Consider the following 56,418-nt stretch of genomic DNA (forward strand, 5'->3'; position numbering starts at 1 on the left):
AGCCTCGGTAAAGAACTTCATCTTCGAGCGATCCGACAGCATGCTTGCCATGCTGTCCCGATCCGGCAACAGGCGAGGGGCAAAGATCGACAAATAGATCAGCCCCCAAACACACACGACAAGCCCAATCGGAAGGATTTCAAAGATACTGAACGCCGCCAACCCAGCTTCGCGCGCGACCCCATCCACGAGCAAATTGGTCGAGGTCCCGATCAGGGTGAGCGATCCGCCCATGATGGCCGCATAGCTCAGCGGGATCAGCAGGCGAGAGGCCTTGACACCAAGGCTCTGGCTCAACTGCACCATGACAGGGATCATCACCACAACGACGGGCGTGTTGTTCATGATGGCCGAACCCGCCATGACGGCAAGGATCACAGAGACCACAGCCGTCTTGGGCCGGGTCTTGGCAGATCGCTCAGCCGTCCGGGTCAACACGTCAAGCGCGCCCGTCCGCACCAATGCACCCATCACGATGAACATCGCCGCAATGGTCCAAGGCGCGGGGTTGGACAGGATCGACAGGGCCGCATCGTACGGCAAAATGCCGGTGGCCAGCATGCAGGCCGCCCCCGCAATCGCCACCACCTCGGTCGAAAACGTCTCGCGCACGAACAGCACGAACATCACCACGACCAGTGACAAGGCCAAAAGCGGAGAGATTAAAGGCGAGGCAGCAAGCAGCGACATCAACACGTCATCCCATTGGCGCGCAACAGGCGCAGCCCTAGAGGCCAGTTTCGCGTATTGCCGGGTCCTCATCAAGCGCCGGTTTGTGCCGCGGCTGAACAAGGTACATGCCAACCAACATCAGCGCCAGTGCCGCCCAGATAACGGGCGGATACGCCTCACTCAGGATCAGCCAAGCCCACAAAATGCCAAACAGGGTGACCAGATAGCTGATCTGCACCGCAAACACCGGACCTGCGCGCCCCACCAGCCAGACGTAGCCTGTATAGGTCAGCACATGCAGGATTGAACTTGCCACCAACGCCCGTTCAGGGGGCCCGAAAGGTGGACGTGGATCAATCCACTGACCACTGCCAAGCGCCAGCGGCAAAGCGATCAGGGACCCCACAAGAGACGCCCCCCACAGGACTTGGATCGGGTCCAAGCCCGCTGTGCCCCAGCGAGCGACGTAGTTCCCCTCAAAAGCGTAAAACAGCCCGGAAATAAGCCCGATCAGAACCCAGAAAATTGGTATGGCACCGGACATGTCCGCTCCCGGCAAAACGATCAGCAGCACGGCACACAGTCCCGCCACCAACCCGCCCAAACGCATCCACTCGAAGCGATCCAGCCCCAGCGTCAGCGCGATCGGGAAAGCCCAGATAGGGATCATAGATAGCAAAATGGACAAAACGCCGGCTGGCAAGTGAACTGCCGCCTGATAGCTGGCCGTATTGGGCAAGACCGATCCAATCAGCGCAATCAGCACATAGACCCGCAACTGGGCGGCTCCCAAAGGCAAACGCGTGCCGCGCACCAGCGCGATGGTCGACATGACCATGACCCCAATCGCCAACTGCCAGAACAGCAGCCCAAAATGCTTGTATCCGGTGCTGACTGCAATCTTGGTCAGGGGCATCGTCATGCCCCACCCTGCCCCCAACACAAACAGCATGGCGACACAAAACAGGGTCTCGGACCGTGTCATGGCCCGGTGGGTTTCAAGGCTCCACCCTCTCGTACCATCTCGATCCGGGTCGCGCGTCCCTTGTCATCAGTCTCGATGTAAACGCCCGACAGTGTGGCGGGCCCGAGAGCCGGAGCGAAGCGCTCCTTTGACATGCCGGTTATAAAGCGGCGCAGGGGTTCATCGCGCTGCATGCCGATGACCGAGTTATAGTCACCGCACATACCCGCGTCCGTCAGATACCCGCACCCCTTTGCAAGGATCATTGCATCGCTCGTTGGGACATGGGTGTGCGTGCCCACCATCAGGCTGGCACGTCCGTCACACCAATGTCCCATGGCCATCTTCTCTGAGGTGGCCTCGCAATGAAAATCAACCACGATCGCATCGGCTTCTCCGCCCAAAGGATGGGTGCGAAATACGGTCTCAAGGGCCGAAAACGGATCGTCAAATGGGCGTTTCATGAACACTTGCCCCAGCGCTTGCGTCACAAGCACCTTCTTCCCGCCCCGCGCTGTGAACAGGCGCGCGCCCTTACCCGGCGCCGCCTTGGAAAAGTTCAAGGGACGCAAAATGCGCGGCTCAGACTCGATGAACTGCAACATGTCCTTTTGATCAAAGGCATGGTCTCCCAAGGTGACGCAATCCGCGCCAGCCTCAAGCAGTGCACGGGCATGCGCCCCAGAAAGCCCCATGCCAGACGTCGCATTCTCGCCGTTGACTACAACGAAATCGAGGTCCCACTGGTAACGCAGACGGGGCAGTTGTTCGGTGATCGCCTGACGGCCAGATCGGCCCATCACATCACCCAGAAAAAGAATGTTCATGACGCCCCATATGTCGCAATCGCCCAAGGGGGCAAGCACATCATGTTTCTGCGGGCCGAAAATACCATCGGGGCGGCGGCCAAACGGCACGGGTTGAACCCCTTCAGACTTCAATCACCTCAGCATCAGTGACAATCAAATCCAGTGGCTGATCCGTCGGCTCCAAAGGCAGCGCATCAACCTCTTGCGCACCGTAAGCAAACCCAATCGCCAAAACGGAACCCGTGGCGCGTAGCAGCTCTAACGTTCGATCATAGAAACCGCCGCCATATCCCAACCGTCCTCCTGCGCGCGAAAATGCGACCAGTGGAACAATCACAATCTCCGGGTCAAAGAATTCATCAACCGCAGGAACACGCGCCCCGAAAGGCCCGTCACGCATCGCCCCTTCGGGTGTCCAGCGCGAAAACTCCAAAGGCGTCCCAGCGCCAAGGATCACGGGCACGCCAACAGGCCCATGTGCAGATGCCTCTGCCATCGCAGGCAAAGGGTCAATCTCGGAACGGATTGGCATGTAGCCAGCCAAGGGCACACCACGATATCCGGCAAGAACAGAGGACAACAAACCGCACGCCCCGCCCCGGTCCAGATCAAAGGCGGCCTTGCGTACCCGCAGCGCCGCCTTGCGCGCTTGCGCCTTTTGTTCGTTCAAATCCATGCACACACCACGGGCCGGCGGGCGGGCGCCTTTGACCGCAAGGCCAGACAGACCGGTCCCGACGCAGTCACAACAACACCAGCGCGGCAAGGCCCAGGAATGCAAAGAACCCGACCACATCTGTCACGGTCGTCACAAATGCGCCCGAGGCAAGCGCCGGGTCAATCCCGAGACGGTCCAGCACAACCGGAATGACAGTACCGGCAAAGCCCGCGACCACCATGTTCACCACCATCGCAGCCGCAATCACATATCCAAGCTGAGGAGATCCAAACCAGATCATCCCCACAACGGCCATCACCACAGCAAACAAGCAACCATTGAACAGCCCCACCAACACCTCGCGCCGGATGACCCGCCAGAGGTTCGCGGTCGTTAAATCCTTCGTCGCGAGCGCGCGCACCGCCACCGTCAGCGATTGCGTACCCGCATTTCCGCCCATGGAGGCGACAATTGGCATGAGTACAGCGAGCGCCACAATCTGCGCGAGCGCTGCCTCAAACTGCGCGATAACCAGAGAAGCAAAAATCGCCGTTATCAGGTTCACTGTCAGCCATGGGAGGCGGCGCTTCGTGGTCTCGCGCACAGAATCCGACAAAGCAGATTCCTCGCCAACCCCGGCCAGACGCAGAATGTCCTCCTCATGCTCTTCGTCGAGCACGGCCATCGCGTCATCAATGGTAATCTGGCCGATCAGACGGCCCTCATCATCCACCACAGGAGCAGAGATCAGGTGATATTGGTTGAACGCGTAGGCCACCTCGCTTTCGGCCTGAGTGGCGGGGATGACGCGAAAGGTCTCTTCCACCAGGTCGCGCAAAAACACCTCACGGCGCGAGCGCATGAGTTTGCCAAGAGTGACATTGCCCACCGGGTGCAGGCGCGGATCAACCAGAACCAGATGATAGAATTGACCCGGCAGGTCTTTTTCATCGGCACTGCGCAACCGGTCGATGGCCTCCCCCACGGTCCAATGCTCAGGCGCCATGACAACTTCGCGCTGCATCAGCCGGCCTGCCGAGTACTCCGGAAACGCCATCGCCTGCTCGACCATTGCGCGATCAGACTCTTCCAGCGCGTCCAGAATGGTCTCTTGCTGAGCGTCGTCGAGATCCTCGATCAGATCGACCACATCATCGCTGTCGAGATCGCGAACCGCATCGGCCAGAACATGCGGTTTGAGGACGGCCATCACCTCTTCGCGGATCGACTCGTCAAGTTCAGACAGGATATCGCCGTCAAATTCACGGTCATACAGACGGATCAGCCGCGCACGATCAAACGCGTTGATCTGCTCCAGAAGGTCCGCGATGTCCGCTGCGTGCAGCGGCTCCATCAATGTGATCAGCTGGTCGCGATCCTCGATATCGACCGCATATAGAATCGCAGATACGTCTTTGCGCTCAAGCACATAGCCCGCGTCCTCCCCAACCGGCTCCTGCACATCGACGTCTTCTGACATGGGATCCCTCATCGGTTGGGCTGTGAATTCCGGCAAACATAGGGTGCGGACTTGCCACTGACAATGGGCGCCGCTTTAGGCTTTGCATGCGTGCCGCCAGTCAGGCCATAAGACAGGTATGACAATACGCCATCTTCTATTGGGCCATGTGCTGCAATTCTCCGGCAATCCGTTCACCATGCCGTGGGACAGTGCAGTGCACATCCTTGAAAACAGCGCCCTCCTGATCGAAGGAACGCAAATTCTGGCAGTGGGAGAGGCCGCGCGCACCGCCGCTGGGCCGGATGCACAGATCCATGACCACACCGGGCAATTGATCCTGCCCGGCTTTGTCGACGCTCATGCGCACTATCCACAGACCGCCATGATTGCGTCCTGGGGTAAACGGTTGATCGACTGGCTCAACACCTACACGTTCCCTGAAGAGATCCGGTTGGGCGATCCTGCATATGCCAACGCAATCGCAAACCGGTATCTTGATCTGGTGCTCGATCACGGAACCACCAGCGTGGCCAGCTTTTGTACAATCCACCCCGGCAGTGTGGATGCGCTTTTTGAAGGGGCGGAACAGCGCGGCATGGCGGTGGTGGCGGGTAAAATCTGTATGGACCGCAACGCCCCGGACGCACTGCAAGATACGGCGCAAACGGCCTATGACGACAGCAAAGCGCTTTTGACCCGATGGCACGGGACGGGCCGCGCGATTTACGCGGTCACGCCCCGATTTTCGCCCACTTCGACACCCGAACAACTGCACGCCCTTGGCGCGCTTTGGGCCGAGCACCCCGACGCGCTGATGCAGACCCATCTGAGCGAGCAGGTGGATGAAATTGTCTGGGTGCAGGAACTTTACCCCGATGCACGCGACTACCTCGACACGTACGAGGCCACTGGACTGATGGGCGCCCGAGGGATTTATGGCCACGCCATCCACCTTACCCCGCGCGAAATCGATCGTTTGCGCGAAGTTGGTGCGGCTGTCGTGCATTGCCCCACATCGAACACGTTCATCGGCTCAGGTCTTTTCGATCTGATGGGGTTGGCAAAGGCAGGTCAGGTCGTCGGGCTGGCAACAGACACCGGGGGCGGGTCGTCCTTTTCGATGCTGCGCACGATGGCCGCGGCTTATGAGATTGCTCAGTTGCGCGGTGAAGCCGTACATGCCGCCCAGTTGCTGTGGCTTGCCACGGCCGGGTCAGCGGCGGCACTGCATCGCGGGGATGAAATCGGAACCCTCGCGCCGGGCCTTGCCGCAGATATCTGCGTGCTCGACCTCGCATCGACCCCGGCGATTGCACAACGCGCCCATGAGGCCGCGCATGTTTGGGATGCCGTGTTCCCGACGATCATGATGGGAGACGACCGTGCCGTCGCGTCTGTCTGGGTGAATGGCCAGCCTTTGCGCGGCGGAAACTGACACAGTTTCCATCACGTTTTCTGCGTTCGGGAAGCGCTCTCGCCTAGCAGGGTGCCGCCAACACCATGACCCAACGGTCACCAGTCACGCGCGCGATGCCCACCGCCTTGGCTTTGCGGTGCAGAATGTTGCGCCGGTGTCCGCGCGACTGCATCCACGCGGCCATCACATCCACGAGGCTTTTCTGACCTGCGGCGATGTTCTCGGCCCCAAAGCAGAAACCATAATCCACCCTGCGCAACCGCGTTCCAATATCCGATCCGTCCGATCCGGTGTGGCTAAAGAACCCTTGCGCGGCCATGTCCTCCCCATGAGCACGCGCCGCTGTTTCCAGTCGGGCGTCATAAACAAGCGCGGACCGCCCTTCCGCCGCGCGCGCGTTGTTCACGACTGCAAGCGTTGCGCGATCAGCCTGCGCGGTTGTTGCGACCATCAACAGGGCCACAGTCACGCATCGCATCACGCCACCTCGCTCAGTTCACGGGCCAGAGTATTTTGGCGGCGCACAGCACTTTGCAAATCGAACGTCACCACATGCCCATCGCGCACCACCTGACGCCCTTCAACGAACAGATCGCGCACTGTCGTTGGGCCAGCCAACAACAACGCCGCCGGGTCCCAACTGCCTGCTGAGGCCACCCCAGAGACATCCCAAATGGCGATATCCGCGCGGGCACCAACCTCCAGCCGCCCGCATTCCGGGCGGCCCAGCACATCTGCACCACCGCGCGTCGCGATCTCCAGCGCTTCCATGGCCGACATCGCGTCCGCCCCACGCGCCACGCGCTGAAGCAGCATCGCCTGACGCGCCTCGGCCACCAGATTACCTGCATCATTACTGGCCGATCCATCAACACCCAGACCGACAGGCACGCCCGCATCCCGCATAGCCCGGATCGGCGCGATCCCCGATCCAAGGCGGCAGTTCGAACAGGGGCAATGGGCCACGCCCGTACCCGTGGCGGCAAACAACGCAATCTCGGACGGGTCCAGCTTCACGCAGTGGGCATGCCAGACATCCGAACCGACCCAGCCAAGGTCTTCGGCATATTGGCCGGGGCGACAGCCAAAGTTGGCCAGGGAATAGGCGATGTCCTCGTCATTCTCGGCCAGATGGGTGTGCATCATGACCCCCTTGTCCCGCGCCAGCACGGCAGCATCACGCATCAGTTCACGACTGACGGAAAAGGGCGAACAGGGGGCCACGCCAACCCGGCACATGGACGACGCGGACGGATCATGAAAGGCGTCGATCACGCGGATGCAGTCCTCAAGGATCGCAGCTTCGTCTTCGACCAGACTGTCGGGCGGCAAGCCGCCGTCGCTCACGCCAATGCTCATCGCGCCGCGCGTCGGCTGAAACCGCAAGCCGACCTCGCGCGCCGCCGAAATCGTATCCTCCAGCCGCGCACCGTTTGGATAGAGATAAAGGTGATCCGTGCTCATCGTGCAGCCCGAAAGAGCCAATTCGGCCAACCCGACCTGCGCAGAGACAAACATATGCTCTGGCGTAAAGCGCGCCCAGATCGGATAGAGCGTGCTGAGCCAGCCAAATAGCAGTGCATCCTGTGCCGCCGGTACAGCGCGGGTCAGCGTCTGATACAGGTGGTGATGGGTGTTCACGAGACCCGGAGTGATCACACAGCCCGCCGCCTCTAAAACCTCGCCCTCCGTGACAAGACCAGTACCAACAGCTGCGACAGCCCCGTCTCGGACCAGAATATCGGCGCCGTTCAGTACCCGGCGCGTATCGTCCATCGTGACAAGGTAGTCCGCATTTCGGATCAGCACTTCGCTCATGTCTGTACCTGCAAGATAGCCAAAGCAGCTGCGTGAATGTCCCGGTTGGCCGCAGCCAATGCGCGCCCGCCTTGATGGACTGGGCCACCTTCCCAATCGGTGACGATACCGCCGGCAGCCTCGATCACGGCGATTGGCGCCTGAATGTCGTAGGCTTGCAATCCCGCCTCGATCACAAGATCTACCTGTCCGGCAGCGACAAGCGCATAGGCGTAGCAATCCATCCCATAACGCACGAGCTTCGCCTCTGTCGCCACCGCCTCGAACCCAAAGCGATCAACGTCAGTGCCAACTTCAGGGAAAGTTGTGAAGACAATTGCTTCGGCCAAATCACGAGTAGGCCGGGTTGTGATGGAACGCGTCCCAAGCGGGCCACTCATCTGTGCGGTGCCAGCGGCCCCCTCAAATCGCTCTCCGATGTAGGGTTGGTCGATGATACCAAGGATCGGGCCAGTTTCCGGGCCCACAGCGATCAATACACCCCATGTGGGTGTCCCAGCGACAAAGCCGCGGGTCCCGTCAATCGGGTCAAGCACCCAAGTCAGTCCGGATGTGCCCGCGCTGGCGCCAAATTCTTCGCCCAGAATAGCATCATCGGGACGCATCTCAGCCAATAGGCTTCGCATCGCCTGCTCTGCGGCACGGTCCGCCGCCGTGACGGGGTCATACCCTCCCGGCGCTTTGTTGTCGGCTGCAAGGTTCGGTGTGCGGAAATAGGGCAAGATGGCGGAACGCGCTACATCTGCCAGTGCGTTGGCCACATGCCTGAGATCATCGATATCATGGTTCATGTATCCGGCGTGCCAGACACGTCACACGGACGCAAGTGTCAGATGAAATTGCATTGAATTTGATTGGGCCGTTCAGGCCACTTCGCTCAGCACGCGGGCAAGCTCAAACAGTCGACGGCGTTGGTTTTCAGGGATGGCATAATAGGAGCGCACCAATTCCATCGCTTCCTTGTCGCCTAACAAATCAGGCGCTGCATATTGGGACCCTGCACCGGGATGATCGCCCGAGTCTTTGAGACCCTCAAAAAAGAAGGCGACCGGCACGCCCATCGCCTCGCCGATATCCCAAAGACGAGAGGCGCTGACGCGGTTCGAACCGGTTTCATACTTCTGAATTTGCTGGAATTTGATGCCAACCAGATCCGCAAGTGCCTGCTGTGTCATGCCAATCAGCCAACGCCTCTGGCGAATGCGTTTGCCGACATGGACGTCAACGGTATGTGCCATACGAAGTGCCACCCTGCTGTTTGCTTCACACTAAGAGATTTCGCGATCTTGCCCAAGAATGCATAACTGCGCACATCTCCTTAGGTTGTACTTCAGCATACGCGGCGCGCAATTTGTTTTCAACGCTTTCCACCCGCATTGGGCGAGTGACGTCAAGACAGCGGGTATCAAGGGTTGATATTCATTCCATAAGTCTTGTTAACCTTTTCAGCCGCTTGCCCTGCGTTCAGAGCGTAAAATGTCGTTCATTGAATGCGAATTCCATACTGTATCAACGCGTTAGTAATCGACTCCATCGATACAACCTATGCGAGATTTTCGATACTCAACCGCCGTACTTCGTTGCGGTTTTATGATGCTTTCAGGGCCCAAAACGCACCGGCAGAAATTGGCTCATGGCCCGCGCCACCCCACAAAAGGTGGCGCGAATCGCAGCTCCTGCGTCACGTCTTGGCGACGGCGCGCAGTTGCACCGGTTCGGGCACCTTGAAGGCACGGCGCAGCATGGACACGAGCGCCTCTTGCACCTCACCGCCGCCACGAGAAGCGCCATAAAGGTTGATGCGATGCGCAGGCAGGTCAGGCAAAAGGCCTCCGTGATCTATCCGATCCAGATGCGGCGGCTCTGTGCCTTCAATCATTGTGTGCACAGCCAAATCGGCGCTAACGGTCGCCTCGATCGTGCGGTCGCTTTCAGTTTCCACGACAACATCCCACGGAATTCCCGCCTCATCCAGATTCTCGACCACCCGAGGGCGAAACGTGCACTGCCGACCAAAGGCCAGTTTCAGCGGGCGCTGCCGCCATGCCGACCCGCTTGGCGCTCCGACCCAGCACAGCGGTTTAACCGCCAACTCTTCGCCCCCTGGATCAAGGCCGGTTTCAGTGGTCAAAATGATATCGCAGGCCCCTTTGGCGAATTCGGACTTGAGGCGCAGGGTAAATGAACTGTCCAACTGCACTTTGACCCGTGGAAAGGCCGCATGGAACTGTTTGAGGACCTGAGGAATCGCGGGATAGACGATATCATGGGGCACACCCAGCGTGATCTCTCCCTCATAAGCCTGATCTGTCAGCCGCGTGATCACCTCGTCGTTCAGCGCGACCATACGACGGGCATAGACCAACAAGTGCTCGCCCGAAGCCGTTAGCGCGATGCTGCGTCCGGAGCGGTCAAACAATTCAAGGCCCAGCAATTCCTCGAGGCGCTTTAGCTGCATCGACACGGCCGACTGCGTCAAATGCAGAAATCCTGCTGCCCGTGTAACCCCGCCACTTTCCGCCACCGCCACGAAGGAGCGTAGTGTGGTTATGTCCAAATTCCGCATATCACAATCCTTGATGTATCGCCTCACAAACATTCGTTTTTAAAATGTGCCACACTCCGCCATATACATCAACAGAATTGATACGAACCCGACAAACCATCACATGACCTGAGGAGAGACCATCATGGCACTGACTGATTTCAACCACGCAAAAGCAAGCTTTCGCACCCATTCCGCCGCCAAGCGTTTTTCCCTGACAACCCTGTTGTCGGTCTGGCGTTCGCGCCGCGCACTTGCGCAACTGGACGCAAACGCTTTGGCCGACATCGGTGTTTCCGCAAAAAGCGCACACAAAGAGGCCGCCAAGCCCATCTGGGACGTGCCCGCCAACTGGCGCGCATGAGTGCGAAACAGGCAGGCTGCGGCAGATTGACCCGATTTATGACAAAAAGAGTCGGAATGTCGGCGCCTACCCCCCCCTATCCGTACGAAAAGCCTTGAAAGCGAACGCCACTGACCCGATATTTGCCCCAATGCGGGCGATAAATCCGCGCTCCGGTGCGAACCACCGGCAACTTGTATCAATTGGAGGTCTAAAATGGCTGAGTTGAATACGATCCGGACAGCGTCTCAAACACAGGCGGCCCAGATCGATGCCGGGCTCCGCGCCCACATGAACAAAGTCTACGGCACAATGTCCGTGGGCATGCTGATCACCGCACTTGCGGCATGGGCCATCGCTGGCCTCTCGATCACAACCATTCCAAACGAATTCCAGATCGGCGCAGACAAGTATCTGACGTCGCTTGGCTACACCTTGTTCGTGTCGCCACTGAAATGGGTGATCATGTTCTCACCTCTGGCGTTCATCTTCTTTGGCTGGGGTGCACTGATGCGCCGCGGGTCGGCTGCGACGGTCCAACTGGGCTTTTTCGTATTCGCGGCCGTAATCGGTATCTCGATGGGCACGATCTTTATGATCTACACGCCCTATTCGATCGCACAGACCTTTGTGGTGACATCGATCGCCTTTGCGGGCCTGAGCCTGTGGGGATACACCACCAAGAAAAACCTGAGCGGCATGGGAACGTTCCTGATGATGGGCGTGATCGGTCTGATCGTAGCGATGGTTATCAACATCTTCCTGCAGTCACCTGCGATGATGTTCGCCATTTCGGCGATCGGTATCCTGATCTTTGCAGGCCTTACTGCCTACTACACGCAGGACATCAAGAACACGTACATCATGCACGCAAGTCATGGTGACCAGGAGTGGCTGGACAAAGCCGCCTATGACGGCGCGCTGAGCCTCTACATCGCCTTCCTGAACATGTTCCAGTTCCTGTTGATGTTCATGGGTCAGCAAGAATAACGGATGACAAATCCAAGACGACAAAGGCCGGTCAAAGCGACCGGCCTTTTTTTGTCGGAAAATTCTATCTGGCTTGGCGCGCGTGAAGCAGGACCATTAGAACATGTCTTGTGCCGCAGGCACGCCCTTGGATCACGCCCCGTTACAAATCGCGCATCATTTTGATCGATGGAAACACGATTCCACCGGCAAGTGTCACATCAATCGGGCCGATGGTTTCAAAACCGACAGCTTTGTAAAACGGCACAGCAGTACGCGTGGCCCAACACTCCATCCGGATGACTCCAGCTGAGCGAGCAACCGCGAAACAATGCTCCATCAATGCACGCCCTACGCCACGTCGCAGCGCCCGGTCGTCGCTGACCACATGGCGTATGTGGCCGAGGTTTCGGTCTTTGGCATCCCGTGTCCAGCCCCCGGCACCAAGGATCGCGCCGTTGTCTTCAGCCACATAATAGGTGCCACACACCAATAATTCAGGCCGTGCACGCGAGATGATAGGCAAGGCTGTGACCAATACGGACGGCGGGTAGTCTGCCTTCAGCAGCTTTGGATAGGTGCGCGCCAACAGCGCATCCACCGCGGCCAAATCATCCATGGTCGAAGGTCGGATCAGCACGGAAAGCCCTCCAGACAACGGCGCACTGCGGCGCGTGACAATCGATGATGCCCCCAAATGCGAGCTGGTGCTGCCGCTAAGAACAGGGCGCGCTCGGACGAACGTGCGATGCGGATGAATAACGCCCTGTGCATGTCCATCAACTCCCTAAAACGAAAAAGGCCGCGTCCTTGCGGCGCGGCCCTTTGAAATCGTGAAATCAGGCGATCTTACTTGATCTTGCCTTCCTTGTATTCCACATGTTTGCGCACGACGGGGTCATACTTTTTGACGACCATCTTTTCAGTCATGGTGCGCGCGTTCTTTTTGGTCACATAGAAGTGGCCGGTGCCTGCGGTCGAGTTCAGGCGGATCTTGATCGTGGTTGGCTTCGCCATCTTCTTGTCTCCTGCATCGTCGGTTCGCCAAATGGGACACCAACGGGAAATTCGTTAGAGCGCTGCTTTTACCCGCAGGCCACCCCGAGTCAACCCCGCTGGCATGGGAAAAGGCCCGGGTGGCGGATTTTACGCATCGGCCGACCTTGTCGAGCAAGCAACCTGCGGAAAAGGGCCAAGAAGTTGTACATGGCGGAACAACGCCGCCTCGCAACAGACCGCGATCGACAGGGCGCACAATGCGGTCAGTGGTAGGTGCGCGGAGGGGCTGTAAGCCGGATTCTGTCTAGGACGGCGAACCGCCCCGAGATGACCATTCCTCTTGAGATGCTGTTACCAACACCCCTCTAGCTGCCAACCCGGACCTGCTGGGGCAAAAGCAGCCCCGGGCCTTGCGGCCCACGCGGTCCCTATTTGGCATTGCTCCCGGTGGGGCTTGCCATGCGGGTGCTGTTGCCAGCCCCCCGGTGGGCTCTTACCCCACCGTTTCACCCTGGCCGACCCTAAGGTCGGTGGTTTGTTTTCTGTGGCGCTGTCCGTCGAGTTACCCCGCCCGGGCGTTACCCGGCACCGTATCTTTTGGGAGTCCGGACTTTCCTCGACATTGCTGCCGCGGTCATCCGCCCCTCCGCGCCGGATGCGCATACGCGGGGCCCGTGGGTCGCGTCAATAGGTACCTGTGCGTTTGCTGTAGATGCCGAGGCCTCCGGCGGTGGTATTTTTCGTCAGAAGAAATCGGGGATCGCGATCAGGTCCAGAGCGCGGTGGGGCCTATGGGGGCGAAATCCTCAGGCTCCAGTAGGCCTGATTTGAACGATCGGTATCTCAGGCGGACCGCAGCCAGAAGTGTTTCGGCGTCCGCATCCGCTGTATAGCCCGCGTCTCGCGCAAACGTCGCGAAATCCTCGAGAGAGAGATCTGTTGGCCCTGGCCCAGTCCCACGCTTCCCTGCCAGCCCATGCTCCTCCAACCGCGCCCAGTCAAACCATGGGCCGGGATCGAATTTGCGCCCCGGCGCCATGTCCGAATGCCCAATCACGTTCTGCGGCGGAATGTTCCAACCTGCCAGAATCCGGGTCAGTAGCGTCTCGAGGCTATGCATGAGCGGTGCGGCAAAGGCTCCCTGCCCATCATTGTCGAGCTCAATCCCGATGGAGCGGGAGTTGATATCGCGCAGCCCCTTCCATTCGCCTGCACCCGCATGCCAGGCCCGCATCCCTTCGCTGACCAGCTGTGTCACGCGGCCCGTTTTACAGATCACGTAATGCGCTGACACCTCGTATGCCGGATCAGAAAGTCGCTCAATTGCGGCCTCCGCACTGGCCATGGCCGTATAGTGCAGCACAACAAAGTGAGGGCTCAGCCCATCCCGCCGCGGGCCGCAATTTGGCGATGGATGTTGGTGGATCTCCACCGTCCCGCTCAGCCGCCGGAGACGCGCCGGAACGGGGCCGGGTCCCACCCGCAGGCATAGCCATCACCATCCGGATCCAGCGCCTTCCGGTCGCGTTCGGGGCCACCAAAGGAAAGAAAATCGATCTGCGCCTCATCGGCAGAGTTATATTGCGCGCAATTGCGCTGCGTGCGCGAAGCTGACGCGATGTTTGTCCGACGGTGCACTTTTGTGCCGCGGGGATGCGATGTTTCCAGGGCGTATTGCACCACATTGGGTTGCGCGTTGCCGCGGCGTGTCGGCAGCGCCGTGGGTTGGATCACTTCGTATTGCGAGCGATTGGACGCAATACGCGCGGCATCACTTTCAATGGATTGGCGCGACGCAACAGCGTCAAAGTTGTTTTCATCCGAAATGCCGGGATTGTTCAGGATCACCGGAGCCGAATTTGAAGGGCTGGCGTTGACCACCGCCTGCCCGGAGTTGGCGCGCGCGGCATCTGCGTCGTTCTGACGAGCCACTTGCGCCAATTCTGCATCCAGCCCGGCCGGGTCGCTGACAGCGCGGATTGTGCCCGCGCTCTGTGGTGCGGATGTCGTACCGACGATGGCTGTTCCGGACAATTCCGCGTCACGTGCCTGTCGCGCAGCCAAGCTTTCGGGACTGTCAAAACCCACGCCACGCCCAGTGTTGACAACGCCTGCACCACTATCGGGAACGGCGGGCTGACACGCAGCCAACGCGCTAAAGGCCAACAAGATCAGGAGGTATCGGATCGTCATCTCTGCTCAACCCTTTTTGGGTGCTGTTTTGCGACCCCTACCACCATTTTTCCGGTTTTGCTACAAATCCGGCCCGCGCCTCAAGAGCGTAAGCGGTGTTCAGCAAATCGCCCTCTTCCCATGGCCGGCCGATCAATTGCAGACCCAAAGGCAACCCCTGAGCGTCCTGCCCGGCGGGCACCGCAATTCCGGGCAGTCCGGCCATGTTGACAGTGACCGTAAAGACGTCGTTGAGATACATTTCGACCGGATCATCAGACGCCTCGCCCAGACCAAAGGCCGCGGACGGGGTGGCCGGTGTCAGGATCGCGTCGATCCCTTGGGCAAACACATCCTCAAAGTCTTTTTTGATCAACGTACGCACGCGCCGGGCGCGGTTGTAATAGGCGTCGTAAAAACCAGCAGATAGCACATAGGTCCCGATCATCACCCGACGCTGCACTTCGGCACCAAAGCCTTCGGCACGTGTTTTTTCATACATCTCAGTGATGCCATCGCCTTGATCCAGACGCGCGCGGTGCCCATAACGCACACCGTCATAACGGGCGAGGTTTGACGAGGCCTCGGCAGGTGCGATCACATAATACGCCGGCAGCGCGTATTTCGTGTGGGGCAGCGAGATGTCGACAATCTCAGCGCCCGCGTCACGCAGCATCGCGGTGCCATTGGCCCACAGCGCCTCGATCTCGTCCGGCATACCATCCATCCGATACTCCTTAGGAATACCGATCTTCTTGCCCTTGATGTCGCCGGTCAGCATCGCCTCGAAATTCGGCACTGGCAGGTCGGCAGAAGTCGAGTCCTTCGGATCGTGGCTGCACATCGCCTCAAGCATAATGGCTGCATCACGCACCGATTTCGTCATCGGACCCGCCTGATCGAGAGAAGAGGCAAAGGCCACAACACCCCAGCGCGAACACCGCCCATACGTAGGCTTGATACCAGTGATGCCGACAAAGGCCGCTGGCTGGCGGATGGACCCGCCTGTGTCGGTGCCAGTGGCGGCCAGACACAAATCTGCGGCCACAGCGCTCGCCGAGCCGCCGGACGACCCGCCAGGTGTCAGCTGACGGCTGTCGACTTTCCACGGGTTCACAGCATTGCCATACACGCTGGTCTCGTTGGACGACCCCATGGCGAATTCGTCCATGTTGAGCTTGCCCAACATAACCGCGCCAGAATCAAACAAGTTCTGGCTGACCGTGCTTTCGTATTGGGGCAGAAAGCCTTCAAGAATGCGCGATCCAGCCTGGGACGGCACACCTTTGGTACAAAACAGGTCTTTGATCCCGATGGGCAGACCACACATCGCCGGCGCGTCGCCGGCCTTGATGCGGGCATCTGCGGCTGCGGCTTGCGTGCGCGCAATCTCAGGCGTGTGGTGGACAAAGGCGTTGAGCGCCCCTGCCCCGTCAATCGCGCTCAAACACGCGTCCGTCAGTTCGACCGACGTGACATCCCCGGCACGCAACGCATCACGCGCCTCGGCCAGTCCCAGTTTGTTCAGATCACCCATTACTCAACCACCTTCGGCACAGCAAAAAATCCTTCGCGCGCATCGGGCGCATTGGTAAGAATGGCCTCTTGCTGGCTGCCATCTGTCACAATATCTTCGCGGCGTTTCAGTCGTTGCGGGGTCACAGATGTCATCGGCTCGACACCGTCCACATCAACCTCGCTCAACTGCTCGATAAAGCCGAGGATCGTGTTGAACTCAACCGCGAGGGCCGGCAGGCGCTCAGGCTCGACTTTGATGCGGGCAAGTTTTGCCACGCGGGCCGCAGTGCTTTCGTCGATGGACATCAGGAAACCCTTCGATTCTCAGTCGCCACGCTTTAGCGTGCGCGTTCCACGCCTTCAAGAGGATGGGCGCGGATATGGCGCACATAGACTTCGATCATCCATCCCAGCATCAGCGCATTGAGCAAATGCCAGGCAAAATGGGTGCCTACAAGCAGGCGATCGCACAAAGCGTCATCAATAGACCGGAATGTCAGAGACAGCATCAATATGCCGACCCCGATCAGCAACCCGCGGGCAAGTTTCGGATACCGGCGCCACAGTAAAACAGCATAGATGGCAATCAACACCGGCACGGGAATGTAACCTGCTGATACCCCCAAAACAGGCAAGTTTTACCAAATGGGCACCGTCAGAACCGCGTAGGGGATGAACGCTGCAGCGCCCAACGCCGCCATCCACCATGGCATCCGCCAAACGTCCCTGTTCACCGCAAAGATATAAAGCAGGATGTAGCCAAGAATCGGCGCGACATCGGCAACCGCCGCCCAGACCTGCGCATGAGTGTGAAACAGATAGCTCCCCACCCCAATCACAGCCAACACAACGCACAAGGCACGGGCCAGCGGCACACCCGCACTGCGCCGCCACATCACAAAAGCGGCCACCATAAATGCGGCATTGGTCACCGCATTGACCGGCTCCGCCCAATAGGACGCATCCAACCGCTCACAATACCCATCAATCTCGCGCAACAATTCCATACGCTCTCCAAGCCCGCGCAAACCTATGCATTGCGCGTCCCCCAGCTTCTCTGATTTAAAAAAATCCCCGCCGGAGGCTCCCGAAATTTCAAACCCGCGCTAAGGTAGGCCAATTCAAGGAGACATCGACATGAACATCATCTGGCTCGGCCATGGCAGCTTTCGGATCGAAATCGGGGATCAGGTGCTGCTGATCGATCCGTGGATCAACGGCAACCCAATGCTGCCCGAGGGGCAAGGCGATGCGGCCGTCAAAGGGGCCACGCATATCCTGATCACCCACGGCCATTTCGATCATACCGCTGATGTGGTCGAGATCTCCAAAACCACTGGCGCGCCCGTCTCAGCAGTCTACGAACTTGGCAAACATCTGCATGGGTTAGGGGCGATCGAGGGTCACGCCTTTGGCAAAGGTGGCACGATCACACTTGGCGATGTGACCGCCACGCTGGTGCCTGCCTCGCATTCGTCCTCGATCGACGTGGACGGACGCGGGGTCTATATGGGCGCGGAATGCGGGTTCATCCTCAAGGGCGAAGGCAAAGTGATCTACCTGTCGGGCGACACCGACATCATGGCCGACATGGAATGGATCGGTGATTTGTACAAACCAGACATCGGAATTCTGTCTGCAGGCGGGTATTTTACCATGGACATGGCAGGAGCCGCCTATGCTGCAAAGCGGTACTTTAACTTCTCAACAGTCATACCCTGCCACTACCGCACCTTCCCGCTGCTGGAGCAGAGCGCAGACGTCCTCAAAGACGGCTTGCCGGGGGTCAGCGTGACCGAACCTGAAGTGCTGCAAGCGATCACCCTGTGAACAGAATGCACCACCGCTTTACGGCCTCGCTGGAAGTCGCGGCCGTCACAGTGCGTCGGATCAAAACCTAAGGCGCGCGCAATGCATATTCTGTAGTCAAGCTTTTCTCCTGCTCTGACGCCGTTAGCCACATCGGATCAGACGACGGGGAATTCTTTTAAGGGGAAGAACCACGTCTGCGCATTCGCATCGGACTGCATACAGATGATGTGATCGAAGCGGGCGATGATTTCTTTGGCACCGTGGTCAACAAGGCCGCGCGCGTTGCTACCGCCGCGGAACCAGACGAAATTCTTGCATCCGACGCCACCCGCGTCATGATTGGCGGCGCTCAGGACTTTATCTTTGGTGACAGTACCCAAGTGCAGTTAAAAGGATTTGAGGGCTGCCAAATGGTAAACGGCCTGACATGGCAGACATGATCCACCCCGCCCCCTGAAATCGCCAACATCCAATAGCGCTGAACTAGCCACCAGCCACTTGCCGGGCATAGTCGTCAGCATCAAACCACCCCCGCGAGGACTTGACCTTTCCCTCGGCGTCCATGTCCCACTCTTCCCAGCCTTTGACACTAAGCGGGTTGCCGGTACCTGCGTCATGACCTGTAAAGGTCCAGACAAAGATCACATGGGCGCCCGCCGGGCGCACCTCGTCACAGGTCAGGGTCAAATCGACACGTCAGAGTAAAACCCAGCCGCCATCTCAGCGACGCGGTCCTGCCCGGCCCACGGCTCGCCCCGGTTGATCACGATCACGCCGTCCTTGGCATAGAACGAAGCCACAGCCTCAGGAGATTTGGAATTCCACGCGGCGGTGTAATCGGCGGCGATTTGTTCAATGCTATATGACATGGGGGCGAACCTTTGGGTTGGTTTGAAATGTACCTCTACCCTGCCGCGAAGATGCGCGCGCTGTCTAGCGTTTGGCGGCAAAGAAGTCGCGCAGCAATGCTTCGGCCTCTGTTGCCGCGATCCCGTCGTAAATCTGTGGCACATGATGGCTTTGCGGGTGCGCGAACACGCGCGCGCCCTGCGCGACCCCACCCGACTTTGGATCTGATGCTGCGTAATAAAGACGTTCGATCCGCGCCGCTGCGATGGCGGCGGCGCACATCGCACAAGGCTCGAGCGTCACATACAAAGAATGGCCGCCCAGACGCTCTGACCCCGCAGCGGCGCAGGCGCTGCGTATCGCCAGCATCTCGGCATGGGCAGTTGGGTCGCTCAGTTCGCGCGTGCGGTTCCCGGCACGGGCCACAACCTCACCTGCGGGCGACACAATTACCGCCCCCACAGGCACCTCATCGCGCCCACCCGCGCTGCGCGCTTCTTCCAGCGCTATGTCCATGAATGAGCGAAACTCCATGCCCTCACCTGCCACGTCCCTTGCGAGCAGCGCAAGCCATCGCTATGGCCTGTTCATGACTGACACCCCTCCAAAAGGCGATCGCATCGCCAAGGTTCTGGCCCGTGCCGGACTTGCATCGCGCCGTGGCGCAGAAACCATCATCGCCGCTGGCCGCGTTTCGGTGAATGGCAAACAGATCGACAGCCCCGCGCTGAACGTCACCCCGGACGACCGCATCACGGTGGACGGCAAAGCCTTGCAAGAACCCGAACCCGAGCGCATGTGGCTTTATCACAAGCCCGTTGGTCTTGTGACATCGGACGCGGATGAAAAAGGACGGCGCACCATTTACGACGCCTTGCCCGAAGACATGCCGCGCGTGATGTCCATTGGACGGCTCGACATCAATTCCGAAGGGCTTTTGCTGCTCACCAATGACGGCGGGATCAAACGCAAACTTGAACTGCCTTCCACTGGTTGGATGCGGCGTTACCGCGTCCGGATCAACGGGCGACCCACCGACCCCGATCTTGAGCCTTTGCGCAAAGGGATCACAGTCGAGGGCGAGCGATTCCAGCCGATGCAGATCACCCTTGATCGCCAACAAGGGGCAAACGCCTGGCTGACCGTGGGCCTGCGCGAAGGCAAGAACCGCGAAATCCGCCGCGCCATGGACAGCATTGGGCTTACCGTAAACCGGCTGATCCGCATCAGCTATGGGCCCTTCCAATTGGGCGAGTTGAAGGCTGGTGAAGTCGAAGAGGTACGTCGCAAGATCGTACGCGACCAACTTGGGATCGAAGCCATCGATCAGACAGGTACGGCCAAACCCAGTCCCAAAAGACCGGTGCGCAAGCGCAAACCGCGCTAAATCTGCCAAAACGCATACAGAACTCCCCTTTGCGTCCCAATCTCACTGTCATACCTGATTGCAACAAAGGTGGCAGAGCGCTGCGTACGGGTCTGCACGGCCCTAGTGCTGTAGATGCAAAACACATATAGTCGAGACATCCATTGGGTCGGGGGATTTTGATGCAACCAACTGCGTTTCAAAAAATAGCATATGCGGCTCTGATTGCGCTGATGTTCGGCGTGACCACCGGCCTGATCGGGGGGCTTTGACGCATGGCCCAGCGCTTTGGTGGAAAATACAGTCCCGATGGCACCACGGATGCCCCTGCATCGCAAGACCGCAGCGCCTATCAGGGCGCGCAGGTCAATCCGGTTGGCGCACGCGCCAATATCCTGTTCGTCCCTGCGATACCCATGGTGTTTCTTGCGCTGAATGATGGTGCCGTAAATCTGGCGCTGGCCCTTGTCGCAGCAGGCATTCTGACCCTTGCCGCCTGGCTCTTGCGCGGCGGTCTGGTTGCCGAAGCAGCCTACGTCTCGCGTAAAGTAGCACGCCGCCCAGCCATCCCGCGCAAGCTGTTTTCCTCTGTCCTGACGGGTATCGGCATTGCCATGGCAGCGTATCGGAATGAACCCGGTCTGGTTGCCCCCATCCTGTTTGGTGTCGCCGCCAGCGGTCTGCATCTGGCCGCCTTCGGGATCGACCCTTTGCAAGACAAGGGGATGGAAGGCATCGATACATTCCAACAAGACCGCGTTGCCCGCGTCGTAGACGAGGCTGAAACCCATCTCGCCGCAATGACCGATGCGATGAAACGTGCCGAAGATCGCCAGATGGCCCTGAAGCTCGAAAAATTCCAGGCCACTGCCTGCGACCTGATCCGCACAGTCGAAGAAGATCCGCGCGACCTGACAGCGGCGCGCAAGTATCTTGGCGTCTATCTGATGGGCGCGCGCGATGCGACGATCAAGTTTGCGGACATCTATTCTCGCACCCGCGACACTCAAGCCCGCGCCGACTACAGCGATCTGCTGGATGATCTGAGCGACAACTTTGCCGCGCGCACCCGCAAGCTGCTGGTCGACGACCGCAGCGATCTGAACATCGAAATCGACGTGTTGCGAGACCGATTGCAACGCGAAGGGGTACGCACCCCAACAAACGATATTTAATTAAGGAACAAGGTACCCCAACATGTCTGACACCGTCCGCCAAAAGGCCGAAGCCACCCTTGCCGCAGTCGAAGAAGTGACTGCAGTTGTCCTTCCCGAACCCAAAGATGCAGGGGCCATCGTGCCACTGGCCGAGGCCGACGCGCCTGTGGGCAGCGAAATCCGCGCCCGCATGGACGAGATTGATATGGGTGATACCAATTCCATCGTCTCGTTCGGGTCTGCAGCACAAGCCGAGTTGCAGGAAATCTCTCAGGCGATGCTAACGGACGTGCGCAACAAAGATGTGGGGCCGGCAGGCGATAGCTTGCGCGGGATCGTCACCACGATCCGCGGCTTCTCGATCTCAGAACTTGATGTGCGCCGCGACCGGTCATGGTGGGAAAAGCTGATCGGACGCGCAGCACCCTTCGCCAAATTCACGGCTAAGTTTGAAACAGTCCAAGCCCAGATCGATAAGATCACCGACAACCTGCTGGAACACGAGCACACGCTGCTCAAAGACATCAAATCCCTCGATCTGCTCTATGAAAAGACGCTCCAGTTCTATGATGAACTCGCGCTGTACATTGCCGCGGGCGAGGAAAAGATCAAAGAACTGGATGAAACCACTATCCCCGCCAAGGAAAAAGATGTCGAAGCCGCCGCCGAAGCCGACAAGGTCATGGTGGCGCAAGAACTGCGCGACCTGCGTGCCGCGCGTGACGATCTGGAACGCCGGGTGCATGACCTCAAACTGACCCGTCAGGTGACAATGCAGTCACTGCCTTCGATCCGTCTGGTTCAGGAAAACGACAAGTCGCTTGTTACCAAAATCAACTCGACCCTCGTCAACACCGTGCCTCTCTGGGAAACCCAACTGGCCCAAGCCGTCACCATCCAGCGCAGCGCCGAAGCCGCAGCCGCTGTGCGTGACGCCAATGACCTGACGAACGAGCTTCTGACCTCAAACGCGGCCAACCTGCGTGAAAGCAACAAAGCGATCCGCACCGAAATGGATCGGGGCGTTTTCGACATCGAAGCGGTCAAAAAGGCTAATGCCGATCTGATCGGGACGATCGAGGACAGCCTCAAAATCGCCGACGAAGGCAAAGCCAAACGCGCTGCCGCCGAAGAGGACCTCAAGAAGATGGAAGCCGAATTGCGCGACACCCTGGCCTCTGCCAAGTCGCGCAAGGACGGGGTCGGCGACACGGCTGGCACGGCCGTTCCCAGCTGATCAAAACGCATGACTTGGGTTCGGATCACAGGGGGAGTATGGCGTGGCCTTGCTGCGCTTACTCTTCTTGCGGCCTGTGACATGCCGCCCGCAGACTCGGCACTGAACCCACAGGCAAGCCCCGCCTCTGCCGGCCTCGCAGACCCAATCCCGCAACGCGCCACGTCCGAGCGTAGCGCGACCCTGCGCCAATACCTCACACAAGTGCAATCAAGCCAGCTGACCTCAGGTCTGCTGCGTCAGGATGGCGGCGGGCCGGACACGCCGTTCACGGCCGACATGCTGGCGCGCAACTTTGAACAGATCGTGTTCTTTAACGAATACGGGCGCAATGGCGCTCCGCGCGGTGGACCAAGCGATTTGCGGCGCTGGTCTGGGCCAGTGCGCATCGGGATTGCCTTTGGTCCATCTGTCCCCCCAAGCCAGCGGATGCAGGACCGCGCAGACGTGCGCGCGTTCGCGGCTCGCTTGGCACGCAGCACCGGGCACCCGGTGTCGACCGCTGGCACGCCCAATTTCATGGTGGTCTTTGCCAGCGAAGATGACCGCGCCGAAACCTTGAACAAAATTGCCCCTCGCCTGCCTGGCGTGACCCAAGCCAATCTTGCTCCCCTGCGCGACCTGCCCGATGATGCCTATTGCGCGGTGGCCGCTTATGCCAGTGGCGCCGAACGCACCACGTACACGGCCGCCGTTGCGGTCATCCGGGCTGAAAACCCAGACCTTTTGCGACTCTCTTGCATTCACGAGGAACTGGCCCAGGGGCTGGGATTGGCCAATGACAGCCCCAATGCACGCCCTTCCATCTTTAATGATGACGATGAGTTTGCACTGCTGACCAACCATGACGACGCCCTTCTGGGCATGCTCTATGACGCCCGCCTTGCCCCCGGCATGGCACTTGATACCGCGCGCCCGATTGTGCGCATTCTTGCCCGCGAGGCCGTCCAAGGCCCGCTCTGATCCCGACCAAAGGAGACCCCACATGGGTATTTTCGACTTCCTCTCCGGTGAATTCATCGATGTCATCCACTGGGTGGACGACACCCGCGACACCATGGTTTGGCGCTTCGAACGCGAAGGGCACGAAATCAAATACGGAGCCAAGCTGACAGTCCGCGAAGGGCAAGCCGCTGTGTTCGTGCACGAGGGGCAGCTGGCAGACGTCTTCACCCCTGGTCTCTACATGCTTGAAACCAACAACATGCCAATCATGACGACGTTGCAGCATTGGGATCACGGTTTCAAAAGCCCCTTCAAGTCCGAGATCTATTTCGTCAACACGACCCGCTTTAATGATCTCAAGTGGGGCACAAAAAACCCGATCATCTGTCGTGACCCAGAATTCGGTCCGGTTCGCCTGCGTGCTTTCGGGACCTATTCGGTCAAGGTCGCGGACCCGGCCAAGTTCCTTGTTGAAATCGTCGGTACGGACGGCGAATTCACCATGGACGAGATCAGCTTTCAAATCCGCAATATCATCGTGCAGGAAATGTCACGCTCGCTTGCCAAATCCGGCATCCCGGTTCTCGACATGGCCGCCAACACGCGCGAGTTGGGGCAAATCGTGGCCAAGGAAATCTCGGCCCTGATCGCAGAGTATGGGCTGGTGATCCCCGAACTTTACATCGAAAACATATCGCTCCCCCCCGCCGTCGAGGCGGTGATGGACAAGCGTTCTTCGATGGGCGTGGTCGGGAACCTCAATAACTATATGCAGTTTCAGGCCGCTGAGGCGCTGGGGCGCGAAGGTGGTGGCGCAGGCGATGCGATGCAGGCCGGCCTTGGGGCTGCGATGGGTTTACAGATGGGCAACATGGCCGCCGGGCAAGGCCCTTGGGGTGCCCGGCCCTCGGCAGCTGGCAGCAACACACCGCCCCCGCCACCGGTCGAACACGTCTGGCACACCGCTGAAGGAGGCCAGACGAAGGGTCCGTTTTCCAAGGCGCGGATGGCGCGGATGGCCGCAGAAGGCGAACTCACGCGGGAGACCTATGTGTGGACTGCCGGGCAGGATGGCTGGCTTAAGGCCGAGGATGTGACCGAACTCGCACAACTCTTCACGATCCTGCCGCCCCCTCCACCGGGGGCGTGATGGAGTTGACGTTACCCGCCAATCAATGAGGGGAGCGTCAGCGAAATCGCCGGAACGAAGGTGATCAACATCAGTGCGGCAAAGATGGCGAGGTAAAAGGGCCAGATTGTGCGCACGGCCTTTTCCATCGGCAACTTGCCCACGGCGCATCCGACGAACAGACACGAGCCCACAGGCGGCGTGCACAGGCCCAGACCCAGATTGACCAGCAGGATCATCCCGAACTGGTAGGGGTCGACCCCAAGGGCGTTGGCCACAGGCAGAAAGATCGGCGTGCAGATCAGGATAAGGGCGGCCATGTCCATGATCATGCCCAAAATCAACAGGGCCACGTTGATCATCAACAGGATCAGGATTGGATTGTCGGTCAGCCCTGTGAGGAAGTCGACCGTCAGGTTGGGCACCCGGTAAAAAGTCAGCATGTAGGCAAAGGCCCCAGCGCAGGCGATCAGGATCATCACCATCGCCGTGGTGCGCACGGCCTGCGTTACAGCAAGGCGGAACTTGTCCACTGTGATGGAGCGATAGACCACAAGCGTGACGATGAAGGCATAGATCGCGCCAAACGCGCCGGACTCGGTGACCGTAAAGACACCCGACAATACGCCGCCCACGATGATAACGGCTGTCAGCAGACCTGGGATCGCACCAAAGAACGCCATGACCAGTGCGGTCCAGCCCGGGAACTTCTCGGCTTTATAGCCGCGTTTCACCGCCACAAGATAGGCCGCCAGCGCCAGACACAGGCACATCAGGATACCGGGCACGACACCGGCCAAAAACAGCTTTGAGATCGAAATGCCGCCGCCCGCCGCGATGGCAAAGATGATCATGTTATGGCTGGGCGGGATGATAATCCCTGCGATGGAGGATGTGACGGTGACGTTTACCGCATAATCTGCATCGTACCCCTTTTCCTTCATCACTGGCACAAGGATCGAACCAAGGGCCGAAATATCCGCGATGGCCGACCCCGAAATGCCGCCAAAGAGCATCGACGAGAACACGTTGACGATGCCAAGCCCGCCGCGCACCGCGCCTACAGCGGCCGAGGCAAAGCGCACCAAACGCATCGCAATGCCGCCGTGAAACATCAACTCGCCGGCGAAGATGAAGAACGGGATCGCCATCAGGGCAAAAACATTGATGCCCGATACAATCCGCTGAAACCCGATCATCAGCGGCAGCCCTTCATACCAGAAGGCGGCGATGGCCGAGATGCCAAGCGCAAAGGCCACTGGCGTGCCGATCACAACACACAAGGCAAAAACCCCAAGGAGTACCATTAGTCCCATATCAACCCCCTATTCGATGCTGTCGCGACGCTCATCCACACCAAGGTAAAGGCGGATAAGGTGACTGACGGAAAACAGCAGGATCAACCCGCCACTGATGGTTAAAGGGAGAGAGCGCAAACCCTCGGGCAATTGGATCAGCGGGATCAGCGAACCCCATTTGAAGATGGTGAGTTGCGCACCATACCACAGCATCAGCAGCCCAAACCCCGCCATAATCAGATCAGTGAGGACGACAAAAATGATGCGTACGCGTGTCGGCACTGCACTGCGCAGGATCGAGACAGACAGATGCGTGTTTTCATAAACACCTACGGCGGCACCGATGAAGGCGATGAACATCACAAGCAACAATGCGACCTGTTCGACCCAAGTGGGTGTCGCGTTCAAAACGTAGCGCCCGAAAACAAGCCAGCCAAAAATCACTGTCAGCACCACCAGTGCGATCCCGGTAAGGATGCGGCAGACCCAGGCAATCGTATCGAGGGTCGTGGTCATGCGGCGGATGGCGGGGGGCAGATCACTTGCGTCATGCATGGCTGTTCTCCGGTCAAAAAAAGCGCCCGGCCCCAAGAGATGCGGGGCCGGACGCCTTATTCTAATAGCAGATCCGGGCTTAGTCGGTGGCCTGGATCAACTCGACCAAGGGGCGCAAATCCGGGTTGGATTCAAATGCGGCCTCATAGACCGGGCCCATTGCAGCTTGGAACGGTGCCTTGTCTGCCACTTCGTTGACAACGACGCCTGCCGCTTCAACCGCTTCGCGGCTTGCAGCCTCACGTGCGGCCCACAGATCACGCTGCATCAGCGCAGATTCTTGTGCCGCTTCGGTCACTGCCGCCTGCATGTCAGCAGACAGACCCGCGAACGTGTCGGCATTGATGCAGATACACTCAGGGATGATCAGGTGCTGGGACAGCGAATAGAAGCCCGCAACCTCAAAGTGGCCGGTGGATTCGTAGGAAGGCCAGTTGTTTTCTGCACCGTCCACAACGCCGGTTTTCAGGGCTTGGTAGACTTCGGCAAAGGCCATTGGAGAAGCGTTGCCGCCCATTTCGTTGATCATACCGGTGAACAGGTCGTTGTTCATGACCCGCACCTTCATGCCAACAACATCGGCAGGCGTGTTGATCGCCTTTTCGCCGTTGTAGAACGACCGGGCGCCGGCGTCATACCATGCCAGTGGCAGCAGTCCTTTTTCGGCCATGCCAGCGGCGATGGCTGCGCCACCTTCACTGTCCAGCACGCGGAACATGTGAGGGACGTCCTTGAAGATGAACGGCAGGGATACGACGTTGGCCGCAGGCACAATCGGGCCGATGGGGCCAAGGTTGAAGTTGCCGATTTCCAGACCGCCCAGACGGACCTGCTCGACCGCGTCAGGCTGGCTGCCCAGTGTGCCGCCGTGGAACATCTGCAGCGTGATTTCGCCACCTGTCTTTTCAGCAACAAGCTCTGCGAATTTGTCCATCGCGACGGTGTTTGGATATCCGTCCACGTGGATGTTCCAACCGCGCCAGTTTTCGGCAAAAGCGGCTGTGCTAAGCACGCTGACGGCGACAGCACCGATCAGTGATTTTGTAAGTGTGTTGAACATAGTGTCCTCCCGGTTTGAGTTTTGAACTCTGTTTTGACCTTGGTCTTTCCATGTACGGGCAGGCAGATCCTCCGAACTGCGATGCCCTGAATTGACCTCGGTTTTCTTCCTCGCCCCCAAAAGAAGACTAGTATACTAGATTTGTCAACTGCGAATATTCCCCACAAAACCGCAGAAAATGGGCCCGTCTAAGCAGTGCCACGCACGGGGCGATTGTTCTCAATGTTAAAGATCATGCCGTCCAGCAGCTCTTCCAAATCAGGACGTGCCGCCGGGCCGTTGGAGATATCGACCAGCATTAACGTGCCGTCGGGCCGGATACCAAAGGCACCGGGTTCAGCAAAACGCGTAGACGTTTCTGCCTCTGACAGTGGGTCAGAAACGTACAGACCCAGCGCGCGCATCTCCAGCTCGCTCAGTCCATAGCACAGATCGAAATCCCAGCTAAACTCTGCCTTGTCCGCCTGCGCCTTCTCTGCCGTGTCCGCAGATACCACGACCACGTCCATGACCGCCTGCCACGCAGGCAGCACTGCATTCAGTTTGTTCAGGAACCGCTTGCAACGCGGACAGTGTTTGCCGCGATAGACAAAAAGCATCGTCCAGCGGTCTTTGGCATGACCAACCGAAACGGTGTCTCCGGACGTGGTGGACCAGGACATCTCATCAATGGGAGCGCCGACTCGGGGTTTGGAGTTGGTCATAGCAATACCTTTAGCGTCTGTGCCCTACTTAGTCGGGGGTGTTTCGGGTTCGAAGTAGTTGGCGTTGGTTGCCGATATCTGCTCGATCGTTTTGTCCAGTCGGGACAAATGAAGCATGCCACACTTTATGGCCTCAGCCGCATCATGGCGTTTGATCGCTTCGGCCATACTCCGATGATCCTCAACCAGCTCCGGCAGTCGATCGACTTTTTCCAGGCTCAGTGTGCACAATCGGTCAACTTTGGATTTTTCAGCCATGATCACGTCAAATGCAAATTCCGCTTGTGCGATTCGACACAGAGTCTCGTGAAATTCATAATCCAGCTTGCCGAACGTATCATCGTCACCAGCGGCGATCATCTGATCCTGTCTGGCAAGGGCGGCGTCTAGTTCTGCGGCTCCTTGCGCGTCGCATCGCTCAGCGGCAAGGCGCAGCACTTCTTTTTCGACGGAGGCACGGACAAAGCGTGACTTGACGATCTCGCGGGATGAAAACCGTTTCACTTCGGTGGCGCGCTGGGGGCGGATCAACAAAAGGTTGCGGGTGGCAAGACGGCTGAACGCATCACGGACCGGTTGGCGAGATACACCAAACTGTGCAGCGATGTCGGCTTCGGAAATCTTGTCGCCGGGGCGCAGCCGCAACGACAAAATCTCATCATGGAGATAATCGAATATGTCATCCACGCTTGTGCGGCGTTCGTTGAAATTTGTCACTTGCACCATCGCGCGCTCTCCCCTTTGGGTCGTTCCATCGCCTTTTAACGAAACGCAGGCAAAAACAACAACCTTGACCCGCTCTATGAACCCCGCCTGACACTGGCGTGCCTTTGTTGGGGATCAATATGAACAGTTCGGACTGGTATACCAGTTATTTAACTAGTATACCAGCCTAGACACATACAAAGAGGAACAGCACATGAAACTTGCAGGGCAAACGGCAATCATCACCGGTGGCGGGCGCGATATTGGACAAGCCGCGGCACTGAAGCTGGCCGCTGAAGGCGCACGGGTTGCGATTAACTATTTTTCCAGCAGCGAAGGTGCCGATGCTGCCGTTGAGCGCATAACGTCCGAAGGCGGGCAGGCTTTTGCGCTTAAGGGCGATCTGACCAAGCAAGAGGATGTCGATGCCCTTGTTTCCAAGACCGTGGCCGAGTTCGGCAGCATTGACGTTCTGGTCAATAATGCAGGTGGCCTGATCGCACGCAAGACGATTGCGGACATGCCGCTCGATCACTGGAACGCTGTGATGGACTTGAACCTGACCAGCACCTTTTTGATGACCAAAACGTGCCTTGAACACATGAAAACCGGTACAATCGTGAACCTTGCCAGCCAGGCAGGTCGTGATGGCGGCGGCCCCGGCGCCGTGGCCTACGCCACGTCCAAGGGGGCCGTAATGACCATGACCCGCGCTCTGGCCAAAGAACTTGGTCCGGACATCCGGGTCAACGCGCTGTGCCCTGGCATGATCGACACCGACTTTCACAACGTTCACACGCCGGATGCAGGTCGCCGCGGCTTTGAGGCCGCTGCCCCCGTCAAACGACAGGGCAACACTGATGACACCGCCAATCTGATTCTGTTCCTGGCCTGTAACGACTCGGCCTTTGTCACTGGCACAAACATCGATATCAACGGCGGAATGCTGTTCTCCTGACCTACCGGAAAGGTTTCATACATGTCTGATTTTCCAATCGTCTCTACGGGCGAAAACGTGTCCCGACAGGTCCTGTCAGACCATCCAGAACTGATGGTCGTCGTCTTTCGGTTTGATGCAGCGGGGGCCGAAGGAGCGCTGCACAATCACCCGCATGTCCAATCTACCTATGTAGAAAGCGGGCGGTTCCGGTTCACTTTGGGTGAAGAAACACGCGAGGTAGGCCCGGGCGACAGCTTTGTCGTGCCTTCGGATCAAACCCACGGGTGCGTATGCTTGGAACCGGGCCAGTTGGTGGATTGCTTTACCCCACGCCGCGACGACTTTCTCTGAGCGTGCCGGATTTACACTCCGCATGCCGGGCAGGACGCGCATAATCGCCCTGCCCGGCATTCGTTTGAGGGAACGGGCGCGGCGATCTTGACACGCGCGCACCCATACCACTCTTCCTTGGGTGACTTTTCTGCACCCCAGCCTATTTCCCGCGTGTACCCGGCATACGGCCATCAAGTGGCTGCACAAGTACTTTTTAGCTGTACGCAGATCAGAGCGACGGCCATTCATTATGGCCATGGATGCCTGACCCGGCTACACCTGAAGAAACAGACTCGACGCGCCCGATACGGCCACTTCGCAAAGGACGCAAACCCATGCGCCGCAATGCCACAATCACACTCCACTGGCTGAACTTTGCGCTGGTCATTTTGCTGGTGGCAGGCGGCCTAGTCCCGTTCCTGGTATGGGCCTTCGCGCTCAGTGGACTTGCCATCTGGGCGATTGAGATCGTGCGCGGCATGACGAGCGGTCCCGGCCTCAAGCTTCAGGGCGTATTGCGCGCTGCTCACCCGTGGCTGAGTTTGGGAATGTACCTAGGCGCGATAGCCGCAATCACCATATGGGTTCTGTTGGGCGGTAACTGGGGCGGGCCGCGTCTTTTCGAACTCTATTTCTTTATGCTCTCCGCCTTGTCTCTGCTTGCCATCTTCCACCTGTGGCGGCACACGGCGCTGCGTGGCGAAAACCTGCGTCGGATCACACCCACAACACTGCATTGCATGCTATGACCGACCTGCCAGACCTTTCCAACGCGACACCACCCGCCGATCATCGGTTCCCCTGCGACAATTGCGGGGCCGATTTCCGTTTTGACCCCGCCGCTGGTACTCTGACCTGCGATCACTGCGGTAACACCAGCACCATCGAAGGAACGCGCGACGCCGCACCGACGGCGATCCACGAACTTGATTACCGCGCGGCCCTGAACGCGAACTTGCCCGACACGGAAATCGAAGAAACTCGCGTCTCCAAATGCCCCAACTGCGCAGCGCAAGTTGAATTTGATGCCAACATCCACGCAGCCGAATGTCCGTTCTGTGCCACACCCGTGGTCACCGACACAGGCGCGCACCGCCACATAAAGCCACGCGGCGTCCTGCCCTTTGCAATGAGCGAACCAAACGCCCGCAAGGCGATGACCGACTGGCTCGGCCGCCTGTGGTTTGCGCCAAACGGGCTAAAAGACTATGCGCGCAAGGGTCGGACGATGCAGGGCATTTACGTTCCGTACTGGACCTTCGATGCAGACACGCGCAGCGCCTATGCTGGCGAGCGCGGCACCGTCTACTATGAAACCCAGACAGTCGTACGGGACGGCAAGCGCAGTCAGGTGCGCGTGGCCAAGGTCCGCTGGCAGCGAACGCGGGGCAAAGTCGCGCGGTTCTTTGACGACGTGCTTGTGCTTGCCTCCACCTCTCTTCCTAAGCATTTCACCGACGCGCTGGAACCATGGGATCTGAGCGCGCTGCAACCCTACGCCCCCGAATTCCTCGCGGGTTTCCGGGCGGAAGGCTATTCAGTAGAACTGGATGAGGGATTTGCCGAGGCACGCGTGCGGATGGACAATATCATTGCCCGCGACATCCGCTTTGACATCGGTGGGGACCGCCAGCGCATTCATTCGGTCGATACCAAAATCGGGGAGGTCACGTTCAAACATATCCTGCTTCCCGTTTGGCTTGCCGCCTACAAATACCGGGGCAAAACCTATCGATTTGTGGTGAACGGGCGCACAGGCCGAGTACAGGGCGAGCGGCCCTACTCGACCGGTAAAATCCTGCTTGCTGTTCTCGTCGGGGCGCTTGTAGCCGGGGCCATCGGCTTTTCCATGGCGATGCAACAATGAACGACTACGACACCTTGCTGGACCTGTTGCAAGCGCGCTTTTCCTGCCGGGCGTTCCTGTCGGCCCCCGTACCTCAGGACGACATCGCCAAAATCGTTGCCGCGGCACGCCACGTCCCAAGTTGGTGCAACGCTCAGCCGTGGCAGTTGATCATTACGCAAGGGGCCGCAACAGACACTTTCCGCACGGCACTTTTTGAAACCGCCAGCAAAACGCCTCCATCGCCCGATCTTCCATGGCCTGAAGGCTACCCCGGCATCTATGGGGACAGGCGACGGGCTTGCGGGTTCCAGCTTTATGAGGCTGTGGGGATAGAAAAAGGCGACCGGGCGGCATCAGGCGCTCAAATGATGGAGAACTACAACCTCTTCGGCGCACCCCACGTGGCGATCGTGACGGCGCCGCGTGCCCTTGGCCCTTACGGGGCAATGGACACCGGCGGCTTTGTCACCGCCTTCTGCCTTGCGGCACAATCGCTGGGGGTTGCCACCATCCCCCAAGCGGCCATCGCCGCACAGGCCCCCTTTGTGCGCGACCACTTCAACGTCCCAGAGGACAAGATGATCCTCTGCGCCATCTCATTTGGCTATGCGGACCCAGACCATCCCGCCAACGGCTTCCGCACAGAACGGGCTGAGCTTGATGACATCATCGATTGGCGCAACACATGAGAGCATTACTGCAGCGCGTGAGCGAAGCGCGTGTCGATGTTGCGGGGCAAACCGTGGGCCAGAGTAGCGCTGGCCTCCTGATCTTCGTTTGCGCCATGCCCGGCGACGACACCGGCACCGCCGAGTCTCTTGCCTTGAAAATCTCCAAGCTGCGCCTGTTCAAGGACGAGGCAGGCAAGATGAACCTGTCAATCTTGCAAACCGGAGGCAGCGCACTGGTGGTCAGCCAGTTTACTCTGGCGGCAGATACCTCGCGCGGGAACCGCCCCGGTTTCTCCGGTGCAGCAGGACCTGCCGAGGCAGAGATGCTCTACCTCCACTTCGCGCAGTCTTTGAGCAATCTCGGGATTGAAACCGAAACAGGCACCTTTGGCGCCGATATGGCCGTGTCCTTGGTCAATGATGGTCCCGTTACGATCTGGCTGGATACAAACGCCGCCTGATCAAACGTTTGTGCGTAAACGCCCGTGTGTCGCACAGCCTGATCTTAACCATGTGTTTAGAAACAGCCTTTCGCGGCATTTGATCAGAATTTATCACTCATTTTACTTGTTTTGATCCGAATGTGCCGGGGGTGGCACATGTGGATGATATCGTGAAAAAGGTGATCTCGTGGCCAAACTTACATCTGAAATGCGGATTGCTTTCCAATGCCTTGGGGTTTGTCCCGGCGCAGATCAAAGGGCAATCCGATCCGCGTGGAAAAAGATGGTCCGCACGTATCACCCGGACAAATACAAGAACGACAAGGCAGAAGGAAACCGGCGTCTGGCCGAATTGAATGCCGCCTTTGATCTGGTCTGTGACTGGTCACCCGAGGGGGATGAGACGATCGATCACGCAGCGCAAAACCGCAACTCAGCCTATCAAGCGGCGCAGTCACGCAAAGCTGCCACCGAATACGCCGCCGTCCAACGCAAGAAACAGACCAGCCTCAAGGCACAGGCACGTCACCAGCAGCGTCTGGACGAAGCCGCCGCGCGCAAACGAGCGTCCGAGCTGGATCGCGAAGAGGCATTGAGACGTGCGACCGCACAATCCGCCAAAGACGCGAACAGGTCACAAACAAGGCCAAAAGATAAATTCCTTGCTGCTTTGAACCAACTGACAACCCGGCCCACCAATCGGTTTTCATTTTCGCTTTAAGTGGCGTGGGCCTAAATATGTCCCAGTGCAGGATGCTCTCGCTCTCAAGGCTCCTTACACGCTGATTGGCAGAGCGAAACCATGCTTACGACCTTACATGGTGCAGTTCACCACTCCAGTCCTCCGTCGGTATCTTGGGATCAGTGGGATCGGCTTCGTACGAAGGTGTCATGATCTGCACACCGTTTTCATTGAAAACATCCAGGATATTTTCGTGCAAATCCGACAAGATTCTAGGCCTGCTTGCTCCTCGGCTACTGTATGCATTGATCTGATAATTGACAGCATAGTCCGCCAGACCCGTGCACAAAACAAAGGGATGCGGGCTTTTCTTCAGCCCTTCTGTCCGACGCGACGCCTCGATCAACATGGCTTTTACCTTCTCCTTGGGTTCTTCATAGCCAATTCCGACGGTGGTATATAACAACAGGCCGCTGCCATCGATTTTGCGCGTAAAGTTAACGACTTCGGAATTCAGCAGCTGTGAATTCGGAATGCTGATCATCTCATTCTTCGTTGATTTAATGAGGGTTTCCATCAGCTTGATATCCACAACGTCGCCAACCCGATCCCCCACTTCGATCCTGTCTCCCACATTGGTGCTGCGCCGATAGATCACAAAGAGGCCTGCCATCATATTGCTGACAACTGTGTTGGAGCCGAGAGACACCATAATCCCGGCGAGTATCGTCAAACCTTGGAACACGACGGAATCCGAGCCGGGGATGAACGGATACGAAAACACCAGAGCGATGAGGATGACCATAACACGGGCTAGGTAGAACGTCGGCCCAATCCAATGCGGTTCAAAGTCCTTCAACGTGAAAGTGCCGGCTTCCAAATTGTCGAAGAACAGTTTTAACGCATTCAGCGCATATCGCGTCACAATGGCGATAATCGTCAGGGTAATCAGATTGGGAAGCTGATCTACGAACCCCTGAAATATCCCCATAAGCGGTGCAGACACATACGTCAAAAGCGCTTCTGCAAATGGACGGGTTTCCGCAAACGCAAGCAGTACGAAGGTCAAGTAGTAGTAAAGAACGACGAGATAAAAGACCCATAGCAAGACTTTGACACCGAACTTCGCCAGATTGGCCAGTGCTTTGCCGCGGACAACGGCGCCCGTTGCTTGTTCCAGCCCCTGAAATCTCCGACGGACCAATGTCGCAACCATTTCGCCCGCTTTATCTTTCGATCGAAAGAACAGAACTGACAGTATGACGAAACCGATGCTCCAGCCCAGCGCAGACACAGCACTTTCAACCCGGGCATCCGTTGACCGTTCTGAACGATAAGCGAGTATCGCATCCACGATTGCTTCGGCCTGAAGCCCCGCAAGTACGTCAATATCGATCTGTTCGAGTTTCGCATCCGCGAGCGTTGTGATCGTTATCATATTGCCGCCGATAGAAATCTGTCGACCAAACTGAACATCTTCAATTGACGGCTGTATTTTTTCCTTGCTCACTGACCGGGCCGCCAGCCGTATCCGGTCCTCGATCCTGTTTGCACGCTCAGTTGCAGGCAGAACGGATGTGCCTCTGACCAAAAAGAGTTTTTCGTTTTCGAATGTGACCGGTGCCGCAAGGATACCGTCTTGGAGCACGGACGTTGCCAAGTCCGTGCTGGAATTGACCGATGGCTCCTGAGCGGATGAAAACGAAGACAAAATGCAGAACACCACAAAGGACAAGGCCGCAATCCCATTACGTCTCATCCAATGACCAATTCTGTTCATAGCCGCACTCCCATAGATTCTTTTTGCTTGGACGACCCTTGCACAGGAGGTTCAACCGCGAAAGTACGCGCGGCGGCGAGATGTTCGTTGAACCCAGAATGGTTTGGCCCGTCACACTTTCACAAGGCAAGGTAACTTCAGGCATAGGATCAGTATGGGCGTTGAGTTGGTCAGCGCATTAAACCCGTGAGATGCACCGTTATTTTCGGGCAAGCCGTAAATTCGCCAAAGCAACTCATGGAAACTCGTCGATCAGGTCTGCGCCCTGGCGCAAGGCGCGCCTCAAACCACCCTAAACCCTAGGGTTCTCGAAACGCTTCACGCGACTTGTAAAGTGGCTTCAAAAGATACTGAAGCACTGTCTTCGAACCGGTGTGCAGCTCGACTTCGGCCTGCATCCCCGGTCGGATCGCGATGCTTCTTTGTCGGACGCTCAGATCAGACGTATCCACCCCAAGAGTTACCTTATAATGCGGGTCTCCGTCGGCCTTGCGCTCGTCCTTGAACGTGTCCGCCGAGATAAGACGCACCTGCCCTTTGAGCGAACCATAGATCGTATAATCATAAGCGCTCAGCTTGATCGTCGCCTCCTGACCGGGGCGTACACCCGCGATATCCTTGGGCGAGACGCGGGCCTCGACAAATAGCTCTTCATCCAGCGGGATGATCTGCAGGATCTCTTCGCCCGGGCGCACCACTCCGCCGATGGTCGTGACGGACAGATTGTTTACAACGCCACGCATTGGGCTCACCAACACTGTGCGGCTCAACTGATCCTGAGCCGCGCGAAAGTTCTGGCGCAGCGTGCCCAATTCTTTGAGCGTTTCTGAATAGGTCTGCGCGCGCTCAAGCTCGGTCTGGGTGATGATCTCATCAAGCTTGATCCGCGCATCTGCATGCGTTTTGCGCACCCGCGTCACCTCAATCAGAGCAACTATCTTGCGCTCCAAAAGGTCTTCGAGCAGGACACGTTCCTTGGTAGCCTGATCCAGTACACGTTGGGCCCCTTCCCTACGGCTCAGGAAATCCGTCTGGCGTGCGTTCAACAAGGCACGTTCGCTGGCCACTAAGCCTTGCATATCTGCCTCGACGCCTTCTGGCAGTTCAAAATCGAACTGCCCGGCCAATTCAGCTTCCAGACGAGCCTTGCGGACCGTCAGTGCCGTGATTTGATTTTTTAGATCATCTGCCTGACTTTGAAACTGCGTGCCTTCAAGCCGCGCCAGCACTTCGCCCCGATTGACGATGTCGCCTTCACCGACCAGCAGTTCGGCAAGAATGCCGCCTTCGAGGTTCTGGATGATCTGGGGGCGCGAGGATGAAATCATCTCGCCCTGCCCGCGCACGATCTCGTCGACCCATGCAAAGGCGGCCCACAAAACAAAGACCAAAACCACGGCCCCACACAGATAGATGATGCGCGCAGGTCCGCGCATATCTGCTTCAAGCTGCGCGTCCAGACTGGCAGGGGCCATCGTCATGCGATTTTACCTCGGAGCGGCCCGGGTTTGCCCAGATGAGCCAGCACCTGATCCTGTGGCCCATCGATGGTCATCCGCCCGTTTTGAAGGATCAGAGTGCGATGTGTAAGGGAAAGGATCGGGACCCGGTGCGTGGCAATGATTGCTGTGCGGCCCGTCATCCATTTTTCGAGACGGCCAACCAACGCCGCCTCCAGCGTCTGATCCAGCGCGGCAGTGGGTTCGTCCAGCAGGCATACCTTCGGATCCTGCAACCACAGACGCGCCCAGCCGATAGACTGACGTTGCCCGATGCTGAGGCCCTGCCCTCCATCCAGTATCTCCAGATCGAGGCCCTTGTGATGCTCTTTCACAAACTGACCCAGTCCCGCAAAGTTCAGCGCCTGCATCAGCCGCGCATCGTCGCGTTCCAGCATCGTCAGGTTCAGGTTGTCGCGCAGCGTGCCGGTAAACAGGCGCACGTCCTGACCCAGATATCCGATCAGACGGCGCAGGTCGTGTGGTTCTATCTGGGCCATATCGGTGCCATCGATCAGAACCCGGCCCTGTGTTGGCGCGTAAACCCCCGACAGCAGTTTCAAAAGCGAAGACTTGCCCGCTCCGTTCGATCCCATGACGGCGATTTTCTGACGCGGCTTGATCTGCACTGCCCCGATATCAAGTGTCGGCGCACCGTCGTCCTCGTATTGGAACTGAACATCGCGCAACTCAAAATGCCCCTGTAGCGCATCACGGCGCAGATAGGTCCGTTCGGGCAGCGCGTCTTGCGGCGCATCGGCAATCGCCTCAAGCCCATCCAGTGCGGCCTTGACGTTGCCCCAGCGCGCCATGGTGCCCGCCAATTGTGTGAGGGGCGCAAGTGTCCGTGAGGTGAGGATGCCGACGGCGATGATCGAACCCACCGTGAACTGCCCTGCAAAGACAAGATAAGTGCCCGCAATGACAGCGGCTACATACGTCATCTGCTGGATGCCCTGAGACCAGAATGTCAGCACAGAGGCGAGGCGCCGCTGCTCGGACGATTTCATCGCGCTCAGCGTGTTCAACTCCTGCCACAACCGCATCACGCGGTCCTCGGCGCGTTGGGTTTTGACCGTGTCGCGCTCGAATATAGCTTCATGCAGCAGACGAGAGGATTTGGCGGATGCCCCTTGGGTTTCCTGCGTCAGACGGAGCATCCGTTTCTGCAAGAAGAAGCCGGGAATGACCATCAGCGCCCCGCCAAGGATCAGCACCCAGACGACCGGCCCGGCGATAGAAGCGACAAGCAGCAGGAAAACGAAGATAAACGGGATGTCGGCAATGGTGCCTATGGTCGAGGCAGTAAAGAATTCGCGCACTGACCCGAATTCGCGCATCGCCGAAAAAGTCATCGAGGGCGAGTGCCCACGCAAGTCCGAGCGCATCCCCATCACCCGTGCCATCAACAGGCTGAGTACACTAAGCTCGATCTGACGCCCAGCGCCGTCCATCAACCGGGCGCGCGCAATTTTCAGGAACGCTTCCAGAAGCAGGGCAAGGCAGGCCCCGATGGCCAGCACCCAAAGCGTCGCCTCGGATTGGTGCGGGATCACGCGGTCATAGACCTGCAAGGAAAACAACGCCACCGAAACGGCCAGAAGGTTGGCAACGAATGAACCCAGGGCAATCTCGCCCAGTGCCTTGCGAAAGCGGTGGAACTCACCCCAGAACCAATGTGGTTTGGCGCTGGCAGCCTGATGGGTTTGCGCCACGCGTTCCAGCGGAGCCTCGGCCCGCACCAGCAACCCGGCGAAGAAGGGAAGAAATTTGGTGACGTTCACCGTGGCGCGATTGTCCGTGCCGGTTTTGTCATAAAGCGTCAGTTCACCCTTGGACATGCCCAGAACCAACACAACCTGCCCGCTGGTCATATAGGCCAGCGCCGGCCACTGATCGCTGCGCAAATGACTGACAGTCTGGACTTGTGCGACAAGCCCCGCCGCTTGCAAGCCAGTGACAAGTGCGTCGGCTTCGTCCCGATTGCTGGCACCTTTGGCGGTCTGGGCACGCAACGTATCAAAAACGTCCCCAAACGCTGTGTTGACGCCCAGCAAGCCGGCATATGCCACAGACACATCCGCCCGCGCGCGCAACCGATCTTCGTACCGATTGGCATTGTCCGCGTTCTTGATCGTTGCGGTCAAGCCAGTGCCCGCGCTGATGACGGCGTGATCGCCGTTTTTGATGGTCAGAGTGAAGGGGCGCTTGGCGGTCAAATCTGCTCTCCATGCACAAGCACGCCCTGCACGCGGGCGAGTTCGATCTGAAGGCGCAGCGCCTCAAACTTGAGGGCGATTTCGGTAGATTGGCGCGCATCAAACGTTTCGTAGACGCTCACGATGTCCATAACAGGCCGTTGACCGGCCTCGTATTGTGCGCGGAAGAGATCAAGGTTGGCTTTAGCTTGCGCGGTTAGTCCTCGCGCCTCGTCGGCCTGACGGGCTTTGGCGGCCACTTGCCCTTCCAGCTTGCGCAATGTGCGATTTGCGTCCTCATTGGCTTGGGCGACACGGCGGTCTGCCGCCTCTCCCGCCGCTTCAATAGATTTGAGGCGCGCGTTGGTGCCAAGACCAATGTTTGCACCCCCGTAAGTGATCCCACCGCCGCTGTTCTCGCCCACCGCCGCTTCGGCGTTGATCCCAGGCAACTGGTTCGCACGTTCAATCCGGGCCTGCGCGATATCGCGTTCTTTTTGTGCTCCGGCGCGGGTGACGGCCAGCGGTTCGGCGGCAGAGGCGCTGATGTTTAGTGTCTTGAGGCCTCGCACGTCGTTTTGTGGCGCAATGGACATCGCATTCAGTTCGGCCAGCGCAGTCGCTGTGGCTTCTTCACTTGCAGAAATGGAAGCTCGGATTTCCGACAGCTTCTGGCGGATCACGTTAAGATCAGACATGTCCGACACGCCGCCCCGAACCCGTTCGGACATGATGTATTCGAAATGCTCCATCTCGCGCAGTGTGGCGCGATGTACATGCGACGACCCGCGACCCTCAGCCGCGCTTAGGTAAAGATCAAGGCCGGTCGCGACCCGATCGTTGGTGTCTTCTGCCAGAGCTACAGCAGCCACTTCGACGTCAGCTTTGGCAAAGGCGCGCTCGCCCTTTTTGCGTCAGTTGTCAAAGATGACCTGTTCCACGACGATTTGACTGACGATGTCTCCAAGCGAGTTGAGACTGATATTGGGGCCAATGGTAGGCAGCCAGTTCTTTGAGGCCGCCTCGGCTCGCAACCTTGCCGCTCGCAGTTCAGTTTCTGCCGCGCGCGCGTTGGCGGCCAGAACGTCAGTGGCCACCCGGTCGTAGGCGCTGCCCGTCGGCAGCACGGATGTACGGGACAAGAGCCCCTGAATGACGACGCTTTCGCTGTTTAGGGTTTGATCGTTCTTGGTCGGGGTCTGGCGCAAGGCAGCTTGTTCGTCGGTGACAGTGGCATCCGCAGCCGTATTGGCGCGCGACACAAAGGCTTCGTCGCCTGCGTTGCCCATGCTCCCTGCCTGCAGGGATGCCGCGACGCAAACCGCCGCCACCTTGATACCACCTTGCCTCATCGTTCTGTCCCGTTTCGGGTTTATTGTTGTTGAGGTGGGCGCGGTTGCGGTTGATCCGGTCCGCGCCTCATGTCTTTCTGGAATGCTCGATATTGTTTTTGTTGTCTTGCCCAGTGATAATTTCGTTTTTGTTCTGATTGTTAGCCAACGGCAGTGTTGACCGTGATGTCCTCGTCCATAATCAGGGTGCCTTCGGTGCCAAGGGAATAAACGTCGTATGTCTGGCTATCGATACTGGTCGATCCGGTGCGCGTGGCGCCTGCGATGGTCACGGTATCATCCGCGCCTCCGTGGACTGTCAGCGTGTTCGTGGCATCCGACAGACCCAGCAACTGCGCCTCTGTTATGGTCAGGTTCGCCTCTTCAGCGAATTGTAACTCCACCGCCTCGATCTGGTAACCGCCCAAGGACGGGTTCGAAAGATCCACGGCTGTGTTCGCGCTTTCGTCGTCCAGCACCACATAGGTGCCGCTGGTGTTTCCAGCGGCGTCGGTCGAATTGACGATCAGGTGCGAGCCATCAGGTACGTTGGAAGCGAACTGGAAGTTCGTCTCGCCCAGCACGTCGATATCAACCTGGGTGGCCGTCACGTCGTCGACTATGCCGTTTGCGTTGACTTGAGCGACGCTCAGATCGCCATCACTTTGCTCGGTTGAAATGCCGCGAATGCCGTCGCCATCCCGTGTATAGCTTGCGATGACCGGGCCATCGGGCGCTTCGGTGTCGATGGCCAACGTGTCGCTGATCGCATCGGTATTGCCCACTGAATCAGTGGCCATAACCGTGATGTCCGCATCATACGTGCCGCTGGGAATGGCCGATGGTGGTATTGTCAGGGACCATGTCCCGTCTGCCTCCACGACTGCGGCCAGTACACTGCCGTTGAAATCCACCATCACGGTTGATCCCGCTTCGACCTGCCCGCCGAGGTCAATACCACTGCGCGCCTCTGCCCCATTAATCACGTCGTCAGATGTCACCGTGTCTTGAATGTCCAACTGGTTCACCAATGTATCGACCCGCACCGTGTCACTGACCGAGGCGACGTTGCCTGCCAGATCGGTGGCGGTCACGCTCACATCGGTGACGTATTCGCCCAAGGGGATTTGCGCGGGCGTGAACGGTGCCTGCCAGTTGCCTTGCGTGTCCACGGAGGCCTGCACCGTGTGTGCGCCCATTGTCACGAATACGGTTGATCCGGGTTCTGTTGTGCCCGTCAAAACGACACCGTCGGCGCGCTCGGCCTCGGAGATGACATTGTCACCCTCAATCAAATCTGCGGCGAGAGACAGGTTATCCACCTGAGTGTCTACCTGCACCGTGTCGCTGACCGTAGCAGTGTTGCCTGCGGCATCCGTGGTGGTCGCAGTGATTTGCGCTTCGTAGGTGCCTTGTGGAATCTCAGCCGCTGAATAGTCCGCCTGCCAAACCCCGGCTGCGTTTGCCACAGCCTGATGGGTGACACCGTTCATGGTCACGCTGACGACTGCGCCGGGATCGGTGTTGCCCGACAGGATGACGCCGTCGCTGGCCTCGACGCCATTGATGATATCGTCGCCTTCAACTGAACCTTGGATAGTCAACGCGCTGGCCTCGGTGTCGACACCAACCGCCTGATTGATACTGCGCGTATTGCCAGCCTCGTCTGTCGCCGTTGCGGTCACTTGTGTCGAATAGGTGCCCAGAGGGATGGCGTCGCTGGCAAAGTTTGCCGCCCATGTGCCATCGGGCTCCACCACAGCTGTGGTGGAGCTGGCGCCCATAGCAACAACGACGGTCGATCCCGGCTCTGTGATCCCTGTGACGACCAGACCCGAGGCAGCTTCGGCGGAATTGATCACGCCGTCTGCCCCGCCAGACGTCGAGGTGAATTCAAGTGTGTTGACCAGCGTGTCCACATTGACTGTGCCGCTCGCGGTCGAGGTGTTGCCTGCCGCATCCGTGGCCGTCGCGGACACGACCACCTGTGTTTCGCCGGAGGGGATGTTGGATGCGTCATATGTCGTGGTCCAACTGCCCGAACCGTCCACAGTCGCCTCTTGGGTGACACCACCAAAGGTGACTTCAACTGTTGAACCAGGCTGCGCCGTACCAGTCAGAGTAACCCCATCCGCCGCCTCGGCCGCGTTGATCGTGCCATCACCTTCGACTGTCGTTGTGGTCATGCTCAACTCGGCGACAGTATCGACGACAAGCATGTCGGAGACCGTGGTTGTGTTACCAATGGCGTCCGCGGCGACAATCGTCACGTCCGACGTGTATTCGCCTTCGGCCAGCGTTCCGGCCTGCCATGTGGCTGTCCATGTTCCTGCGTCCGAAACCGTGGCTGTCCGTGTCACACCGGCAATCGTGATCTCAAGTGCGGCACCCGCCTCGCCGGTGCCGGTCAACGTAACGCCGCCCGCCAACTCAGTGGCGTTTACGATGTGACCTGTGCTTTCCACGCCCGTTCCAAAGGCAACATCCGGTCCGGTTGTGTCGATGACAAAAACCGGGCCCTCGATAGTCGTTTCGCCGCCGCCTGCGTGTGTGAAAACTACTGTGGTTTGCGCTGTTCCATCAGCAGGGAATGTGCTCCCTTCGTAAGTTACGGACCACGTGCCATCATCTGCGATCGTTGTCGTCTGAATTGACCCGCCAGCATCCACTTCGACGGTGTCACCGGGCTCGCCCGTGCCAGAAACAACAAAAATATGCGTCGATGTATCGTCGCCACCAAGTTCGGTGGATGTGCCCGCCTCATCAACTGTTGGAGTGGCAGGTAGGCTGGCTGCACCGCCACTGCCACCGCCTCCGCCACTGCCACTGCCACCACCGGAAAGCAGCGCCGCTCCGCCGACTGCAGCCGCAGCCGCTGCGGCGCCGCCAAGACCACCAATCCCACCCAACAGGGCGGCACCCAACATCGAAACCCCTTCTTCATCCGCCGCGGCAGCGCCTGCCACTTCGGTCCGGCCAAGGTAGATCAAGTCGTCGGACGGGCTCCATTTGCCCCACTGTTCTGTCGGTCCGTATTGCGCATAAAGCGCGCCATCGGCGGCTTCGACAAACACCACTTCGTTCAGATAGCCATCCGCCGAGATGAACAGCCTGTTGGCCGGACCGGCATCATCAAAATAATTCTCAAGCGTGATCGTACGCCCGTCGACAAAGGTTACGATCAGATCAGCGCCACTGCGCTGCTGACTGGCGAAGTCAATTTGCCTTAGGTTTAGGGAAACTTCCTGCCCGCTGGACAGGGCAACGCTCGCGTCCTGACCGACGGGGACAGTGCCACGTTGCAAAGAGCCCGCGCCATCACGGACGACAAAATCAATCGCTTTCATACCAATACTGCTCTCGCCGCCGGCCGCTTTTTGCGGTCCATTGTTTTACACCGCCGCCCGCATTATTTGCGGTGCTGACAACCTGTTGTGGGCCGAACCACAACGGAATCCCGAATCAAGGGATAGAGTCTTTTTGACGTCCAAACACAATTTGGGGCGTGCAAGAGTAAATATTGTAGGGCGCCGGACTCGTCTCCGCCGCGCAGCACAAGGAAAAGCGCATGGAACTGACCAATAACATCCTGTCCTTGTGGCAAGCTGGCGTTCAGGCCGTGCGCGGCGACGTGGCAGTCGCACGCGCGATTGAAGACGGGCTTGTCCCAAAACCGGAACGTATTATTGCTGTCGGCAAGGCGGCTGTCGCGATGGCAATACCGGCGTGCGAAAAATGGCCGGATGCCCCCTGTCTTGTTGTGACCAAATACGACCATGCCGCAGATGCCCCGACCAGAGCAACCGTGTTGGAGGCAGCGCACCCGGTCCCGGATGCCGCTTCGATCATAGCCGGTCGTGCCTTACAGGAAGCCGTTGCCGATTGTGGCCCCGGCACGCATTTGTTGATGCTAGTATCAGGCGGGGCTTCTGCGTTGGCCGAAGTGCCCAGCGAAGGGCTGAGCCTGACCGACCTTATGGACAGCACCAACGCCTTGCTTGCATCGGGCGCGGCCATCGCAGAGATGAACGCCCACCGCACCGCGCGCTCACAAATCAAGGGCGGCAAACTGTTGGCAGGATTTGGCGGCGCGCGCGTGACCACACTGGCCCTGTCGGATGTTGAGGGTGACGCGCTGGCCACGATCGGGTCTGGCATCGCAGACGCCCCGTCCGACCCTCCCTTTGCCTTTCACCCCCACATTGTCGCCAGCAACACCATCGCCCGCGATGCCGTCGCCGCATCCAGCGCCTTGCCCGTGACCGCAAACGCCGAAACGCTTTATGGCGACATCTCAGACTTGGTTCCAAGGCTAAGCGCCCAAGTCCATTCGGCGCCGTCTGGGGTGATGATCCTTGGCGGCGAGCCGGTCGTGGTCTTGCCACCCACCCCTGGCAAGGGTGGACGCAACATGGCGCTGGCTTTGCATCTGGCGCGCGAGATTGCCGGAACAAAAGGACTGCGTGTTCTGGTAGCTGGTACTGATGGAACGGACGGGCCAACGGATGCCGCAGGCGCTCTGGTCGACGGGCAGACCTGGGACGCAAGCGGTGCGGACGCTTTGGCCCGCGCTGACGCCTACCCTTGGCTTGAGGCACAAGGTGCTTTGATCAAAAGTGGCCCCACAGGCACCAACGTCGCCGACTTGCTGGTTGCAGTCAAAGACTGAACAACCGCTTGACAGCGCACCGTTGCGACGAAACCGTGCGCGCATGAAAAATACTCTGCGCGATATTGAAGAGCACCCCGACCTTGCCATTGCGATGCCCGACGGCATCCGACTGTCGGTGCGCATGTGGCGACCTGTTAATGCGATGGACGATCCGGTGCCGGTGATCCTTGAACACCTGCCCTACCGCAAACGTGACGGCACCTGCGCACGTGATGCGTTGACCCATCCTTATTTCGCGGCCCGCGGTTATGCTTGTCTGCGGGTGGACATGCGCGGCAATGGCGACAGCCACGGGCTGATGGAAGATGAATATACCCAACGGGAATTGGATGATGCTGTCGCGGTGATCGAATGGGTTGCCGCGCAACCTTGGTGCAATGGCCGGGTTGGAATGATGGGCATCAGTTGGGGTGGGTTCAATTCCCTCCAAGTGGCAGGGATGGCCCCCGAGGCGCTGAAAGCTGTCATCACGCTTTGTTCGACCGTGGATCGTTTCAACGATGACATTCACTATAAGGGCGGCTGCCTGCTGAACGAAAATCTTGGCTGGGGCGCGACGATGTGGAGCTATTCCTCCCGCGCGCCAGACCCTGCCTTGCGCCCGGATTGGCGCGAGATGTGGATGGAGCGGTTGGAGAACGAGCCCTTTTTGCCATCCGTCTGGTTGCGCCATCAAGCCCGCGATGACTATTGGAAACACGGGTCAGTCATTGAATCCTACGACACAATGAAAGCCAAAGTTCTGGCCATCGGCGGTTGGGGCGATGCCTATAAAAACGCGGTGCCACAACTGGTGGCCGCCCTGCCCGGAGCCAAGGGGATCATCGGGCCTTGGGTGCACAAGTACCCACATTTTGCTGTACCTGAACCGCGCATCGGCTTTCTGCAAGAGGCACTTAGATGGTGGGACAAGTGGCTCAAAGACATCGACACCGGCGTCGAAAATGACCCCGACCTACGCACCTATTTGATGGATGGCGTGCGCCCGGCCACATGGTACACCGAGCGTTCAGGCCGATGGCTGGCGGATGCGCAAAGTGAAGTGCGAAAATGGCACCTGACCGACGGCGGGCTTAGCGACGCGCCCGGATCACTCGACCAGACCGTCGCCTCGCCACAGGACACCGGGAGCGATGCTGGCGAATATTGCGCGATCTGGCTGGGTCCCGAACTGCCGGGCGATCAGAGGCGCGACGATGCACGTGGTCTTTGTTTTGACTCGAGGCCATTGGAAACTGACCTTTCTGTTACGGATGCCCCGCGGGTGTGCCTTACGCTGTCTTCCGACCAACCCGTGGCACAGTTGGCCGTTCGATTGGTCCATGTGCACCCAGATGGTGCTGCAACGCGGATCACCTACGGCGTGCTAAACCTCGCACGTTACCTTGGACGTCCTTTGGTGCCGGGACAGAGCGAAGAGATTGAAATCGCTCTAGACCACATTGCGTACACAGTGCCCGCAGGCCACTGCCTGCGCGTTGCAATATCGACAGCCTATTGGCCCCTGATCTGGCCAAGCCCAACACGCGCAACTTTGACGGTGCTCGGCGGGACGTTGGAGATTCAAGAACTGCGCGACGCAGGCGACTGGACCTTTCCGCCCCCGGATGCGGCACCCCCCTGGCAAACCGATGAGCTGCGCCCCGAAACCCACATCCGCAGACAGGAAACCGACATGGTCACCGGGATCACCAGCCTCGTGATCGAGGACGATTTTGGCAAGGTACGCGACTCTGACCACGGTCTGATCGCAGGATCCATCGCCCGCGAGCGTTGGGACATCCACCCAGACGATCCACTGTCGGCCCACGGTATATGCCACTGGACGGACGAGCTGGAGCGTGACGGAATTGCCCTGCGCACTGAAACCCGCTGCGAGATGTGGAGTGATGCGACCCATTTCCACCTCAATGCGACGCTAGACGCCTTTGAAAATGACAAAACAGTGTATCACCGCACAATAAGTGACAAAGTCGAGCGGGACTTGTTGTAATCGCGCGCAACTCCCGCCTAGGTTGTGGTGCGTCAGAAAATGGCATTAACCCTTGCGAGGCGGCGGCAAATGCTTACCCTTCGCAACACAAAGCCAACTACCGCGCAACAGACGCGGAGATCATCCAAACGGGAGACATAAATGTCAAAAGAACTAGAGAAGCTGTCCGCACGCGTGACAGCAGGCGCAATGACGCGCCGTGAATTCATGAGCCGCGCAGCGGCTCTGGGTGTGAGTGCCGCCGTGGCCTCGACCTTGCTTGCGGATGCAGCGCATGCCGAAACGCCCGTCGCGGGCGGGACGTTCAAAATGGGCGTTCAGGGTGGCGAATCCACCAACAGCCAAGACCCGGCAAGCTGGGCTTCTGACGTGCCAATCGCGGGCGGTCAGCTGTGGGGCGAAGGTCTGGTCGAAGTCGAAGCCGACGGATCGCTCAGCGGTCTGGTTGCAGAAAGCTGGGAAGGCTCTGCTGACGCCAAAACCTGGCGCTTCAAAGTCCGTCAGGGCATCACATTCTCCAACGGTCAGGCCGTGACATCCGAAGACGTCATGCAGACCATGGCACGCCACTCGAACGAAGATTCCAAGTCTGGTGCCTTGGGTATCGTGCAAGGCATCGAAAGCATGCGCACAGACGGTGACGTGTTCGAAGTGACACTTGGCGTCGGCAACGCTGACTTGCCGTACCTGATGGCCGACTACCACCTGATGATCCAGCCAAATGGCGGGTTCGATGATCCAACAGCGGCCATCGGCACAGGGGCATACATCCTGCAAAGCGATGAGCCCGGCGTACGCATGGTTGCGACACGCAACCCCAACTACTGGGGTGGTGATCAAAGCGTGACGGCCCACTACGATGAAGTTGAAGTCATCGTTCTGAACGATGCGACAGCGCGTACAGCCGCCCTGCAATCCGGTCAGGTCGACTCGATCAACCGCGTTGAACCCAAAATCGCCAAACTGCTCGACCGCGCGCCCACCATCGACGTTTTGTCGACACCGGGACGTGGCCACTACGTCTTTATCGCGCATATCGACACGGCACCGTTCGACAACAACGAACTGCGTCTGGCGCTGAAGCACGCGTTGAACCGTCAGGAAATGGTGGAAAAAATCCTCCAAGGCTACGGCGCGATCGGGAACGACATTCCAATCAACGCAGCCTACCCGCTGTTTGATGAGACGATCCCACAGCGTGAATTTGATCTGGAAAAAGCAGCCGAGCATTACAAAAAGTCCGGCCATGATGGCTCGCCCATCATCCTGCGTACAGCAGATGGCGCGTTCCCTGGTGCGGTCGATGCCGCCGCCCTGTTCCAGCAATCTGCGCAAGCCGCAGGTATCCCGCTGGAAATCAAGCGCGAGCCAAACGATGGCTACTGGTCTGAAGTCTGGAACGTGCAACCCTTCTGCTGTTCCTATTGGGGCGGTCGCCCGGTGCAGGACCAGATGTACACGACTGCATATCTGTCCAGCGCAGACTGGAACGACACCCGTTGGAAGCGCCCAGAATTCGACGAGATGCTGCTTGCAGCACGCGCCGAACTCGACGAAGCCAAGCGCAAGGAAATCTACTCCAAGATGGGCCGTATGCTCAACGAAGAGGGTGGCTTGATGGTGCCAATGTTCAACGACTTTGTGGACGCGGTATCGACAAGCGTCAAAGGTTGGGAGAGCGATCCCAACGGGCCACAGATGAACTGGTATGCTTTCAAAAAGACCTGGAAGGCATAAAAGCACTTTTGTCGGGCGGCTCCACACGGAGCCGCCCGATTGCTTTTCAAATACACCATGATTTCCAGCACTGACCCGACAGACCAACCCACGCTGCGCTCCGCAGAAAACACACGTGGTTGCTCCTTGATTGGGGCAGAAACAGTCGGCGCCTTCCAAAACGCGCATGACCATCTGGATCATCCCCCCGTGGAACCGACCCTCCGGGTCCACCTCGCATTCAAAGCAGCACAGGTTTGAGCATATGCACCCCATTCTGAAACTTGTCGCGGAACGGCTTGGCATAGGGCTTTTGCTCTTGCTGGCAGCCTCCGCCCTGATCTTCGGGTTGACCGAAGTCCTTCCCGGTGACGCCGCTCAGGCCATTCTGGGTCAGGCCGCAACCCCCGAAAGCCTCGCCAACCTACGCACCGAGATGGGACTGGATCGCCCTGCCTTCACCCGCTATTTCGAATGGCTCGGCGGGATCATGACCGGTGACATGGGCGTCGCCCTTACGAACAAACTGCCGATCGGCGACCAAGTCGCCTCGCGCATGTCCAACACGCTGTTTCTGGCCTTCTGGGCTGCAATCATCTCAGTGCCGCTGGCATTGGTCTTGGGCCTGATCGCCGTGCGCTATCAAAACCGCTGGCCGGACAAGATCATCTCGGGGATTACCCTCGCCTCGATCTCCCTGCCCGAGTTCATGATCGCCTACCTGCTGATCTTCTTTTTTGCGGTCCAGCTGTTCTGGGCCCCCTCTTTTGCGTCTATCAACGACAGCATGACACTGCTCGAACAACTGCACGCGATCTCGCTGCCGGTGGCAGTGCTAACGCTCGTGGTCCTGGCACACATGATGCGGATGACACGGGCCGCGATCCTCAACGTGATGCAATCGGCCTATATTGAAACGGCTGAACTCAAAGGGCTCAACACCTTTGCGGTCATCCGGAAACACGCCTTCCCCAACGCCATCGCGCCCATCGTGAACGTGGTAATGATCAACCTCGCTTACCTTGTTGTGGGTGTCGTCGTGGTCGAAGTGGTGTTCGCCTATCCCGGCATGGGCCAATACCTCGTGGACGCCGTGGTGAAGCGAGACGTTCCCGTTGTGCTGGCCTGCGGCGTGATCTTTGCCGCTGTCTACATAATCCTCAATATCGTCGCTGACGTGGTGTCCATTCTGGCCAACCCACGCCTGCGCCACCCGAAGTGAACGGAGAGCAACGATGTTCAAAAACATACCCCTCTCCGCCGCCATCGGGCTCATCATCACCGGGACCTACTTCCTTGCGGCCATCTTTGCCGGGGTGATCGCCCCTTACGGTATGGCCGAAGCTGTGGGCGATGTGTGGGAACCGTCCTCTGCCGAACACTGGCTAGGCACCGACCAGATCGGGCGCGACTTGCTCACCCGGATGATCTATGGCGGACAGACCACCATCCTGATCGCAACCCTCGCCACAATCCTCAGCTTCGTCACCGGCTCGGTTCTCGGGTTCATCGCGGCCGTGTCAGGGGGATGGATCGACCAGATCATGAGCCGCCTCGTCGACCTTTTCATGTCGATCCCCTCGCTCATCCTCGCGCTTGTGATCCTCAGCTCGATTGAAGCCACAGTGGTCACGCTCGTGGTGATCATGGGTCTCTTGGACAGCACGCGGGTCTACCGTTTGTCCCGCGCAGTAGCTGTGGACATCTCGGTTATGGACTATGTGGAGGCGGCGCGCCTGCGTGGCGAAAAACTCTCGTGGATCATTTTCCGCGAGATCCTGCCCAACGCGCTCTCGCCCCTCGTCGCGGAGATGGGCCTGCGGTTCATTTTCATGGTGCTCTTCATCTCAACGCTTTCGTTCCTCGGGATCGGCGTCCAACCGCCGCTGGCTGACTGGGGCGGCATCGTGAAAGAGAACAAGGAAGGGATCAACTTCGGCATCGGTGCCGCACTCTACCCAGCTGTGGCCATTGCCACCCTGGCCATCAGTGTGAACCTGATCGCCGATTGGATCCTGAACCGCACAACATCATTGAAGGGGGGCCGCGGCTGATGCGCGCCCTTCGTTTCTTCTGACCAAAATACCACGGGGGTCCGGGGGCAGAGCCACCGGAAGTAACCAGATATGACAACATCTCTCTTAGAAGTCCGCGGTCTCAAAATCGGGGCGACTGTCTATCCACCGGGTGAAAAACCCCACGACATCGAAATCGTCCACGGCGTCGATTTTGATGTCGAGCCGGGAAAGGTGCTTGGGTTGATCGGCGAGTCTGGGGCCGGGAAATCTACCATTGGGCTTGCTGCCATGGCTTATGGGCGCGGCGGTGTGGAATTGACCGGTGGTTCGGTCATGGTCAACGGGCGCGATGTGCTGCAATCTTCGACGCGTGACGTACGTCGTCTAAGAGGCGCAGAAGTGACTTATGTCAGCCAATCGGCTGCTGCGTCTTTCAATCCAGCCAAACAGATCATGGAGCAGGTGATCGAAGCGGCCGTACTTCATGGCAAATTCAACAAATCGGACGCCGAACAACGGGCCTGTGACCTCTTTGCCAAGCTTGGCCTGCCCGACCCCGACAATATCGGGAACCGCTATCCCCACCAGGTCTCGGGCGGCCAATTGCAACGCTGCATGACGGCGCTGGCGCTGTGCCCTGAACCCGACCTTGTGGTGTTCGATGAACCCACAACCGCGCTTGACGTGACCACCCAGATTGACGTTCTGAAGGCGATCAAAGATGCGATCCGCGACACGGGCGTTGCCGCACTCTACATCACTCACGACCTCGCTGTCGTGGCACAGGTTAGTGACCACATCATGGTTCTGCGCATGGGCGAAATGGTCGAATACGGCACCACGGACGAGATCATCAACCACCCCAAAGAGGATTACACCAAGGCGCTTGTTTCCGTCCGATCGATTGAACACGAGGAAAAGCAGCCGACCGAGCCTGTCCTGCGTGTCGAGAACATCACAGCCCGCTATAAGGGCACGAAGTTCGATGTGCTTCACAATGTGAGCGTTGATCTCAGCCCGGGACAGACCCTCGCCGTGGTCGGAGAGTCCGGGTCTGGCAAGTCGACGCTTGCGCGGGTGATCACCGGGTTGTTGCCCCCACGCGATGGGACCATCACCTTTGCGGGCCGCACGCTTACCCCGGATCAACCCAGTCGCTCTATCGAAGATCTGCGTGAACTTCAGATGATCTATCAGATGGCGGACACGGCAATGAACCCGCGCCAGACGGTGGGTACCATCATCGGGCGTCCACTGGAGTTCTACTTTGGCCTCAAGGGCGCAGAGAAACAAAAGCGGATCCAGGAATTGCTGGACGAGATCGAGCTTGGAAAGGGTTTTCAGGATCGATATCCGGCCGAACTGTCGGGGGGGCAAAAACAGCGTGTCTGTATTGCTCGGGCCTTGGCGGCCAAGCCCAAGCTGATCATCTGTGATGAGGTCACCTCGGCCCTTGATCCTTTGGTTGCGGACGGCATCCTGAAACTACTGCTTGAGCTTCAGAAGATTGAGGATGTGGCCTACCTCTTTATCACGCACGATCTGGCCACGGTGCGGGCCATCGCGGACAGTATTGCGGTGATGTATCAGGGTCGGGTTCAGCGATATGGGACCAAGTCCGAGGTGCTCACCCCGCCCTTTGATGACTACACTGATCTGCTGCTCAGTTCGGTGCCGGAAATGAAGCTGGGCTGGCTCGAAGATGTCATCGCGAACCGGAAAATGGAGAGCGCGGGCAATTGAGTGTCCCACGCTGGGACACGTTGGCACCGACATAAAATCAATAGGTTACAGAGACGGTTTAACCTTTTGGTAATTTCCAGACCGACGATGCGTCGGAAATACAGAGCAACAGGGGGCGGATGTCGCCCCCTTTTTCATTTGAGGAAGTTGAGTGCCACGACAGCTATTCGCCATGGGCTTAATAACGCCTGTGAAACCGGCACTGGCTGGGACATCTGCGGCGCTTGCTGTATCCACAGCCGCCACCTTTTCCGCGCGCTCCAAAGCCATCGTCGGCATCGAAATGCTTGCAGGATGTAACGTGTGTACGAAGGGTTTTTTACCCCGGTGCCGGGCGCGCAGTGCGCGCTTGAATCCATTGCCATGACAAGAAAGGTACGACACCGCGACGGGTATGCCGTTTTTCACGGCACGCACATAGGTTGCTCCGGGCCGATTGACCCGACAGGCACGACCGGCGCCGCGGATGGCGTCTGTGCGATGACGTTCGAGGGCCAAACATTCCGCCACATGACCACGATCCGGCATGATGGAAGAACGCTGCGCAAACGTAGCCAGACGTGAGGCACCAAGACCTTGGTGGTATGGCAAAGGGAGCGGCGTGCGCGCCCGCGCGTGTTTGGCCCTACTGTCCGCGCAGTGGCGCGTCGCCTTCAGGGTTCACACCTGTCCGTAAGATCACCATATTGCTCATGGCATCCCTTGGTGATTTTCTTGGGTCACGCTGGGTCATTGGAAAGGGAACATCGCTGTGGGGAATGACGAGACAAATATTGAGGGCCGCTTGCATGGGGAACAGTTCGAACCTGAGCAGCCTGACACGATGCTGTTGAGACTTGTTTACATGTTGCTTATCGCGGTGATGATTTCAGTTGCGCAGACAGTGCTGGGCATCGCGACGGTCGTTCAGTTTGTCATCATGCTTGTGAACAACAAACAGCCCAATGAGCGGTTGGCAGAGTTTGGAACAGACCTTGGGATATGGGTTGCCAAGGCGGCGCGCTATCAAACCGCTGCGAGCAATGTCAAACCTTGGCCGTGGACTGAACTGGATTGAATCGTTTGGCAGGTCGGTGCGGGCATAAGACGCCGACCTTTTATGCACCCTGCCGATCAAACCTTCCGAGAATCCCGGAAGCTGCGCTAAGGTCCAAAGACACGGATTGGAGACCTATGTTGCTGCGCATCGTTTTTGCATTCCTGCTCTTGTCTACGTCGCTGCATGCGCAGCAGGCCGGACCTTTCGCCAGCTTTGTCGGAGCCAGCGCACCGGTGCTCAACGACCCGCACGACCTTGCCTTTGGGCCTGACGGGCACCTTTACATCGCAGACAAGTTTGCCAATCGCGTGGCCATCATGGACCCCGATACCCTTGAGATCATCGGGAGCATTGGCGATGGCGCGTTGTTCGGCGCACATGACGTTTCATTTGGTCCGGACGGCAAGATGTATGTCGCCGCGACCGGATTGAGTGCGGTGGCCGTGTTTGATCTGAGCGGCGAAGAGCCAACCAGCGAAGGCATGCTTGGCCCGTTTCCCAGAACCGAAGGTGTGCTCGCCCATTCCAATGGCCGGTTGTATGTCATGGCCTCGGGCAGTGGAGAATTGGTGTCGGTTCAGGACGAACAAATTCTTGGGGTCGTTGGCGGAATGCCGGGCGCGCATGACGTAACCGAAGCGCCGGACGGAACGATCTGGGTCGCTGACAACTTTCAACAGCAACTGATCCAATTCACGCCGGAGCTGGTGGAAATTCGCACCCTGCGCGGCCCTCAATATGGTTTTGTCGGACCGCGCTATCTGGATGTGGACCAAGACGGTCAACTTTTCGTTGCGGATCAGGATGCGCATCGCGTTTTGAAAATTGACCCGCTCAGTGGCGAGGTATTGGGCGTTATCGGAACTGGCCTGCCCGGTCAGGGGCCGAACCTGTTGGATGATCCTGAAGGTGTCGTGATCCGCGGGTCGGAATACTTCTTTGCCGACAGCGACAACAACCGCATCGTCAAATATGTCGTGGCCCTCAACTAGGTTGGTCCGCCTTGATCCCGGTCAAGGTCGCGCAGGGGACAGGCCGAATTCCGGTTTGCAGACAACGTCCAAGATGCAAAGCTGTGGAAACGGGAGACACCCATGACCACAGATCGCCGAAAAACCGACTTTCGCCCAAAGCCTGCCTTGCTGGCTCGCATGCCCGAAATCAGTGGAAACGCGATCAACGGACTGGGTGAGGCAGAGTTCAGGCGCCCCGACGTCGTGTATTGGGCCCCAAACATGGACGACATCGCGCACGGCGATGTTCAACGATACTTTTACGAACAATCCGCAAAGGAACCCGCATTTTCCAACGCCCGCGAGGCCCGTGTCGCAGCGACCGCCTTTGAGCTGCCGCCCGTGGCACAAAACCCAGAGCAGCATGACCCGGCGGATTGGACTGCGATGCTGGATCACTTTGTCGATGCTGGCCAGTGCGAGATGATCGGTGTGGCGGACATGAATGTCGACTGGGCCTTTGAGGGCCAAGAGGTGTCGCAGTCAAAGATCATTATGGTTGGCGTTCAGCACGACTATGACGAGATCAAGAAGGCCCCCGAAATGGCGGCGGGCCTTGAGGTCATGGAACAGTATAAGCGCGCGGCTGTCGTTTCCAGGACGATTGCCGCATGGTTGCGCGGTAAGGGATGGGAGGCTGAGGCGTTGACGGGCCCCCTTACCAGCGCCGTCACGATGATCCCTCCTGCTTTGGCATGTGGGTTTGGGGAGTTGGGCAAGCACGGGTCGATCATCAACAAGGAGTTTGGCGCGTCCTTCCGCCTGTCGGCTGTTTTGACTGATGCGCCTTTTGCGGTGACCCCGCCTCGCACCTTTGGCGTCGATGAATTCTGTGCCAGCTGTCGCATTTGCGAAGATGCCTGCCCGCCGATCGCCATATCCCCCGACAAGCAAACCGTGCGGGGCGCGCAGAAGTGGTACGTCGATTTTGACAAGTGCATCACCTATTTCAACGAAACCCATGGCTGCGCGATCTGCATTGCGGAATGCCCATGGTCGCGCCCCGGTGTTGGCATCAATCTTGCCCGCAAACTGGAACGAAGGTCCGCGCGGCTGGGGACAGGCGCATAAGCCCTGTCACCTACGGCGGCAGGTGCAGGTTTGCGCCGAAATTGGCGCCGGCCCGCCCTAGCTGCAGATGCACGGGGTTCCGACGTGGTCTTATCTGTATCATCGGGTGATTGATTGCCTCGCAGAAACACACCGTGTGATTGCCCCAGAACATTCAGGCGCGCCAGCCCAACAGGTATCCGTTGGCGGTGGTCACGTGCGCGAAGGCGGTTAGGGGATATCTTGCGGGCTTTGTGCCCAGGTCACTTTGTTTGCATTGGCGTG

The 56,418-nt window shown here is 58.6% G+C and carries 60 protein-coding genes and 1 other RNA gene (1 of these 61 only partly in view); 28 read left to right on the top strand and 33 right to left on the bottom strand.

Translation table 11 applies throughout. From position 1 onward, the window contains the following. The 5 genes from DHN60_RS09795 to mgtE all read right to left on the bottom strand — a co-directional run. On the bottom strand, positions 1-690 hold the 5' portion of the coding sequence (locus DHN60_RS09795) for an SLC13 family permease (RefSeq protein WP_108837110.1). Its footprint begins 1,089 nt before the window's first position; the window shows 690 of its 1,779 coding nt (coding positions 1-690); its start codon is at positions 688-690; its stop codon lies beyond the left edge, outside the window. 37 nt (positions 691-727) lie between these two features. Continuing rightward, positions 728-1,657 carry a DMT family transporter gene (locus DHN60_RS09800; RefSeq protein ID WP_108837111.1) on the bottom strand — a complete coding sequence of 310 codons (930 nt, stop codon included), beginning with the start codon at positions 1,655-1,657 and terminating at the stop codon, positions 728-730. Continuing rightward, a complete protein-coding gene (locus DHN60_RS09805) occupies positions 1,654-2,463 on the bottom strand; it encodes a TIGR00282 family metallophosphoesterase (RefSeq protein WP_108837290.1) in 810 nt (269 codons plus the stop codon). Before DHN60_RS09805 ends, DHN60_RS09800 begins: the two co-directional genes overlap by 4 nt. Positions 2,464-2,566: 103 nt before the next feature. Continuing rightward, positions 2,567-3,121 (bottom strand): 5-formyltetrahydrofolate cyclo-ligase, encoded by a 555-nt coding sequence (locus DHN60_RS09810; RefSeq protein ID WP_108837112.1) that lies wholly within the window; start codon positions 3,119-3,121, stop codon positions 2,567-2,569. Between the two features lie 67 nt (positions 3,122-3,188). After that, positions 3,189-4,583, bottom strand: coding sequence for a magnesium transporter (gene mgtE / locus DHN60_RS09815; protein ID WP_108837113.1), 1,395 nt, complete (start codon positions 4,581-4,583; stop codon positions 3,189-3,191). A gap of 118 nt (positions 4,584-4,701) precedes the next feature. Here mgtE and guaD point away from each other — a divergent pair, with 118 nt between their 5' ends. Beyond that, positions 4,702-6,000 (top strand): guanine deaminase, encoded by a 1,299-nt coding sequence (gene guaD / locus DHN60_RS09820; protein WP_108837114.1) that lies wholly within the window; start codon positions 4,702-4,704, stop codon positions 5,998-6,000. A gap of 43 nt (positions 6,001-6,043) precedes the next feature. On the opposite strand, the gene DHN60_RS09825 is transcribed toward guaD, so the two are convergent. The 5 genes from DHN60_RS09825 to DHN60_RS09845 all read right to left on the bottom strand — a co-directional run bounded on the left by DHN60_RS09825 (position 6,044) and on the right by DHN60_RS09845 (position 10,366). Next, positions 6,044-6,460 carry a CAP domain-containing protein gene (locus tag DHN60_RS09825; protein WP_234423593.1) on the bottom strand — a complete coding sequence of 139 codons (417 nt, stop codon included), beginning with the start codon at positions 6,458-6,460 and terminating at the stop codon, positions 6,044-6,046. After that, positions 6,460-7,800 (bottom strand): 8-oxoguanine deaminase, encoded by a 1,341-nt coding sequence (locus tag DHN60_RS09830; RefSeq protein ID WP_108837115.1) that lies wholly within the window; start codon positions 7,798-7,800, stop codon positions 6,460-6,462. The genes DHN60_RS09825 and DHN60_RS09830 overlap by 1 nt, the downstream gene beginning before the upstream one ends. Next, positions 7,797-8,591 (bottom strand): histidinol-phosphatase, encoded by a 795-nt coding sequence (gene hisN / locus DHN60_RS09835; protein ID WP_108837116.1) that lies wholly within the window; start codon positions 8,589-8,591, stop codon positions 7,797-7,799. The genes DHN60_RS09830 and hisN overlap by 4 nt, the downstream gene beginning before the upstream one ends. A 72-nt stretch (positions 8,592-8,663) precedes the next feature. After that, a complete protein-coding gene (locus tag DHN60_RS09840; RefSeq protein WP_108837117.1) occupies positions 8,664-9,038 on the bottom strand; it encodes a helix-turn-helix domain-containing protein in 375 nt (124 codons plus the stop codon). A gap of 443 nt (positions 9,039-9,481) precedes the next feature. Next, positions 9,482-10,366 carry a LysR family transcriptional regulator gene (locus DHN60_RS09845; protein WP_108837292.1) on the bottom strand — a complete coding sequence of 295 codons (885 nt, stop codon included), beginning with the start codon at positions 10,364-10,366 and terminating at the stop codon, positions 9,482-9,484. Between the two features lie 124 nt (positions 10,367-10,490). On the opposite strand from DHN60_RS09845, the gene DHN60_RS09850 reads away from it, so the two are divergent. Together DHN60_RS09850 and DHN60_RS09855 are read left to right on the top strand one after the other, a co-directional pair. Continuing rightward, on the top strand, positions 10,491-10,709 hold the full coding sequence (locus DHN60_RS09850; RefSeq protein WP_108837118.1) for a DUF1127 domain-containing protein: 219 nt from the start codon (positions 10,491-10,493) through the stop codon (positions 10,707-10,709). Between the two features lie 195 nt (positions 10,710-10,904). Further along, positions 10,905-11,678 carry a Bax inhibitor-1/YccA family protein gene (locus DHN60_RS09855; protein WP_108837119.1) on the top strand — a complete coding sequence of 258 codons (774 nt, stop codon included), beginning with the start codon at positions 10,905-10,907 and terminating at the stop codon, positions 11,676-11,678. Positions 11,679-11,820: 142 nt separating this feature from the next. On the opposite strand, the gene DHN60_RS09860 is transcribed toward DHN60_RS09855, so the two are convergent. The 9 genes from DHN60_RS09860 to DHN60_RS22930 all read right to left on the bottom strand — a co-directional run bounded on the left by DHN60_RS09860 (position 11,821) and on the right by DHN60_RS22930 (position 17,353). After that, positions 11,821-12,297, bottom strand: a complete 477-nt coding sequence (locus DHN60_RS09860; protein ID WP_234423594.1) for a GNAT family N-acetyltransferase — start codon at positions 12,295-12,297, stop codon at positions 11,821-11,823. Between the two features lie 209 nt (positions 12,298-12,506). Beyond that, positions 12,507-12,674, bottom strand: a complete 168-nt coding sequence (gene rpmG / locus DHN60_RS09865; protein ID WP_058315632.1) for a 50S ribosomal protein L33 — start codon at positions 12,672-12,674, stop codon at positions 12,507-12,509. Between the two features lie 255 nt (positions 12,675-12,929). Beyond that, positions 12,930-13,306: RNase P RNA component class A (gene rnpB / locus DHN60_RS09870), an RNA gene on the bottom strand. Between the two features lie 116 nt (positions 13,307-13,422). Beyond that, positions 13,423-14,136, bottom strand: a complete 714-nt coding sequence (locus DHN60_RS09875; RefSeq protein WP_306415991.1) for an N-acetylmuramoyl-L-alanine amidase — start codon at positions 14,134-14,136, stop codon at positions 13,423-13,425. Next, complete coding sequence (locus tag DHN60_RS09880; protein WP_108837122.1) at positions 14,097-14,849, bottom strand: hypothetical protein; 753 nt, start codon at positions 14,847-14,849, stop codon at positions 14,097-14,099. Before DHN60_RS09880 ends, DHN60_RS09875 begins: the two co-directional genes overlap by 40 nt. Before the next feature lie 37 nt (positions 14,850-14,886). After that, complete coding sequence (gatA, locus tag DHN60_RS09885; RefSeq protein ID WP_108837123.1) at positions 14,887-16,365, bottom strand: Asp-tRNA(Asn)/Glu-tRNA(Gln) amidotransferase subunit GatA; 1,479 nt, start codon at positions 16,363-16,365, stop codon at positions 14,887-14,889. Further along, the gene (gene gatC, locus DHN60_RS09890; RefSeq protein ID WP_108837124.1) at positions 16,365-16,652 is read right to left on the bottom strand and encodes an Asp-tRNA(Asn)/Glu-tRNA(Gln) amidotransferase subunit GatC; all 288 of its coding nucleotides are present in this window, start codon (positions 16,650-16,652) and stop codon (positions 16,365-16,367) included. The genes gatA and gatC overlap by 1 nt, the downstream gene beginning before the upstream one ends. A gap of 32 nt (positions 16,653-16,684) precedes the next feature. Further along, positions 16,685-16,945 (bottom strand): hypothetical protein, encoded by a 261-nt coding sequence (locus DHN60_RS22925; protein ID WP_306415992.1) that lies wholly within the window; start codon positions 16,943-16,945, stop codon positions 16,685-16,687. Between the two features lie 39 nt (positions 16,946-16,984). Then, a complete protein-coding gene (locus tag DHN60_RS22930) occupies positions 16,985-17,353 on the bottom strand; it encodes a ceramidase domain-containing protein (RefSeq protein WP_306415993.1) in 369 nt (122 codons plus the stop codon). 130 nt (positions 17,354-17,483) lie between these two features. Here DHN60_RS22930 and DHN60_RS09900 point away from each other — a divergent pair, with 130 nt between their 5' ends. Together DHN60_RS09900 and DHN60_RS22970 are read left to right on the top strand one after the other, a co-directional pair. Then, positions 17,484-18,176 carry a metal-dependent hydrolase gene (locus tag DHN60_RS09900; RefSeq protein ID WP_108837125.1) on the top strand — a complete coding sequence of 231 codons (693 nt, stop codon included), beginning with the start codon at positions 17,484-17,486 and terminating at the stop codon, positions 18,174-18,176. Between the two features lie 209 nt (positions 18,177-18,385). Next, complete coding sequence (locus DHN60_RS22970; RefSeq protein ID WP_159089165.1) at positions 18,386-18,598, top strand: hypothetical protein; 213 nt, start codon at positions 18,386-18,388, stop codon at positions 18,596-18,598. Between the two features lie 43 nt (positions 18,599-18,641). On the opposite strand, the gene DHN60_RS22635 is transcribed toward DHN60_RS22970, so the two are convergent. From DHN60_RS22635 to DHN60_RS09915, 3 genes are all read right to left on the bottom strand, one after another. Continuing rightward, positions 18,642-18,845 (bottom strand): hypothetical protein, encoded by a 204-nt coding sequence (locus tag DHN60_RS22635; protein WP_234423596.1) that lies wholly within the window; start codon positions 18,843-18,845, stop codon positions 18,642-18,644. Further along, positions 18,842-19,027 (bottom strand): SgcJ/EcaC family oxidoreductase, encoded by a 186-nt coding sequence (locus DHN60_RS22640; protein ID WP_234423597.1) that lies wholly within the window; start codon positions 19,025-19,027, stop codon positions 18,842-18,844. Before DHN60_RS22640 ends, DHN60_RS22635 begins: the two co-directional genes overlap by 4 nt. Positions 19,028-19,091: 64 nt before the next feature. Beyond that, positions 19,092-19,541, bottom strand: coding sequence for a nucleoside deaminase (locus tag DHN60_RS09915; protein WP_108837127.1), 450 nt, complete (start codon positions 19,539-19,541; stop codon positions 19,092-19,094). A gap of 55 nt (positions 19,542-19,596) precedes the next feature. Here DHN60_RS09915 and DHN60_RS09920 point away from each other — a divergent pair, with 55 nt between their 5' ends. The 5 genes from DHN60_RS09920 to DHN60_RS09940 all read left to right on the top strand — a co-directional run bounded on the left by DHN60_RS09920 (position 19,597) and on the right by DHN60_RS09940 (position 24,862). Beyond that, positions 19,597-20,394 carry a pseudouridine synthase gene (locus DHN60_RS09920; protein ID WP_108837293.1) on the top strand — a complete coding sequence of 266 codons (798 nt, stop codon included), beginning with the start codon at positions 19,597-19,599 and terminating at the stop codon, positions 20,392-20,394. A gap of 254 nt (positions 20,395-20,648) precedes the next feature. Then, complete coding sequence (locus DHN60_RS09925) at positions 20,649-21,548, top strand: 5-bromo-4-chloroindolyl phosphate hydrolysis family protein (protein WP_108837128.1); 900 nt, start codon at positions 20,649-20,651, stop codon at positions 21,546-21,548. A 22-nt stretch (positions 21,549-21,570) separates the two neighbouring features. After that, complete coding sequence (locus DHN60_RS09930) at positions 21,571-22,767, top strand: toxic anion resistance protein (protein ID WP_108837129.1); 1,197 nt, start codon at positions 21,571-21,573, stop codon at positions 22,765-22,767. A gap of 9 nt (positions 22,768-22,776) precedes the next feature. Then, positions 22,777-23,730, top strand: a complete 954-nt coding sequence (locus tag DHN60_RS09935) for a DUF2927 domain-containing protein (protein ID WP_108837130.1) — start codon at positions 22,777-22,779, stop codon at positions 23,728-23,730. A 22-nt stretch (positions 23,731-23,752) separates the two neighbouring features. Continuing rightward, positions 23,753-24,862 (top strand): SPFH domain-containing protein, encoded by a 1,110-nt coding sequence (locus DHN60_RS09940; protein WP_108837131.1) that lies wholly within the window; start codon positions 23,753-23,755, stop codon positions 24,860-24,862. Positions 24,863-24,873: 11 nt separating this feature from the next. Here DHN60_RS09940 and DHN60_RS09945 read toward each other — a convergent pair whose 3' ends face one another. From DHN60_RS09945 to DHN60_RS09965, 5 genes are all read right to left on the bottom strand, one after another. Continuing rightward, the gene (locus tag DHN60_RS09945) at positions 24,874-26,157 is read right to left on the bottom strand and encodes a TRAP transporter large permease (RefSeq protein WP_108837132.1); all 1,284 of its coding nucleotides are present in this window, start codon (positions 26,155-26,157) and stop codon (positions 24,874-24,876) included. 9 nt (positions 26,158-26,166) lie between these two features. Next, positions 26,167-26,694: a TRAP transporter small permease gene (locus tag DHN60_RS09950; protein ID WP_108837133.1), complete on the bottom strand. Its 528-nt coding sequence runs from the start codon at positions 26,692-26,694 to the stop codon at positions 26,167-26,169. 79 nt (positions 26,695-26,773) lie between these two features. Beyond that, positions 26,774-27,754: a TRAP transporter substrate-binding protein gene (locus tag DHN60_RS09955; protein ID WP_108837134.1), complete on the bottom strand. Its 981-nt coding sequence runs from the start codon at positions 27,752-27,754 to the stop codon at positions 26,774-26,776. A 188-nt stretch (positions 27,755-27,942) separates the two neighbouring features. After that, positions 27,943-28,458: a peroxiredoxin gene (locus tag DHN60_RS09960; protein WP_108837135.1), complete on the bottom strand. Its 516-nt coding sequence runs from the start codon at positions 28,456-28,458 to the stop codon at positions 27,943-27,945. Positions 28,459-28,482: 24 nt separating this feature from the next. Further along, the gene (locus DHN60_RS09965; protein WP_108837136.1) at positions 28,483-29,184 is read right to left on the bottom strand and encodes a GntR family transcriptional regulator; all 702 of its coding nucleotides are present in this window, start codon (positions 29,182-29,184) and stop codon (positions 28,483-28,485) included. 193 nt (positions 29,185-29,377) lie between these two features. On the opposite strand from DHN60_RS09965, the gene DHN60_RS09970 reads away from it, so the two are divergent. From DHN60_RS09970 to DHN60_RS10000, 7 genes are all read left to right on the top strand, one after another. Further along, a complete protein-coding gene (locus DHN60_RS09970) occupies positions 29,378-30,121 on the top strand; it encodes an SDR family NAD(P)-dependent oxidoreductase (RefSeq protein WP_108837137.1) in 744 nt (247 codons plus the stop codon). Between the two features lie 21 nt (positions 30,122-30,142). After that, on the top strand, positions 30,143-30,454 hold the full coding sequence (locus DHN60_RS09975; RefSeq protein WP_108837138.1) for a cupin domain-containing protein: 312 nt from the start codon (positions 30,143-30,145) through the stop codon (positions 30,452-30,454). Between the two features lie 317 nt (positions 30,455-30,771). Then, positions 30,772-31,185: a hypothetical protein gene (locus DHN60_RS09980; RefSeq protein WP_159089166.1), complete on the top strand. Its 414-nt coding sequence runs from the start codon at positions 30,772-30,774 to the stop codon at positions 31,183-31,185. Beyond that, positions 31,182-32,303, top strand: a complete 1,122-nt coding sequence (locus DHN60_RS09985; RefSeq protein WP_108837140.1) for a TFIIB-type zinc finger domain-containing protein — start codon at positions 31,182-31,184, stop codon at positions 32,301-32,303. The genes DHN60_RS09980 and DHN60_RS09985 overlap by 4 nt, the downstream gene beginning before the upstream one ends. Beyond that, on the top strand, positions 32,300-32,974 hold the full coding sequence (locus DHN60_RS09990; protein ID WP_108837141.1) for a nitroreductase: 675 nt from the start codon (positions 32,300-32,302) through the stop codon (positions 32,972-32,974). The genes DHN60_RS09985 and DHN60_RS09990 overlap by 4 nt, the downstream gene beginning before the upstream one ends. After that, positions 32,971-33,417: a D-aminoacyl-tRNA deacylase gene (gene dtd / locus DHN60_RS09995; RefSeq protein WP_108837142.1), complete on the top strand. Its 447-nt coding sequence runs from the start codon at positions 32,971-32,973 to the stop codon at positions 33,415-33,417. Before DHN60_RS09990 ends, dtd begins: the two co-directional genes overlap by 4 nt. 169 nt (positions 33,418-33,586) lie before the next feature. Beyond that, on the top strand, positions 33,587-34,120 hold the full coding sequence (locus tag DHN60_RS10000) for a J domain-containing protein (RefSeq protein ID WP_108837143.1): 534 nt from the start codon (positions 33,587-33,589) through the stop codon (positions 34,118-34,120). Between the two features lie 85 nt (positions 34,121-34,205). On the opposite strand, the gene DHN60_RS10005 is transcribed toward DHN60_RS10000, so the two are convergent. Then, the gene (locus DHN60_RS10005; protein ID WP_234423598.1) at positions 34,206-35,591 is read right to left on the bottom strand and encodes a mechanosensitive ion channel domain-containing protein; all 1,386 of its coding nucleotides are present in this window, start codon (positions 35,589-35,591) and stop codon (positions 34,206-34,208) included. Here DHN60_RS10005 and DHN60_RS22645 point away from each other — a divergent pair. Continuing rightward, positions 35,584-35,772, top strand: a complete 189-nt coding sequence (locus tag DHN60_RS22645) for a hypothetical protein (protein WP_234423599.1) — start codon at positions 35,584-35,586, stop codon at positions 35,770-35,772. The two genes, DHN60_RS10005 and DHN60_RS22645, sit on opposite strands and share 8 nt — an antisense overlap. A 388-nt stretch (positions 35,773-36,160) precedes the next feature. On the opposite strand, the gene DHN60_RS10010 is transcribed toward DHN60_RS22645, so the two are convergent. The 5 genes from DHN60_RS10010 to DHN60_RS10035 all read right to left on the bottom strand — a co-directional run bounded on the left by DHN60_RS10010 (position 36,161) and on the right by DHN60_RS10035 (position 44,236). Then, the gene (locus tag DHN60_RS10010; protein ID WP_234423600.1) at positions 36,161-37,342 is read right to left on the bottom strand and encodes an HlyD family type I secretion periplasmic adaptor subunit; all 1,182 of its coding nucleotides are present in this window, start codon (positions 37,340-37,342) and stop codon (positions 36,161-36,163) included. Continuing rightward, on the bottom strand, positions 37,339-39,579 hold the full coding sequence (locus DHN60_RS10015) for an ATP-binding cassette domain-containing protein (RefSeq protein WP_108837145.1): 2,241 nt from the start codon (positions 39,577-39,579) through the stop codon (positions 37,339-37,341). Before DHN60_RS10015 ends, DHN60_RS10010 begins: the two co-directional genes overlap by 4 nt. Beyond that, entirely contained in the window at positions 39,576-40,430 is an 855-nt protein-coding gene (locus DHN60_RS10020; RefSeq protein WP_108837146.1) for a TolC family protein, read from the bottom strand. The genes DHN60_RS10015 and DHN60_RS10020 overlap by 4 nt, the downstream gene beginning before the upstream one ends. 42 nt (positions 40,431-40,472) lie before the next feature. Beyond that, positions 40,473-40,910, bottom strand: coding sequence for a hypothetical protein (locus tag DHN60_RS10025; RefSeq protein ID WP_159089167.1), 438 nt, complete (start codon positions 40,908-40,910; stop codon positions 40,473-40,475). Between the two features lie 140 nt (positions 40,911-41,050). Further along, on the bottom strand, positions 41,051-44,236 hold the full coding sequence (locus tag DHN60_RS10035; RefSeq protein WP_108837149.1) for an Ig-like domain-containing protein: 3,186 nt from the start codon (positions 44,234-44,236) through the stop codon (positions 41,051-41,053). 221 nt (positions 44,237-44,457) lie between these two features. Between DHN60_RS10035 and DHN60_RS10040 the strand changes: the two genes are divergently transcribed. The 10 genes from DHN60_RS10040 to DHN60_RS10090 all read left to right on the top strand — a co-directional run bounded on the left by DHN60_RS10040 (position 44,458) and on the right by DHN60_RS10090 (position 56,154). Next, on the top strand, positions 44,458-45,558 hold the full coding sequence (locus DHN60_RS10040) for a glycerate kinase (RefSeq protein WP_108837150.1): 1,101 nt from the start codon (positions 44,458-44,460) through the stop codon (positions 45,556-45,558). A 43-nt stretch (positions 45,559-45,601) separates the two neighbouring features. Beyond that, entirely contained in the window at positions 45,602-47,554 is a 1,953-nt protein-coding gene (locus DHN60_RS10045) for a CocE/NonD family hydrolase (RefSeq protein ID WP_108837151.1), read from the top strand. A 141-nt stretch (positions 47,555-47,695) separates the two neighbouring features. Continuing rightward, positions 47,696-49,291, top strand: coding sequence for an ABC transporter substrate-binding protein (locus DHN60_RS10050; protein WP_108837152.1), 1,596 nt, complete (start codon positions 47,696-47,698; stop codon positions 49,289-49,291). Positions 49,292-49,535: 244 nt separating this feature from the next. Continuing rightward, a complete protein-coding gene (locus DHN60_RS10060) occupies positions 49,536-50,492 on the top strand; it encodes an ABC transporter permease (protein ID WP_108837154.1) in 957 nt (318 codons plus the stop codon). A gap of 13 nt (positions 50,493-50,505) precedes the next feature. Beyond that, the gene (locus tag DHN60_RS10065) at positions 50,506-51,324 is read left to right on the top strand and encodes an ABC transporter permease (RefSeq protein ID WP_108837155.1); all 819 of its coding nucleotides are present in this window, start codon (positions 50,506-50,508) and stop codon (positions 51,322-51,324) included. A gap of 72 nt (positions 51,325-51,396) precedes the next feature. Next, positions 51,397-53,031, top strand: a complete 1,635-nt coding sequence (locus tag DHN60_RS10070) for an ABC transporter ATP-binding protein (protein ID WP_108837156.1) — start codon at positions 51,397-51,399, stop codon at positions 53,029-53,031. A 363-nt stretch (positions 53,032-53,394) separates the two neighbouring features. Further along, positions 53,395-53,595 carry a hypothetical protein gene (locus tag DHN60_RS10075; protein WP_159089168.1) on the top strand — a complete coding sequence of 67 codons (201 nt, stop codon included), beginning with the start codon at positions 53,395-53,397 and terminating at the stop codon, positions 53,593-53,595. 187 nt (positions 53,596-53,782) lie between these two features. Further along, positions 53,783-54,088 carry a DUF4389 domain-containing protein gene (locus DHN60_RS10080; protein ID WP_108837158.1) on the top strand — a complete coding sequence of 102 codons (306 nt, stop codon included), beginning with the start codon at positions 53,783-53,785 and terminating at the stop codon, positions 54,086-54,088. Positions 54,089-54,204: 116 nt separating this feature from the next. Next, on the top strand, positions 54,205-55,062 hold the full coding sequence (locus DHN60_RS10085; RefSeq protein WP_108837159.1) for an NHL repeat-containing protein: 858 nt from the start codon (positions 54,205-54,207) through the stop codon (positions 55,060-55,062). 102 nt (positions 55,063-55,164) lie between these two features. After that, the gene (locus tag DHN60_RS10090) at positions 55,165-56,154 is read left to right on the top strand and encodes a 4Fe-4S dicluster domain-containing protein (protein ID WP_108837160.1); all 990 of its coding nucleotides are present in this window, start codon (positions 55,165-55,167) and stop codon (positions 56,152-56,154) included. The last annotated feature ends 264 nt before the right edge of the window (positions 56,155-56,418 follow it).

Origin of the sequence: Tateyamaria sp. Alg231-49, from assembly GCF_900143535.1 — a bacterium.
Taxonomy (GTDB): domain Bacteria; phylum Pseudomonadota; class Alphaproteobacteria; order Rhodobacterales; family Rhodobacteraceae; genus Tateyamaria.

Excerpts from the sequence above, each read along its gene's own strand:
- DHN60_RS09800 (WP_108837111.1), bottom strand. The coding sequence starts at position 1,657 with ATGACACGGTCCGAGACCCTGTTTTGTGTCGCCATGCTGTTTGTGTTG.
- DHN60_RS09805 (WP_108837290.1), bottom strand. The coding sequence starts at position 2,463 with ATGAACATTCTTTTTCTGGGTGATGTGATGGGCCGATCTGGCCGTCAG.
- DHN60_RS09810 (WP_108837112.1), bottom strand. The coding sequence starts at position 3,121 with ATGGATTTGAACGAACAAAAGGCGCAAGCGCGCAAGGCGGCGCTGCGG.
- mgtE (WP_108837113.1), bottom strand. The coding sequence starts at position 4,583 with ATGTCAGAAGACGTCGATGTGCAGGAGCCGGTTGGGGAGGACGCGGGC.
- guaD (WP_108837114.1), top strand. The coding sequence starts at position 4,702 with ATGACAATACGCCATCTTCTATTGGGCCATGTGCTGCAATTCTCCGGC.
- DHN60_RS09825 (WP_234423593.1), bottom strand. The coding sequence starts at position 6,460 with ATGCGATGCGTGACTGTGGCCCTGTTGATGGTCGCAACAACCGCGCAG.
- DHN60_RS09830 (WP_108837115.1), bottom strand. The coding sequence starts at position 7,800 with ATGAGCGAAGTGCTGATCCGAAATGCGGACTACCTTGTCACGATGGAC.
- hisN (WP_108837116.1), bottom strand. The coding sequence starts at position 8,591 with ATGAACCATGATATCGATGATCTCAGGCATGTGGCCAACGCACTGGCA.
- DHN60_RS09840 (WP_108837117.1), bottom strand. The coding sequence starts at position 9,038 with ATGGCACATACCGTTGACGTCCATGTCGGCAAACGCATTCGCCAGAGG.
- DHN60_RS09845 (WP_108837292.1), bottom strand. The coding sequence starts at position 10,366 with ATGCGGAATTTGGACATAACCACACTACGCTCCTTCGTGGCGGTGGCG.
- DHN60_RS09850 (WP_108837118.1), top strand. The coding sequence starts at position 10,491 with ATGGCACTGACTGATTTCAACCACGCAAAAGCAAGCTTTCGCACCCAT.
- DHN60_RS09855 (WP_108837119.1), top strand. The coding sequence starts at position 10,905 with ATGGCTGAGTTGAATACGATCCGGACAGCGTCTCAAACACAGGCGGCC.
- rpmG (WP_058315632.1), bottom strand. The coding sequence starts at position 12,674 with ATGGCGAAGCCAACCACGATCAAGATCCGCCTGAACTCGACCGCAGGC.
- DHN60_RS09880 (WP_108837122.1), bottom strand. The coding sequence starts at position 14,849 with ATGACGATCCGATACCTCCTGATCTTGTTGGCCTTTAGCGCGTTGGCT.
- gatA (WP_108837123.1), bottom strand. The coding sequence starts at position 16,365 with ATGGGTGATCTGAACAAACTGGGACTGGCCGAGGCGCGTGATGCGTTG.
- gatC (WP_108837124.1), bottom strand. The coding sequence starts at position 16,652 with ATGTCCATCGACGAAAGCACTGCGGCCCGCGTGGCAAAACTTGCCCGC.
- DHN60_RS22930 (WP_306415993.1), bottom strand. The coding sequence starts at position 17,353 with ATGGAATTGTTGCGCGAGATTGATGGGTATTGTGAGCGGTTGGATGCG.
- DHN60_RS09900 (WP_108837125.1), top strand. The coding sequence starts at position 17,484 with ATGAACATCATCTGGCTCGGCCATGGCAGCTTTCGGATCGAAATCGGG.
- DHN60_RS22640 (WP_234423597.1), bottom strand. The coding sequence starts at position 19,027 with ATGTCATATAGCATTGAACAAATCGCCGCCGATTACACCGCCGCGTGG.
- DHN60_RS09915 (WP_108837127.1), bottom strand. The coding sequence starts at position 19,541 with ATGGAGTTTCGCTCATTCATGGACATAGCGCTGGAAGAAGCGCGCAGC.
- DHN60_RS09920 (WP_108837293.1), top strand. The coding sequence starts at position 19,597 with ATGACTGACACCCCTCCAAAAGGCGATCGCATCGCCAAGGTTCTGGCC.
- DHN60_RS09925 (WP_108837128.1), top strand. The coding sequence starts at position 20,649 with ATGGCCCAGCGCTTTGGTGGAAAATACAGTCCCGATGGCACCACGGAT.
- DHN60_RS09930 (WP_108837129.1), top strand. The coding sequence starts at position 21,571 with ATGTCTGACACCGTCCGCCAAAAGGCCGAAGCCACCCTTGCCGCAGTC.
- DHN60_RS09935 (WP_108837130.1), top strand. The coding sequence starts at position 22,777 with ATGACTTGGGTTCGGATCACAGGGGGAGTATGGCGTGGCCTTGCTGCG.
- DHN60_RS09940 (WP_108837131.1), top strand. The coding sequence starts at position 23,753 with ATGGGTATTTTCGACTTCCTCTCCGGTGAATTCATCGATGTCATCCAC.
- DHN60_RS09945 (WP_108837132.1), bottom strand. The coding sequence starts at position 26,157 with ATGGGACTAATGGTACTCCTTGGGGTTTTTGCCTTGTGTGTTGTGATC.
- DHN60_RS09950 (WP_108837133.1), bottom strand. The coding sequence starts at position 26,694 with ATGCATGACGCAAGTGATCTGCCCCCCGCCATCCGCCGCATGACCACG.
- DHN60_RS09955 (WP_108837134.1), bottom strand. The coding sequence starts at position 27,754 with ATGTTCAACACACTTACAAAATCACTGATCGGTGCTGTCGCCGTCAGC.
- DHN60_RS09960 (WP_108837135.1), bottom strand. The coding sequence starts at position 28,458 with ATGACCAACTCCAAACCCCGAGTCGGCGCTCCCATTGATGAGATGTCC.
- DHN60_RS09965 (WP_108837136.1), bottom strand. The coding sequence starts at position 29,184 with ATGGTGCAAGTGACAAATTTCAACGAACGCCGCACAAGCGTGGATGAC.
- DHN60_RS09970 (WP_108837137.1), top strand. The coding sequence starts at position 29,378 with ATGAAACTTGCAGGGCAAACGGCAATCATCACCGGTGGCGGGCGCGAT.
- DHN60_RS09975 (WP_108837138.1), top strand. The coding sequence starts at position 30,143 with ATGTCTGATTTTCCAATCGTCTCTACGGGCGAAAACGTGTCCCGACAG.
- DHN60_RS09980 (WP_159089166.1), top strand. The coding sequence starts at position 30,772 with ATGCGCCGCAATGCCACAATCACACTCCACTGGCTGAACTTTGCGCTG.
- DHN60_RS09985 (WP_108837140.1), top strand. The coding sequence starts at position 31,182 with ATGACCGACCTGCCAGACCTTTCCAACGCGACACCACCCGCCGATCAT.
- DHN60_RS09990 (WP_108837141.1), top strand. The coding sequence starts at position 32,300 with ATGAACGACTACGACACCTTGCTGGACCTGTTGCAAGCGCGCTTTTCC.
- dtd (WP_108837142.1), top strand. The coding sequence starts at position 32,971 with ATGAGAGCATTACTGCAGCGCGTGAGCGAAGCGCGTGTCGATGTTGCG.
- DHN60_RS10010 (WP_234423600.1), bottom strand. The coding sequence starts at position 37,342 with ATGACGATGGCCCCTGCCAGTCTGGACGCGCAGCTTGAAGCAGATATG.
- DHN60_RS10025 (WP_159089167.1), bottom strand. The coding sequence starts at position 40,910 with ATGAGGCAAGGTGGTATCAAGGTGGCGGCGGTTTGCGTCGCGGCATCC.
- DHN60_RS10035 (WP_108837149.1), bottom strand. The coding sequence starts at position 44,236 with ATGAAAGCGATTGATTTTGTCGTCCGTGATGGCGCGGGCTCTTTGCAA.
- DHN60_RS10040 (WP_108837150.1), top strand. The coding sequence starts at position 44,458 with ATGGAACTGACCAATAACATCCTGTCCTTGTGGCAAGCTGGCGTTCAG.
- DHN60_RS10045 (WP_108837151.1), top strand. The coding sequence starts at position 45,602 with ATGAAAAATACTCTGCGCGATATTGAAGAGCACCCCGACCTTGCCATT.
- DHN60_RS10050 (WP_108837152.1), top strand. The coding sequence starts at position 47,696 with ATGTCAAAAGAACTAGAGAAGCTGTCCGCACGCGTGACAGCAGGCGCA.
- DHN60_RS10060 (WP_108837154.1), top strand. The coding sequence starts at position 49,536 with ATGCACCCCATTCTGAAACTTGTCGCGGAACGGCTTGGCATAGGGCTT.
- DHN60_RS10065 (WP_108837155.1), top strand. The coding sequence starts at position 50,506 with ATGTTCAAAAACATACCCCTCTCCGCCGCCATCGGGCTCATCATCACC.
- DHN60_RS10070 (WP_108837156.1), top strand. The coding sequence starts at position 51,397 with ATGACAACATCTCTCTTAGAAGTCCGCGGTCTCAAAATCGGGGCGACT.
- DHN60_RS10075 (WP_159089168.1), top strand. The coding sequence starts at position 53,395 with ATGACAAGAAAGGTACGACACCGCGACGGGTATGCCGTTTTTCACGGC.
- DHN60_RS10085 (WP_108837159.1), top strand. The coding sequence starts at position 54,205 with ATGTTGCTGCGCATCGTTTTTGCATTCCTGCTCTTGTCTACGTCGCTG.
- DHN60_RS10090 (WP_108837160.1), top strand. The coding sequence starts at position 55,165 with ATGACCACAGATCGCCGAAAAACCGACTTTCGCCCAAAGCCTGCCTTG.